The sequence below is a fragment of the Marinobacter sp. tcs-11 genome, assembly GCF_002049515.1.
GTDB lineage: Bacteria > Pseudomonadota > Gammaproteobacteria > Pseudomonadales > Oleiphilaceae > Marinobacter > Marinobacter nauticus.
Genome location: NZ_LLYU01000002.1, coordinates 172,823 through 230,493, shown reverse-complemented (window position 1 = coordinate 230,493; position 57,671 = coordinate 172,823). Strand labels below are relative to the sequence as shown.

The following is a 57,671-nucleotide window of genomic DNA, read 5'->3' as shown; positions in this document are numbered from 1 at the left end:
GGTGTCTTTCTCGATGATGTGATACTCGATACCCATCGACTCAAGATAGTCCGGCAGGACATGCTCGGGGAAACCCGGTTGTTTCTGGTCCAGGTTCACGGCAATCAGTTCGAAACGCACTGGCGCACTCTTCTGCAGATTGAGCAGAATATCGAGCATGGCGTAGGAGTCTTTGCCGCCGGACAGACAGCACATCACCTTGTCTCCGGCTTCAATCATCGAGAAATCAGCAATCGCCTGCCCAACTTCACGGCGCAGACGTTTCTGCAATTTGTTAAGCTCCAGTTTCTGGCGACGTTCGTAATCAGAAGCCGGTGTCTTCTCAGGGCTGGCAGTCATTGCTTCGGGCATTCGTTTTCACGCTCACAAGGTAAGTGAGCGGGCAATTATACGCGCCACAAACCATCAGGGACAGGATAGCAACATGGATATGTTGAAATTGACTTCACCACAAGCCACGGGCAAGCGCGCGCTCAACCGTATCCGAAATCGTCACGCCATTCTCAGGGCGGCCAGAGACTGTTTCCAGGAGCACGGTTACGACAACACCACCATTCGGGACATCGTCCGCAGAACCGGTCTCGCCGCCGGCACCTTCTACAACTACTTTTCCAGCAAACAGGATATCTTCGCGGCCCTGCTCAGCGATTTCCTGACCTCGCTCAACAACGACATGAGCCAGCAGCGACAGTCTGCATCCTCAACCCAGGAATTTGTCTACCGGGCCTATCTGGCGCTTTACAGCGCCACCGCGAAAGATCCGGTGGTGTATGAGCTCGCCCATCAAAATCAGCGCGCCCTCCGAAACCTGTTCGGCTCAGATATTCTGGGCCTGACCATGCTGTCCCTTGAGGAAGACGTTCGGAACGCCATGACCCGCGGGCTGCTGCCGGCAGTCGATGCGGACTATCTTTGCGCCGCGTTTTTTGGCGTGGCCTACGACACCAGCATGCTGGTGGCCAGGCGAGCACACCAGAAGCCGGAACTCGCCCAGGACGAAGCCAGAACCGCTGCTGAATTCTCCACCCAGCTGTTTCTGGGCGGTTTCCCGGCCCTGACCAGGCTTTCAAGCGAAGGCTGACTGGCATACCATGATGGCCATGACCATCTCCACAGATAACCAGAGATTCGATGACTCACCCGAAGCCAGTGGTGAAGAACACAGCTGGCTACAGCAACAGGTCCAACACCTGTCGGTTGCCGTGGAGCACGAGCTACGGGCCGCAGGACCGGCCGGGCTATCCGAGTTAGAGCTGATACGAGCCTTGCAGGGCGAGCGCTGGAGCCTGATCGGCACCGTCGACTTTCATGAGCCCGATCGCCTGTACCCGGTGCACTTCCTGCTGTTCCACGTGCTCTACCGTCTGCGTGATCAGATTGCTGTGGAGGGTGAGAGTCTGAATATCTCTCCGCTTCGGCTCAGCATCGGGCAAATCGTGAATCGCTCCGAATCAACAGCGCTGCCGGATTCTACCGATGCCCTCCGCGAGTTCTATCTGGACCTGTCCCAATACTTTCTCTCCGAAGCCGCCATCCGGGAAATGATGGACAACTTCTGGGCTGGCAACACCCTGTCCCGGCCCGAGCACTCGGAAGCCGCCGAGGCGGCCAGAACGCTGGGTTTCGATGAATTACCGGGGCAGTTCGCTACCGTCAAGAAGCGCTTCCGAAAACTCGTGATGCGTGCGCACCCAGACCGGGGCGGTGATACCGGAGAAATCCAACAACTGAATCAGGCCTTCTCGGTTCTGAAAGCCCATTACGCCTAAATCATCCTACGAAATCCCGTGTGTCAGGAAACAAGACCATGCTTCGAATAAACAAACTGATTGCGTATCCCCTGATCAGTACCCTGTTGCTGGCCGGAACACAGGCTCAGGCCGACCTGGTGGTTCTGCAGTATCACCACGTGGATGACAGTACACCTCCGGCGACCAGCACGTCCCGATCATTGTTTGAGGCGCAGATAAGCATGATCCGGGATCTTGACCTTGACGTGGTGCCGCTGGAAGCCGGCACCAGGGCGGCACTGGCCGGCGAACACCCCGACACCAATGAAGTGGCCATTACGTTCGATGATGCCTATGAATCCGTCCATACCTTTGCTGCGCCGTTACTGGACAGCCTCGGGCTGCCCTACACTGTCTTCGTCAATACCGACTCGGTAGGCGCCAGGGGCTACATGACCTGGGAGCAACTCCGCACAATGGCAAACAATGAGTTGGCGACTATCGCCAATCACAGCGCGGACCACGCTCACCTGGCACGCAGACGGAGCGAAGCCGAAGATGAATGGGAAAACCGGATTACCAGTAGCCTGGACGAGGCTCAGCAAGAACTGAAGAACCGCATTGGCGTGGAGGAGCCTCTGTTCGCCTATCCGTACGGCGAATTCGATCTAGCCCTGGAACAGAAGCTCAGCGAAAGGGGTTGGTTGGGATACGGACAACAATCCGGTGCTATTGGACAGTATTCAGGCAAAACCCGTCTGCCCCGCTTCCCCATGGCCAATGCCTACGGCCAATTGGGCAGCCTGAAAGACAAACTGATGAGCAAGGCTTTTCCGGTACCGGCCAAAGACCTGCCCGACGGGGTGTTCGAGCAGAATCCGCCGCGCTTGAGTTTCACGCCCACCGATGCCATCAGCCCCTCCCGGCTTACCTGTTTCGCGTCCGGTCTCGGTCGAATCAATTTTGAAGTGGTGGTAGATAGCATCGAGGTGCAGGCACCCAAAGCCATCAACAGCCGTCGGTTCCGATACAACTGTACCCATCCGGCGGGTAACGGCAGCTTCTACTGGCTGTCCCAGCAGTGGTTGAATCTGGACGCACCGGAAGACTGATGGTCGGCATCACTCCTCAAATGTCGTGATGCCGATTTCTCCGGTTTCAACGTGCGGGATCGCTGTAGGCGTGTCGCCCGCTTCCGTCACCGTTTGCCCAGCCAGGTCTTCCGGGCGGGTGAATACCACCAGCCAGCGCTCGCCCTGGCCGGGAAACGCCGGTACCCAGCTTTCCAGATACCCGCGACGGCGCCAGTTTTCCGGTTCGTAGTTCATAACCAGATCCGTCACTATCCGCACGGGCTGAAAGTCCTTGTCGAGAAATGCCAGGCTTGGTACCAGCACGCCATTGTGGGCGTAGGAACGCAGCCGCATCACAAACCCGGGGACAAATGTACTGGATGGCAGGGCAATCAGCCGATAGGGCGAATCACCCGTACTGAAACGGTGGCGGGGCGTGTCTTCCTCAAAATCAACACCAAATTCACGGCCTTCCTGCCACTGCAGGAAATCCCGGGCTGGCAGGGTCTGGCAACAGCTTTCGGCAAATACCGGGAAAAACGAATCCGTTTCCTCAATCCCCAATATGGCAAAGGCGTCGGGATCATAGCCCTCAACCGGCGTATGATCATCTACAGTAACCGGCAGGTATACGCTGGCATCGCTGAGCATGACCGGCGCCTGATCCGCCCGTTTCTGCTCTTCGGTTCGCATATCCGGGGTGTAATAGCTGACACGGACAATGCCGTCGGCATCACGCCATGTGAAATAGGGTTGCCGCTGGCCAGGCCGGATAAACCCTTTTTTCGCCAGCTCCTCACCATCCGGATAATTCTCGGTGGTGTATTCGAGGTTTTCTTCCAGCTTTGCGGCGGCGCCCCGGTCGCTGCCAGAGGTCGGCCGATAAGCCTCAGACCCGGTGGCTTCGCCTGAGATGGCGACCGGCTCGGCATCCGGCTCTCTTGGGGTGACGTCTTCGCGCTGGGCGTCGGGAATCCGGGAATAACGCACCCTGCCCTGCTCATCCACCCAGGAAAAGTAGCCTTCCCGCTCGGCAACGCCGCTGCTTCCGGTCTGGCAACCTGCCAGCAACGCGAGCGCAAACACACAGACCGCCAGTTTACTGTATCGACCACGTCCCATCACAGCCCCCTGTCAGGATCAGAATTTGGTTCGGAAGCTCAAGCCTGCCATCACCACCCGCAGGGAAGTCTTGATGGTGAGGTCGGCATAGGGGTTATAGATGATGTTGGTGATGTTGTCGCAGTTCACGTTGCAACTGGTGTCGGCCGGAATGGTTTCAATCGATTGCAGATACGACAGATTCATGTCGATTTCCGTGTCCTTATCCCACTTGTACCCCATGCCAATACTGTACAGGTTCGCGCCCCCGAATGGCGCCATAATCGAACGCTGGTCGTCCGGAATAACCGAGTCCCGGATTTCCACCCCGGCCCGGAGATCCAGACGAGATGACGCATGAAACTCAACACCAAAAGCCCAGTTCCACTGGCTCTTGAAACCCAACGGCAGGCGCAGGGTATCGGATGTGGCGTTGTCCGGCGACAGAATACGCGCAGCGTTCAGGAACTCCAGATTACGATCGAACTGGAAATTGAAGGCATCCCATTGGGCAAAATCTGTCCAGCCCACATCTGCATTCACGGTCAGCTTGGGATGAACATCCATGCTGATACCGGTCTGAAAATGCTGCGGATAGACAAGATCCATACTGACGTTGCCCGCCTCCCGCGGTGCACCTGAGGGCAGACTCAGAATTGCCGACGAGATGGCGCCCAGAATGGAGCCATTCACACTCTGCCAGAACCCGGACCAGTCATCGGTATACTGAATCTCGAACTGCCCCTTGAGATTCATGTCGGCTTCAGAGGTATAGCTGGCACCCCAGCGGAACCAGTCTGTCGGCTCCCACATCACCCCCAGGGCGTAGGTGGGTGAAATGGTTTCCTGCAGATTCAGACTCATGGCTCCGATGTCGTCCCAGGGGCCGACATTACCACCACATAACGCAAGCCAGGGCTGCAGCGGTTCGTCGCCGCTTTCACAGTTGAACGCATCCTGCAGAACCTCTGCCACCCCCATCAGCAGGTTTGGCGCCCGCATGTACTGGTCCGCTGCGAAGGCGAAATGCGAGAGATGAATGCCCGCGCCCACAGACCATTCATCATTGATCTCATACCCGACGGTGGGAGACAGGTAGGTGGTCCGCTGGAGGGTGGCCGCCTGGGGCAGGTAGCGACCGGGGTCGTTTTTATCCCGGTAGAAGCCTGCGGCCATCGGCAGATAAAAAGCGTTGGCGAACGTCAGCTTCGAACCCGGCGGCTTGATACTGATACCCGCTGATGGCGCAAAGGCTGGGCCTGGGGGCATTCGAAGAATGCCATAACCTGGCACATAAATCGCCACGTTATTGGTATGACTACTGCTGTTCGCAATCGGATCGCGCTGGTTTCCGGTTAAAGGGTCCTTTTCGAGCCCGCTGATTCCGAATATCTCGTAGTCTTCATCTGCGTAGAAGTCGGCGTCAATATCCAGATAGATGCTGAGGAGGTTCACCTCAAGCTGGCGCCCGTCGAGTTTGGTCAGGCCCGCTGGATTATAGTGAATGGCCATCAGCCCCGGGGGATCTGCTGTAACGGCGTTACCCAGTGCCAGCGCCTTCGGATGTATCGTCAGGTTCTGCGTCAGCTGTGCCTGGGCCCCGCAGGAAACGCCTGCGACCATGGCGGCGGCCAGAAGATGTCGCTTGTGACTAGCTTGTCCCATGAAATCCTTCCCCTTCCCTTGAAACGTCCTCGACTTCAATCACTCTTTGAGGCCAGAGAAATTGATGGGCAGGGATACACCCAGGGAGAAGTCCGGCGCGTCCTCCGTCAAACCGATCCCGAGGCTGGTATTTACAATGGTCATATCACTGAGACGTGTGCCCAGGGACATACTGAGGAAGCCAGTCATCTGGTCCTGGGCCACGGCCTGGTCACCGTTGGAGAAGGTCAGCACCGTCTCGTCGCTGTAGCTGAGCTGGCCAGACACGCTGAGTGAGATGTCATAGGAGAGCGAATAGGCAAAACCCACGGAACCGGACAAACCGAAGCCCGGATCGACTTCTTCCAGCAACCGGGCGCCCCGAACCTGCTCCAGGCCGTCTACGGTCAGATTGTAGGTCGCGCTGACAGAACCGAAGACCACGACAGGGTCCAGTACCTTCGACATACTCAGACCACCGCCCACAGAGTAATAACCACTGCCAGTGGACAACTGCTCGTTGATGTCGATCTCGTAGGGACTGACGCCGGTTTTACTGCTCAGGGTGCCAAAGAAGGTGGTCGACATCTTGCCGGGCACATAGGCAAAAGGCTGCCAGCGTCCGGTGAAGGAGATGTCGCCGAAGTCGTATACGTTCAGTTCATCCTGAGTGTCATACTTCACGACCAGTGGAACACGGGTGCCGATGGTCAGGTTATCCAGTAACCCGTAATCGTAGGAAAACGCGTTGGTGAAGTTATGGGTAGCCGATGGAACAACGTCCAGGTTACGAACCGAACCATTAGTGATGGCCAGATCCAGTCGCTGATCCCCGGTATAGGAATAATCGAACGAATAGTTCAGGGAGTGGGTGCCCTTCTTCTGCAGTGAGTAATTCTTCTCGGCAGCCTGGAAAACCTCCTCAAGCTGTTTGGTAGAATCCTCATCCCCTTCCTGACGCGCCAGCGCTTCCCGCGCCTGATCCACGTTCCCTTCCTGAGCCATAGCCATGCCCGGAAGCAGACCAGCCGCGGAAACAAGGATAAAACCTCGCACAAACCAACGATTCATCCTGACTCCCTACTTTTATTTGTTTTATTCCTGCCCGACCAAACGACCGGGAAAATTAATGACGACGGTAATGGAGCTGTTTGCGGGTATTTTCCACGCTACCGTCCGGATTGTTCTTCTGGCGTTCCAACAAGTTCTGAATGCGTCGTTCCGTTGACTCGTGGAACTCTGGAATCTGCTGCATGGCCAGCAGAGTCATTGTCTGGTCATCTACAAAGCGCAGGTCTTCCTCTTTCAACTCAAGATTATCCAGAGGTTTGTCACTGCCCGGGAAGACAATGAACAGTACGTTGTCGTCCCACTTTTCCTGAAACTGCGCCACCGTAAAGGAAATATTGCCAACCGCCGGGTCAGCCAGATAAACACGGCCGTCCCGGATGGTTCTCAACACCACAAAGTGCTTGAAACCGGCGTGATCAATGGGAACGATCGCCGGATGGTCCAGCTCCATCAGGTCTTCTATTTCCGCTTTGAAACCACCAGAGGGATAGCCCAGCGCTGTGACCAGCCTTTTCATATCGAGCATCGAGAAAGCGCGGCGTTCAACGATTCGCTCGCTCTCGCCGTAGTGCAGCAAGCCTTCCATCACCTGCCGTTCAGTCAGAGACCGTCCAACATAAAAATTGAGCACTGTGGTCAGGGCCGCACTGCCGCAACTATAGTCGTAAGCCTGCCGAACGATATTGCGGAATTTCTGCTCTACCAGGGGTTCGACCCGGGTATCCCATCGAAGCTCGACAGGGCTGGCATCCACCTTCTGCTCCAGAACAATCGTGCCACGATCGAATGGCTCGACCTCGGTGGCTTCCTGCACCATGGTGAACGTGAGAATGGATCCGGCCAGCACCAGCAGCATTTTGGAAAGTCCCTGTTTTTATTAGACGCGCAACTTATCGGGTTACATGTTGTTACCGTACGATACCGAAATCGTGACGGGCTTAAAGATAACTGTGCCTCAAATCTGTCGCTGCAGAAGGGGCCTCCGGGAACCGGTATGAGAACTGGTTCAAGACCGGAGGCAAAGCCATGAAGTGACGGGGAGCATCAGAGCGTGAATACCAGCCCCAGCAACCCGTAAGTGATGAGAGTGACAACCACAATGCCCATCAGATTCAGCGCAAAGCCCGCTTTGATCATGCCTGAAATCTGCATGTGACCGCTGGAGAAAACAATCGCATTGGGCGGCGTAGCCACCGGCATCATGAAAGCGCAACTGGCCGCAATCGCGGCAGGAACCGTCAGGAGCAACGGAGACACGTCCTGCGCCATGGCCAGAGCTCCCAGCAAGGGCAGGAACGCCGCAGCAGTGGCGGTATTACTGGTCACTTCGGTCAGGAAGATAATCACGGCGGCCACAATTACCATCATGACGATGGTTGGCAATGCACCAGCCACGCCCAGGCTGCCGGCGATCCATTCCGCAAGGCCGGAGCTACTGATCACCCCCGCCATGGCCAGGCCGCCGCCGAAGAGCAAAAGTACTCCCCAGGGCAACTTGTTGGCGGAATCCCAATCCAACACAAAGGTGCGTTCACGGGTATCCACCGGGATAAGGAACATGGCGATCGCTGCCGCGATCGCGATGCCGGTATCACTCAACCAGGGCATCAGACTGGCAGACAACAGAGGGCGAAAAATCCACGCCGTTGCCGTGATAACAAATACCACGGCCACCAACCGCTCTCCCCGGCTCATCACCCCGAGCTTGGCCAGCTCATCCCGAATCATCTGGCCACTATCCGATGCCCGGCCAATGCCGAAATCCCGGCGGGTCAGCCACCACCAGGTCAGCACCAGCATCACCAGAGTGACCGGAACACCCAGCACCATCCACTGGGCAAAGCCCACCGAGATACCCTGATTCTCACTCAGATAGGCCGCCAGTAACGCATTGGGCGGCGTCCCGATCAGAGTCGCAATACCGCCAATGCTCGCTGAGTAGGCGATGGCCAACAACAGCGCTGTTGCATATTTCCGAACACCCTCCGGGTTCGAGTTGTCCATCATCGCTACCACGGACAAGCCAATGGGCAGCATCATGATAGCGGTTGCGGTATTACTCACCCACATGCTCAAAAAAGCCGTCGCCAGCATGAAGCCGGCAATCTGTCGCTTGGGCTGATCGCCCATGGCTTTGAGCGTCAGCAAGGCAATACGCCGATGAAGATTCCATCGCTGCATCGCCAGGCCCAGGGTAAACCCACCGAGAAACAGGAAGATGATCGGATTGGCATAGGGCGCCGTTGCCTGCCCGATAGTGCCAAGCCCAAGCGCGGGTACCAGCACGATCGGTAAAAGGGCTGTGGCCGGAATCGGTATCGCTTCGGTGGACCACCAGGTGGCCATCAGCAGCATAAGCCCCAGCGCCGCCCAGGCCTCCGCCCCCATGGAACCCGGCGCTGGCAGGACTAGCGTTGCCAGGAGGAACGCCACCCCCAGGATCAGACCAGTTACCTGACTCTTCGGCAGCCCGGAACGGGTTCCGTCGTTGCGTTGCACTTCAGCCATTGTTCATCCTGTTCTTTTGCATCCAGGTTGTCAGTCTGACGCGCAATCTACACAAACCGTGGTGTACGGCAATACCTGAAGCCGCCTGGGATCGATGTCGTTACCACACTGCTCGCATTCGTTGCCGACGCCCTGGTCTATCCGCTCCAGGGCGTGATCAATCTGCTGGAGTTCCGATCGCGTTTCCGCTTCCAGGGAATCCACTACCTCATCGTTCTGGGTCTGGCTCGCCTGCTCTTCGAAATCCTTTTCCAGAGCCCCTGTCTCCCTGCGCTGATGCGCCTGGTAGCGGGCCAGCCTGGCTTCAAGGTCTGCTTTCAGGGTTTCCAGTTCGGATTGTCGGTTTGCCATCGGATGCCTCCCGGGTCTATGTGCCATCTGCTTAACTATAGACTAGGAGATAGGGTGGAAGCCGGTTTGACGCCTGTCAAAATCGTGTCATCGAACGTGAGCTAAACTGATTGTTCCGACAATCACTACAAAGGAGTTGTAACGAATGAACCAGGATATGATCAACAAGGCTAACCGCCTCAACGAAACCCTTTTTACCCAGTTCAGCAAGGCCGCCGAAATGCAGATGAATGCGTTTCGTCGTTATGCCGATGTCGCCATGGAGCAGGCTCGAAAAGTCTCCGAAGTTCGCGATCTGGATGGGTTGAAGCAACTGACCAGCGACCAGGCTGAAACCCTCAAATCCCTCAGCGACCAGTTCACCCAGGACTGGAAAGCCTGGCAGGATTACTTCAGCGAAACCCGTGACCAGGTGCAGAAAGCCTTTGAACAGGATTCGAGCGAACCTGCCAAAGAGAAGGCACCAACTGCCAAGGCCAGCGGTTCCAAATCTGCAGCCTGAAAGGCAGGAGCAAAACCGGTCGGAATGGTATCCATTCCGGCCGTTTTTTTATTCAGCGGCAGGAGAGCCCCATGTTCGGTCTGGATTTCGTGAGCAAAACCGTCACTAATCTGGTGAAAACCTTCGAGGACAACGTCCGCCAGGGCCAGCAACAGCTGGAAAAATGGCTCGGCGACACCGGGATGATGGAGGACACCAAACTCTCCACGCTGAGCGAAATCTCGGACGCCTATCGAACCATGGCCGAGGATCTGCTGCTGCACCCGCTCCGGTTCGCCAGTGCAGAAATCGATCTTGCCCGCAAACACCTGGGGCTGGCTCGCTACACACTGACCAGACTCACCGGCCAACCTACAGAACCAGTCGCCGAACCGGACCCGGACGACCGGCGCTTCCTGGCGGAGGACTGGCACCGGCATCTGTCCTTTGATGTGCTCCAACAGGCCTATCTGATCAACTCCCGTGCTTTCCTGAGTTGGGTTGAAGGTATGGAGGGGCTCCCCGGCCCAGGTCGCGACCAGATGCTGTTCTACGCCCGTCAGTTGACGAGCGCGCTTTCACCTTCCAACTACCCGCTGACCAACCCGGAAGTCCTGCGGATAACCTGGGAACGAAAGGGCATGAATCTGGTGGATGGGGCCCGCAACCTGGTAGACGATATCCGGCAGAACCCGAATCTGTTCAACGTCGCCATGACCGACCGTTCGGCCTTCGAGGTGGGCGGCAACCTGGCAACAACGCCCGGCAAAGTGGTGTACCAGAATGAACTGATGCAATTGATCCAGTACTCGCCAACAACTGAAACCGTGGCCCGGCGCCCGCTTCTGATCGTCCCCCCCTGGATCAACAAGTTCTATATTCTCGACCTCACCGAACGCAATTCCTTCATTCGCTGGCTGGTAGACCAGGGCCAGACGGTGTTTATGGTTTCCTGGCGGAATCCCGGGCCAGCCCAGAAAAACCGGGGCTGGGACGACTACATGACGTTGGGCGTGCTGGCTGCCATTGATGCCGTAACTGAAGCGACTGGCGAGCCCCAGATGAACGCCATTGGCTACTGCATTGGTGGTACCCTGCTCGGAACCACAATGGCCTGGCTGGCAAAAAAACAACGTAACCCGATCGTCAGCACCACCTATCTGACCACCCTGCTGGATTTTTCAGACCCCGGCGGCATCGGCGTCTTCATTAACGATCACTCAATCCGCGGTATCGAACGAACCATGGAGCGCAAAGGCTACCTGGATGGCCGGGCCATGGCCTTTACCTTCAATCTGCTGCGGGAAAACGATCTGTTCTGGTCCTACTGGACCAACAACTACCTCAAAGGCCTGAAACCCAAAGCCTTCGACCTGCTGTACTGGAATACCGACGGCACCAACCTCCCCGCCAGAATGCACAGCTACTACCTTCGGGAAATGTACCTGCATAACCGACTGGTGCAGCCGGATGCCCTGACGATTGCTGGTGAAGGCATTGATCTTTCCGCCGTCAGCGTACCTTCCTTCTTCCTTTCCGCCCGCCAGGACCATATCGCTAAATGGAAAACGACTTATCGGGGGGCCGGGGTTTACGGCGGCAATGTGCAATTCGTTCTGTCCGGTTCCGGCCATATTGCCGGGGTCATCAATCCCCCTTACAAGGAAAAATACGGGTACTGGACCAATAACCAATTGCCAGGCTCGCCGGATGACTGGTTTGATAGCGCAGAACATCACCCTGGCTCCTGGTGGCCACACTGGCGTGAATGGCTGGCGACATTCGAGGGAGGGCAAGTTCAGCCCCGTCAGCCCGGGGAAGGCCCGCTTGAGGCGATTGAGGACGCGCCTGGAAGCTACGTAAAAGTTAAAGCATCGGAAGCCGGGGGTTGATAGACTTCAATATAAATGAGCGAGGGTTCACTTTTACCGAATTCTTCGCAACAGACCGACCAAGAATAACAGGAGTGCCCATGGGGCAGCCGCTTCCGATATCACGCATTATGCACACAGGCGTCCTGCTTCAGTGTGAGTTGGACACAACCATTGCCGATGCGGCTGCCCGGATGTCCGAAACCTCGGTCAGTTCCATTTTGATTACCGATGGCGGAACGGTTGTTGGTATCTGGACAGAACATGACGCCCTGGCGATCGACTTTACAGATCCCGAAACATTCCAACAGCCGGTAAGTACAGTGATGAGCTCACCTGTGCTGTCCTTACCCGAGACACTCGATGCCGGTGAAGCCGCGGTTCGTTTACGCGATACCGGAAAACGCCATTTTCTGGTGACTAACAGTAGCGGCAAACCGGTCGGGATCCTTTCCCAGACCGACCTGGCCCTCAACCAGGGCCTGGAACCCTACTTGCGACTGCGGGAAGTGCGGGCGGCCGTACCGCGCCCGCCACTGGTGGTTCGGGGCGACCAGTCTCTGGCGGAAGTGGCCAGTTACATGCATCGCCATCATGCCGATGCGGTGGTGGTCGATTGCGACGAAGAAGGTTTGGGGATTCTGACCGAGCGGGATATGGTCCGGTTTATTGCACGCCACACCAGCAACACCCTGGTCAATGAATTGGCGACCCGGCCTCTGCTCACCGTAAACGAAGAAGACCCGCTGATTCACGCCCGCGATCTGCTGATAGATCATCGCATCCGCCATCTTGCCGTGGTCAATCAGCTTGGAGAGGTTACCGGCCTGATCGGTTATCACGACATGCTGACCGGCGCTGAGCAAATGTATCTGGACGATCTTCGCGAAGCCCTCGAACAAAGGGATCAGGCCCTGGCCAAATCGAGGCGAACCCTGCAACTGGCGGAGCGGGTCATTGAATCGTCTTTTGAAGGCATAATGGTGACCGACAAAGACGTCCGCATTGAATTCGTCAACCCGGCATTCACCCAACTGACCGGTTATACCGCCGAAGAGGTCATCGGTCGGTCACCCGATCTGCTCTCATCCGGGCGCCACGACAGCGAGTTCTACCGGCGCATGTGGAATTCCCTGGAAACCCACGGCTACTGGCGCGGAGAAATCTGGAATCGCCGAAAAACCGGTGAGCTTTATCTGGAACTACTGACCATTACGGCAATCACCGACGATGACGGCAATACCACACATTACGCGGGCCTGTTCACGGATATCACGCAAAATCGCAGGAACGAGGAACAGATCCGACAGCTAGCCTACTACGATGCCCTCACCGGTGTGCCGAACCGACGATTGCTGGAAGACCGGCTGGAGCACGCCATTCGCCATGCCCATCGCAAGGAAATGCTGCTTGCAGTGATGTTTATGGATCTGGACCGTTTCAAGGAAGTGAACGACACCCTGGGCCATGCGGTGGGGGATGACCTGTTGCTTCAGTTCACTACCAGGGTAAAAGACTGCCTGCGGGAAGACGACACACTCGCCCGACTTGGAGGCGACGAGTTTATTGTGCTGCTACCGGAGATGGAACGGCTATCCGACGTGTTTGCCGTGGCCGACAGGCTGATTGAAGCAAACAAACGGCCCTATCAGATCAACGGCAACCAGATAAACGTGGGTTCAAGCATTGGCATCAGCCTGTATCCGGAAGACGGTACCACCGTTCAGGAACTGATCAACGGCGCCGACATCGCCATGTATCGTGCCAAGCGGGAGGGGCGAAACCGCTACAAGCTGTTTGCGCCCCACACTGTCGAAAGCGCCTGATCAGGAGCGATCCTTCACCACCCCTGAACCGGAGCCAACCGTCAGCTCGACAACAGCTCGATCGGATAACGAATGGTGGTCTTGTCGACTCCTGGTCGTGCTCCAAAGTCTACCAACCGCAACCGGTTGCAGATCTTGTTCTCAAGTGCCGGTTCGTTGAGTGTTGACTCCACAACCGAGCAACTGGACACCGCACCATTCGGCTCGATAACCAGTTCGGGCGTGATACTGCCCTGCAGCGAGGGTTTTCGTCGCAGCTCGCGATTGTAGATGCTGTAAATGGCGGACTTGTTGGCATCCATGGTACGGCGCAACTCCTCCCGGCTACGCGATTTCGAGGCAGTTTCCTGCTGCTCCCTGCGCACCGTCTCTTTTACCGCAGCCACACGTTCCGCCTCGGCCACCTCCGCGCGCTCCCGTTCTGCCAGGGCAAGCTCACGGGTTTCCCGGCTCAAAGCGGTTTCATTCACACCACTACTGCGGGTGTTTTCGGTAGCACGGGAAGCCAGGGTATCACCGGTCTTCCTGGCGATCGGCTCGGCCGTATTGGTAACCGGACTATCCAGTTTGACCGATTCTGCCAGCGAACTGATCTTCGACAGCTCGTTGCCCATGGCAAGAATCCCGGTGTTTTTCGCCTTTTCCCGAGCCTTGGCCACTTCTTCCGGTTTGGGCTCTGGTTCCGGTTTTTCAGCCACTTCCGGTTCTGGAACAACCGGCGCTGGAGCGGGTTCGGGTTTTGGCTCAGGCTTCGCCTGCTCCACCGGCTTTTCCTCAGGCTTTGGCGGCTCAGGCTCTGGCAATACCGGCTTGGGTGGCTCCTTTTTCTCAACAATCAGCTTCGCCAACTGGGGCGGCAAGGCTTCCTGTTCCTGCCGATCCTGTTCCGGCAACTCAACCCAACTCACATAGCCCGCGAAAACCAGAAACAGGGGCACCACGACAACCGCGGCTGCAAACAGTCTCTTGCGCTCTCCCCTCTCCTGATTCCAGGGCAATCCGTAGCGATAATCCATTAGCTTCAGGCCCCCTGTTCCGTGCGCTGATTAACCGCCAGGGAAATGCTGGCATAACCGGCGTCCACACAGGTGGACATGATTTTCTTGAGCAGCTCGTAAGGAAGTTCCCGGTCCGCAAGAATGGTAATGGGGCGACCTGCCTCCGGTGCTGGCCCCGACGAACGACTGGCCTGGTAGTCGAGCTCCTGCTTCAGCGATGGCTCAACCTGCCCCTCGAAGGTCTGGAACGCGTCGCGTTTCACCACCAGCCGGCCGTTCACCAGGATATCCCGGTCGGTCACGGTTAGTGCCAGTACATCACCCGGGGGTTGTTGGGCAGTCGAATCGGGCAATTTGATGGTGTTGTTCTGGTTGAGTACCTGTACGTCAGACGAAGAGTTCACCATCAGGAAGAACACGAGGATGGTAAAAATATCCATCAGCGACACCAGGTTCATTTTTCCCTGGCTTTTGTTGCGCCGGTAATGCCGTTTCAGACGACGGGCTTTCGCGGATTCTTTCATGAACTTACCTCCGCGGTGCCCGAGGTCTGGGCAGGTGCATCTCCGAGGGAGATTTCGGGGAACAGTTCTGCCTCGACAACACTGCCAGCCACTACGGCTTCATAGGAGCGCACCGTATCCATCACGGAAACCAGAGACTGATAAGAGGTCTGCCGGGACGGCATGATGATCACATCCTTTTTGTCCGGCACCCGACTCTTGATCTCTTTCATGACATCCTTGAGCAGAGCAAAATCATACTCGCCCTCACGCCGGGGTATGTCCTTGATGACGCCGCCCTGGTTATCTGCAACAACCAGCCGATCTTCATAGATCACAACCTGGATCTGCAGTTCTTCAGCCTGCTCTGCCGACAGGCTCTCGCCGGTCGGAAAGTTGAGTTCCAGAACGCTGGTGTGGGCAAACACCATATTCAGCAGCAGTACCGGCACCAGCACAATCATGAGATTCATGAAGGGCGTGATGTCGAGATCTGCCTCACTTTGTAGGCGACGATGCTTCCGTCTCATGGCCTGACATCCTTCTGACTGGTTATCAGGCCGGGCTACCGGCCGGTGTCGCTAACTGTGCCGTCGCAGCGGCAGTCTGACCCTGTGGTTGTGCACCGGACTTGTTGCCGGAGCCATCGCTGAGGAGGTTCAGAACCTTGATGCCGGCCATCTCGAAGCTATCAACAATCTCGTTGGTCTTGGTTTGCAGCAGTGAATGGATCAGCAGCATCGGAATGGCTGACATCAGGCCAAACGCTGTCGTGTTCATGGCGACCGAGATACTCTGGGACAACAGGCTCGCTTTCTGGGCCGGATCCGCTGCGGCTACTGCGGTAAAGGCAGCAATCAGACCGATAATGGTACCAAGCAGGCCCAGCAGCGTGGCGATGTTGGCCAGTGTTGCCAGGTACTGTGTGCGCTTTTCCAGCCGAGGCATAACATCCAGCAAACCCTCTTCCATGGCGTATTCGATCTCTTCGCGACCCTGGCGGCGGGCCAGGCGCTGAAGGCCGAAACCGATCATGGTGGACATGGCACTACCGGATTCCTGAGTGTAATTCAGGGCGCCCCTCAGATCGCGCTTTGCAATCATCTGATGCAGGCGGTTGAAATCCCGACGGTTGGTCAGTTTCTGGGCGGAAAGGTAGACGTAACGTTCAATGGCAACAATGAGTCCGATGATCAGCACAACGGCAATCGGAAACATAAAAAAGCCACCTTCCTGGAAGAAGCGAACGGCGGTATCGATCATTTTCTGGGCACTCCATGGTCCGTTTTCAGATCAGTCTATTCGCGAGCTCGCCCGGGCAGGGTAAGTTCGCGCAAGTCTGTGTGAGGGTTTGTTTATTTTTGCGCAAGAACACAGAGCAGATGTGAGGAATGTCTCACTCTGGCGATTCATCTGCCGGTTGTGTCTGTTTCAGGAATTCGTTGTGGTATTGCACCAGCCTCTGGAATTCATATCGTTCCAGCGGCGCAACCCCCTGATTAACCATGAGCCGCTCGTCTGGCGCCCGAAGTTGTTCAACTTCCGGTGGTTGCCAGGGCACCAGATACATGACTGTGGGCACTTCCTGGTCGCCACGAATGCGGGTACCTTCGATGGTTACCACACCCGGGGTGTCCTGGGCGTAAAGCACGGGCGCCGCAGCTATCAGAGCGGAAGCGACCAGAATGATCGGCGCAAGACGTTTCATATCGACTTATCCAAATCAGATCCTGTTTTTCGCATCAAATATCCAGTCTTCCAGTCTCGGGTGCGGTTCGCTGGCAGCCGATTGATAACGCTCGTAGAGTTCGATCGCATCGGCAGGGTTACCCAGATAGATATCCAGCAGGAAGGCCAGATTGAGAATCGCAGGCGCGTAGTCCGAATCCGCCGCCAACGCAGCTCGGTAATACCGTTCCGCCTCATCGAATTCTCCAGCATTCCGGGCAATCACGCCCAGATGATTCAACGCCTGGACATGCTCAGGATTGACTGCCAGCGCGCGCTCAAACCATTGTCTCGCGCTATCGGAATCCCCTTTCCGGAAAGCGATAATGCCAAGGTTGGCCATGGGACCGGCCTTGTCCGGGTAGTCAGTAGTCAGTTGCTCCAGACGAGTCCGGGCTTCGGCAAGGTTGTCCTGCTCCATGGCCCGGACCGCTTCCCGGAATGACGCCTCGAGGACAGCCGGCTCGGCCCGAGGATCAGATTCTGGCGGCGTCGGGGCCGTGACACATCCGGACAACGCGACTGACAACCAAAGACAGAGACCACCGGACTTAATCAAGTTCATAGACAACCCCCGACGTCACTTCTTCCTTCCGGTAGCGTCCTGGCAGCAGGACTCCCAGGGCCTCGTAGCTGCGCTTGACCCACTCATCGAAAATGCCCTCCCGGGCCCGCCGGATGTTCTGCTCGTGGATATCGATGGCGTTGTCTTCGAATGGATAGGCCTGCTCTTCCAACAAAAGCTCGTACTGGGCCAGCTCAAGCTCACTCAACCCGGTGGGCCGCTCCGAATCCATCAGATCGGCACCGAGGCGTCCATAGATATGGGCAATCTGGTATCCGGCCTCGGTTGCGAACGTCGAAAGGCCGTAACTGGCGGTTTTCTTGTAGGCATTAACTGCCCGTTCAAGCGCATCGGTCTTTGCAGCCATGCTCTCATTCAGTGGCAACGTGAGGCGAATGCTGTCATACCGGGCAAGCGCTTCGCGGGCGAGAATGGCCGAGGCTGACGCGGCAAGGTAGCGCATGCGGTCGTCCGCCGCGTCCGGATTCCGGTCCACCGTTTCCATTTGCTTGCGCAACCAGTAATCTCTTTTTACGGTGTCATCAGCTTGCTGATAGAGCTCAGCCAGCCGATTGGCCGCTTCCATGTAGACATCGGCCGGCTCGGGATGGCTGTTGGCGTAATTCCGCCAGGTATCGATGGCCTTGTCACGGTTTCCGGCCTGATCGTACAGCTCTGCTGCAATCAACAGGTTTTCTCTTCGCTCTTCCGGCGTTGTCGCCAGAGCCACCATTTGTTGCAATTCGTCGGCTGCTCGCTCCCACTGCGCCGTTTCACGATAGGCCAACGCCAGTTTTGCCGGGACCGTATCAATCAATTCGTGGTCCGGGAAAGCCCTTCGGAAACTGGTCAGCACACCAATGGCCGGTTCCCAGAGATTGGCGGTTATCAGAAGTGAGGCGGCATCGTATTCAGCGTTTGCCCTTAGTGCGGATTCCGGAACCACAGCACCGACTCGCAGGAACTCGCCGACGGCAGCTTCCACATTACCGGCATCGGCCAACTGCTCGGCCTGCCGATAGACCGCAGCGGCCAGGTTTTCACGCACCCCGCTTCTTCGCTCATCATCCTCTGCCATGGTCGCCAGGGCATCACGGTAAGCCTGCTCCGCCTCGGAGTATCGGGCCAGTTCAGAGAGGCTGTGGCCAGACAACAGCAAGGCTTCTGTCGTTAACTCAGCGGAAGGCGTGGGCTGCCAGGTCACAAGCCGGGCCGCCATATTGACGGTCTCTTCCCAGTTGTTCCGGTCAAACTCCTGCTGCAGCGCAATGTAATACACCGCCGGGGCCCTGGGGTCTTCGGGAAATGCATTTGCAAACCGCAGCCGATTCAACTGCTGCAGTTCCTGATAAGCCGCCTGTTCTGATATGGGTAGACTGTTCCAGGTTATTGAATACTCACGGAATGCCAGAACCGACGCGTAGCCGGCTTCGGCTGCCCGCCCGGATACGGTGTCCTGCGGGTAGTCATAGGCCACACGCTCGAAAGCGGCGATGGCTTCCGCCCAGTCTTCCAGCTCCAGATAGGTTTCACCCAGAAGGAACAGACGCTCCGGTGTGCGGGGATGATCCGGGAAGGTAGCGGCAAACTCGGCGTAATAACTAGCGGCTTTGCGGTAGTGATCGTTGGCCTGCTGTTCATCCATGACTTCCCCCGCCAACAGATACTGACGGTCTGCCAGCTCAGGCAGAAGCTGCTCCAGCTGTTGCTCAATGAAACCCATCGCATCGGGGCCCGCTGACTGCCAATAGGCGCTGTAAATTCCGTAACGGCTCACAAAGTCGGCCTTTCGTTCAGGCACAGTACGGGTGAAACCGGCCAGTTCCAGGGTATCGATAATCCGCATGTGGTAGCGAGGCGCCCAGGGACTCGCCGGGTGGTCTTCTATGAAGGCTTCAAAGACGTCGATGGCGTCACCGTATTGTTCCCTCTCGACCAAAAGCCCACTGTAGCGGTCATAAACCAGAATTTCGTATGGACGCCCGCCCGTCTGGCGAAACAACGCCTGCAGGGTTTCCGCGCCATCAAGGTAAGACAGGGACAGCCCTACGACCCGGAACAGATCCTCGATCAGGGTCTGGCTCCGCTGATCCACATCTTCCACCGGCTGCCCCTCAGGCATCACCAAATCAAGCACTTCTACATAGCTGAACAGGGCTTCCTGGTATTGCGCCTGCTTGAACAGACTCCAGCCCTTCATGTAATGCGCGTTCACCAGAAATGAGGCATCGGCCATACGCTCCTGGCTGGCCAGAGTAACCTCGCCGAAGGCCTGCTCGGCTTCCCGGTATCGGCCATCGATAAACAGCAGATCGCCGCGGCGAAACTGAGCTTCTATCCAGTAGTCCGAATCGGGGTACCGCCGGACCAGAGTATCCAGAGTATCGAGTTGCTGGGGCGTCGCGCCCCGAAGCTCCCAGGCCCTGGCAAGCTGATAATAGATCTTGTCATTGCCCTCGCGCTCCGGGTATTCGGACAGAAGACGCTGGTAGGCCTCGATAGCACCGGCGAGCTCATCGACAGCGGTATCGGCCATTTTCCGCTCCGCCCGTTGGAATTCCAGATCGGCCAGCCGGTGGCGGATGGTAACCTGCTTGCGGGGATCGTCCACCAGCGGCAAAAGCGCCTTGTAGCTTTCCATCACTGTTTCGATGGAGACATCATCCGCGGGGCCGCTGCCAGCCTCGATACCCTGAACCTGACGGGTTTCAGTCGCCGGAAGCGCGGCCAGGGTACCCTCACGGACCCTGGGCATTTCCTCGTCGCCGGCGGGCATCATCGACTGTAACATCTGACAGCCACTGGCCATGAGCAGCGCACCTGCTACGACAAGGCCTTTCACCATCTTTCCAGGAGTCCCGTTACTCATCACCGGCTCCCGGGTTTTGCGATCTACGGAACAGTTGGTCCGCCAACCTGGCCTGGGCATGGCGGGAAGCCACCAGATACCCATTGAGCTCCTCCTGCTGGGCGACAAGCATGCTGTCTACCTGGCTCAGGAGGATTCGCCGGGCGTTGCTCAATGCAACCGCCACCTCTTGGCCAAGGGTGGCGAGTTCGCGCTCGCTGGCAGAAATGCGGCGAGCCAGTTCGGCATGGCGGCCATCGTCGGACATCAGGGTTTCAACCCTCTGCCGCTGGGCCTGGAAGTGCTGCATTTCACGATCCAGCTCCCGCAACTGCTTTTGCGCCGCCCAGCGATTCACGCCATAGTCATCCGCAATCCACCAGTCGAAGTAGGCACGCATCCTCCGGTAAGTCTCACGCTGCCTGGCCGTGGTGGCGTCGTCAGGCAAGCCCGCCAGCGTTTCTTCAACCTCGTTGAGCTTGTCTCTCAGTGCTTTCTGTTCTGCGGTCATGAAGAATTGAGCGTCTTCTTCAGCCAACGCAGTGGCGATCGTTTCCCTGAATTCCTCATGCAATGTCTGCCACTGGTTCGCCTGCTGGCTTTCGAGCGCCCGACGAGTTTCCGCAATCCGCACCTGACGCTGTTGTTCGCGGGTTTCCAGCATGATCCGGAAGGATTCAAACCGGGACTGCCGCTCGGCGATAAAGGATTGCATTTGGTAGAGCTCGTTCAATTCTGCAAGCGCCTGCTGGAAAGTCTCCGAAGCCAGCACTTCGGCTATGCCGAAATCGGCAGGCTGGACCCGCAAACGGCCGTAGGAATCCGTGAGAATCCCGTCGCTGTCACGAGTGAAGTCAAGCTGCGCCATCAGACTCTCTTCAGTGAGCCGATTCCGGATAATGTCCAGCTCCTCAATACGGGCCTGGTAAAGGTCGGCCGCTTGCCTGAAGGCCGGCAATGCTCGCTGTGGTTTGTTCATCTGCTCAAGAACATAGGCCCGGGCGAACGGAACCTGCTGGCGCCATGGCAAAAACAGATCCCTGCTCGACAGCGTATCGAGCGCATCAAGTGCCCGATCCGGCCTGCCCTGCCCGGCCGCCGCTATGGCATAGTCGAAAAGGGCCTGGTCAGCGAATACGCCATTCAGCGGCATGTCGCCAAGGATCTCAAGCGCCGCGTCGAACCGGCCATCCCTGAGGTAAAGCCGGGCAAGTGACAGTCGGGCCCTGTCCAACAGGCCTTCGCGTTCGGCCTCTGGTTCGGCGGAATCGGCAGACTGTTGAATGATGGCGATCAGTGTCTGCAGTTCAGCCTCGGCTGTCGCGACGTCTCCCGCGTCCAGAGCGGCGACGGCAGAATTGTATTGCAGGTAAAGGGACCAGATGTCCGTGTCTTCCAGTTGTTCCTTTAGCGACGTCAGCTTCGATACGTCTTCGATCCTCGAAGACATCATGGCCACTCGTGCTCGCAGATAAACCCACTCCCGAAAGAGGTCATGGTTGGCCTCAGCGAGTATCTCACCATCCACGCGCTCAAGATTCTCGCCGGCCAGCTCACGATTACCTTCCAGGAAAAACACCTTACCCAGATAGAACCAGGCCTGATTGCGAACCTCCGGCGAAAGTGTGCTACCCGCGCCGTCACTACCGAGCAGTTCCGTGAACAATTTGCTGGCCTCACGGGTCATGCCCCAGGACAACATCAGCCCACCCTCTACCAAAGCCGGGTGATCACCATGTCCTTCGATACCGCCTTGCTCACGGGCAACCGCCAGCTGGGTCAGAGCCTCAAAGACATTGCCCTGATGATACTCATACAGAGCCCAACCGTACCGAAGGTCCTTCGCCCGCTCAGGTCCGGGCTCATCGGCCTGGGCCGGAGCAACCATCGTCAGCCATAACAAAGCGCCGGTAAACAATACCGAACGCGTTCGAAATGGCTTGATCACTGTCAATCCCACGGCGCGGCTTACTCCCACTCCACGATGGAAACTGAGGGCTGATAATCGGAAGAGCGATCCTCAACACGGACCTCCAGTGCAGCTGTGCCGGTGCCCTTCTCGAATTCCAGCGACGCTGCCTGTTTGTAAGGCCGCTGATCCGGCCCGATGCCCTCAACGAACGCCGTCACCTGATGGGCTCCGGTCTTCAGGTTGCCCACGTAAAGCCTCTGCATACCGCCGCGTTCAAGTGCTTTCGCCTGACGCTCGGTATAGAGGTGAGAGGCAACGATCTCGTCGTCAACCTTCAGCTTGACCGCATCCAGCTTCAGAAACTTGCCAGCATCCACGCTGAGAAACACCGCAACCTGGGTGTTGGCCGGAAACAGCAGGTCCTCCTCAAGGATAAACAGATCCCGGTTAAGCCGGATAACCTTCTTCTTGAGGGCCTCAACCTGCTCGGCGACCGCGGTCTCGTCCTTCTCCTCCCCGGGATTGGACTGGGCGAAGGCAGGGGCTGTCAGGGCGAGGGTCAATGCCGCTAACAGCGCCGGAAATCGGGAGTTCAAGCAAGTGGCCATGGTCGTTCTTCCTGCATGCTCAGTATTCAAGAATCAATGACGCCCGGGTGACATAGGCATCGAAGGAATAAAGGGGTTCTTCGCCGGGGAGATAGTTTCCGGCCGCGGTGACATCGCGGAAGTTGTCATAATCAAAATTCAGCCAGTCCACCAACAGACTGAACTGCAGACGATCAATGCCCGGAAGCGACGTCTGTTTCCATTCGTACACCGCGCCTACTGCCAGGGTTGTCCCTGAAAGCGAGCTGAGCTCCTTGTCCCGGGCAAGATGGGTCTGGGAGTTCTTGAACGGGAAAAGATCGCTGTAAAAATCCGCCTCGTTCTGGGTGTAATAGCGGACGGAACCTTCAAGGGTCCAGTGCTGGGTCAACCCGTGCACGTAACCCAGTTCCATGGTATGGGCGTTAATGCCCCAGGTATCTGAAAAATAGCGGTATTCACCGCGTATTGAGGCGCGATACGGCAGATAGTAAAGCGCTCTCACGGCCACGGAGGTACTGGTTCGGGTTTCCGGATACTGTTCCGGTTGAGTCAGGAACTCCGCTGGATTATCGGGATTAATGTAGCGGTTCACACGATACGGGTTTTGCAGGTAACCCTCGTCTGTGACCACTTCGAGGTCCAGGCCTACCAGACTGTTACGGGTAACGACCTGGCTAAGGCCCAGCTGGTAGTTACGACGATCGGCTTCCTCGCTGAAGGAATCATTACCAACCCGACCCACTTCGTCCCAGCCACTGGCATAGCCCATGGTCACCGTGGACATGCCTCCGAAGAATTCCTGGCTCACCGAAAAATAGAGGGTATTGGCCTCGTAATCATTTTCCGTACTGTTGGTATAACCCAGACTCAGAATGGCCTTGTCGTGCAGGTAATCCACACCCACGGTGTATTCTGTACGCTCCTCCTCGTAGGCACTGGCTGTCGCCAGTACATCCACCGAGGCAGCAGACACAGAATCCACGTAATACTGACCGGAAAAGGAGACCTGGGGGCCAATCCCTTTGCGGACCAGCACCGACGGGCCATCAATCACCATGCCGCCACCATCGTAACGATGATAGAGCACGTCTACTTTGTCCACGGGTAAGGTCGCCGCTGTGGCGGACTGAACCGTGAGTAACACCATCAGGGCCGTCAGACTGAGAGCAGCAACCCGAAATCTGTCAGTTACAGCCACAGCCACCCCCTGAACCGCCTTCAGCGCCGCGAGCGGATTCTCTGGCCTGATAGACGTGATGCATGTAGGCGTCAGCCGAGCCATGCCTGCTCAGACTCATGACCGGATCCGCCAGATTGTCACGCTCGTAGGGTTTCACCCAGGGTTTTACCGAGCTGCAGCCGGTCGCCATCAGCAGCAGTGCAACCAGAGACAGGGACGACAGGATCGACAAAATTCGCATAGCGGGCACCGTCCAGAAGTTACTCGCGCACCAGTTCGCGAATCTGTTGCTCGTATTCATCCTCGTAACCTGGCTGGTAGCCGTAGTGCAGATATCGGGCATTGCCGTTCCGGTCAATCATCACCGTCGTTGGCATGGCCTGAACCTCATACAGTTCACTAACCGAGCTCTCCGGATCGTAAAGAATCGGATAGTTGACCGGCACCTTGTCGAGGAAACGGAGGGCTTCGTCCCGATTCTCATCCACGTTCACTGCCAGAATGGTGAAACCGAGATCCTTGTACTGGCTGTATAGCTCGTCCATCAGGGGCATTTCCTGACGGCAGGGCCCACACCAGGAAGCCCAGAAGTTGAGCATAACGACCTCGCCCCGATGATCCTCCAGCCGCAGGTTCTCCCCGGAGCGGCTTTCCAGGGTAAAGTCTGGCGCCGGTATGTTAATGGCCTCAGCCGCGGCCAAGGGGCTCGCGCAGGCCAGTACACCCGTCAATGCCAGTCTTGCTATGGATGCTCTCACAGCCATTCCTCCTTAATTTCAGAAAAACACAGACAACCCGGTACTGACCTCGGTATTGACGGAGGTCTTCTCTTCCCCAAGCACATCAATGTCGTAAAAGTGTTGCCGTACCCCAAAATGCACCGACACGCTGTCGGTCAATAGAACCTGATAGCCGGCACCCGCATTCAGGGTGAAACGGGTATCGCCGGCAAACTCCGTGGCCCCTGCCCCGGCAATCAGATAGAAGTTGGTGTTGAAGGCGTAATTCTCTGTGAGGAACGCCTCACCCGGCAGCACGTTGTACCCCAGGTTGATGTTGTAGTAGCTATAGTCCCGTTCACTGTCGGTCAGCACCTCCACATCTCCGGCCAGCTTCTCGAAACTGGTCTCGCCGCCTTCCGCAAAGCCCACACCTGCTTCGAAAAAGAACGATTCGCTCAGGTGGTATGTCAGCTTGCCGCCGTACAACAGGGACGATTCAAAATCCTCAATGTTCAGCACACCCACAAATGCCCCGATCTCGAAGTTTTCGGTATCGATCAGGGCTTCGGTAACCGGCACCGGCGTCACATCGGGCTCGATCAGCGGGCGGTCTTCCTGCGCCTGTCCTGCCGCAGCGGTGCAAAGGCCTGCCGCAAGGCACAGCGGTTTCAGAAAAAGATGCTTAGTCCGATTTTCCATTCTGTCGCTTCTTCGTTGGTGGACCGGGTCGTGAAGACTTTGTAGTCCTTCACCTCGGCACGGATGAAATATCGATCGGTGATGTAGGCCCTGATTCCAAGGCCAGCATGGCCGATGCTGTTATCACGTTCCTCCGGCTGGGCGAGAGACGCTTTCGGCTCAACCCAGATGTGGCCAATCCCCAGGGTGAAAAAAGGCGATATCCGCCAGTCCGGAAATGGCTGATGCACCAGATTGCCATTAACCATCCGAATCTCGGAGGCGCTGCCAAGAATCTGAGCCCCCCACAGCTCTGCAGACAGATTCCGGGTCAGCCAAAGACCTCCATAGCCAGCCATCACGGCAGCACCGTCAAACTCGCCCATCATCAAACCGGCTTCTGCCCGTCGCTTCCCGAACGAATCCAGGTCAGGAACCTGTAGGCTCACGGTCTCTCCCGTGACATCCACGGTTTGAGCCAGGTCCGCCACCGACACCCAGCCTTCCCTGCCTCGAGAGTCCATCACCTTGATCCAGCTGGTCTTGCGCTGAAGGATGGTCAGCCACTCGCCTTTCTCACTTGTATGGAACACCGGGTATCCGGATGCCGGGCCCGTCCTCCAGGACAGATAGGCTTCGGTTACCTGCACCCGGGCCACATCCTGGCCCTCCGAGCCCCATAACCCACCGGCCCAACTCTGGGCAGGGAGCAAGAGTAAAATCATGAGAATGGCGATGGGCATGGCGCGAGCTTGAGTCCTTGGATCAGTCTTCCGGGGCATCGAAGGGGTTGTTGTAATACTGGCCACCAATATCCAGCCATTCTGAAATCAGCCTCAGTTCGGAAGGCTTCAGAAAACCTTCATGGCTGCCACCGGCTGCGAACACATCAAAGAATCGACTGAACCGAGCGCCATTGACAGACATGGATGGCCGAACCGGCACGGTTACCATGATCGGTTGCTCGTTCCCATCAGCATCAAGGATCGGATTGCCCTCTTCATCCCTCAGCACCTCCCCGGAATCCACCAGCACATCCACGAGGGCGCCGTTCATCAACGCCTGCTCGTTGTCCGGATAGAGGAGTTCGCGATAAGAATTGAAGTGCAGCGGCTCTGCAGGTGACGGGCCATCGCCCAGATCCAGCTGCCCGGCGGGCACCTGAGCAGCGCCTGCTGCATCGGCGGTAGTGTGGCAGCCGGTGCAGGTGGAATCAGAAATGACGTCCATGGTGACAGGGTCCACTTCCTGCCGGAGCTTACCCCAGAGTGGATGGATATGCTGTTCGTAGTTAATCACAATACGGCAGTTAGGCGACCACTCCCCAGCACAGACACCGGAAATGGGCGGAGCCGTGTCCAGGTCACCGTAAGCGTACGCGAAACTCGCGCCCAATGGCGCCACATTCGGGTCGGTCCATTCATCTTCGTACACAAGATCCGGTAACGGTCGGCGAATGCCGTTGATTCGGCCATAGACCTCGGCCATGGTTTCGCCCATGTCGGCAAACAGTGCAGGATCGGTGTTCGGAAATGGCCGGCCAGTGGTTGGCGCCCCGGCCCAGGCGGGCGCGGGGCCGGCATCGGTGCGGCCATGAGGAGCGGAGCTATCCGGATCATGGCAACCTGAACACTCCCGAGTCTCGCCAGGGCGCACGGACAGCCAGTTCTCATGCCTTGGCCCGAGTCGTCGCCCCTGCCCGTCCAGCACGCTGATCGCAAAGGAAACATTGGCAGGGACCGCCACTTTCACCGAGCCATCCGGCTCAACCGGCACATAACCGAGGATCTCACGCATTAGCTGGCCACGGCTTCGCCCATAAGCGCTGTTGTCAAAATCCCATACGTCGTCATCGGGTATCGCCACGGGCTTCTCTAGCCGCAGGAATCTTGCTGGCCGCTGCTCCGGGGGCGTTTGCACCGGATTGGCCATGGCGGGGATGCCGGCTGGCGTGGTGTCCGTGCCGTCCAGATCGTAAACACTGCGAATGTGCAGAATTCCGTAGCCGTCATCCGCCAATGCGCCAGCATCGCCGGGGAACTGGGCCTCTGGAATAAAACGTTCCAGAGGGCGACTTCGCATCAGCAAGGCCTCGTCAAACTGGACGCCTTCTACCGCAGTCACAATCGGACGGCGGGTGCTTTCAGCCGCATCCAAAAGCCAGAGCCCATACACCGGGGGGGCCGGACGATATTGGTCAGAAGCCAGTCGGTCTTCCGTACAATTTACAATGCGATCGGTCGCAACTTCCCGCAATCGGCAAGGAGTCCAACTGACAAGGTAACGGCCGGTGCCATCCAGTAGCGGCGACGCAAACCCGTAGCGCCCGTCAAGAGACAACTCTCCATTCAGGCGAATGCCCGGAATCAATGAGCGTTGTCCCACAGCCTCAGTGCCATCGACGCGAAGATTGGCCTCAACAAAGCGTTCAACATCAATTTCTGCCAGCACCGACGCATAGTCGTCGCTTTCAAAGGGGCGCAACTGGACCAGCAGGTTGCCTGAATCCAGTGCCTGAGGCCGCAGGAACTGGATGTCGCCGGCTTCCGGAATGGACTCATGGGAATGCCGGCCGTAAAGGTAGCTCAACCCGGTACCGTCAGGATTGATGCGATAAAGGTTCACACCATTGTTTCGAGTCTGACCGGCATTATCCCAACGACTGAAAATGATGGTGCCATCGCCCATAACCACGGGGTCCAGGTCATGGCTCTGGTTAAAGGTGATCTGCTCGATATTGCGGCCATCCTCATCCATGACATGAAGCAGAAACGCCGGACTGTCCAGTTCCTCGTCCAGGCCGGAATACTGAGGCTTGCCCTCATCCAGCAGAATCGCCTTGGATACGCGCTGGCGTGTGGATGAGAAAACAATCCGGCCGTCAGGCAGATAAGCCGGCGACACGTCCTGACCCGCGCGGGCGGTCACATCCGAATCAATAATACGGCGAAGCGATGCCGCGGTTCGATCGTATTCCCAGATATTCCAGGTGGGCTGTTCGTCATCGTCGGCACCCTCTATCTCTGGGGCACGCAGGGCAAAGAGTAACCGGTTTCCATCCTGGGACACGTGAAGATCTTTGACGTCGTAGACCCCCTGTCCAGGGGTACCACCAGATAAGGCAGCAGAGGATATATCCTTTGCCGAAGATCGTGCTGCGGCGCTGGACTTCAGCAAAAGGCGGGCGCCTGGCCTGAATTCTGCGGGGTTCGCAAGGTCATCCTCAACCAGCGATCCGGTGTTTTCATTGAATACAAGTTGCCGTTCTATGTAGGCAACCGGCTCCTCGACCACAACCGGATCAGCCTTCTGGCTGTCACCGCCAGACAGGCATCCTGTCAGCGACAGCGCACCGATACAGGCCAGCAACCGACCACGGTGATAGCGAGCAGAGAGAACCGATGACGTGACTTCCAATGTAACAAACCCTGTGGTGGATGACATTCCATGACATAAATTAAGTCGGTTCGAACCTGTCACTCCAAAGCTTTTACGTAACGCAATGTAATAACGTGGCCTGGGACTCAATTTTTAAGATATAGCAAGTCGTAAACTTTTAACAATTGTCAAAAAGCATTAATGTGCGGATGCTAACCATCATTGAGGGATACGGACATGACCGCCCGGAACAGGATGACAAGCCTGATTACCATGGCTTGCAGTATCATCGTTCTTTCAGGAATGGTGTCCAGCCTGGCTGAGGCAGGCGCCAGGGAACAGGCCAAACAGATACACGACCGTATTGCGGGCGTTCCGCCGTCCGAGAGCGTCCTGCAGTCGATGGCCGACCTGATACCTTCCAATCCCGAAGGCGCTGCGTTCATCGCCATGGAAGATCCGGCCTTTTACGATGTCACGCTTAAGAACTTTGCTGCGCCCTGGACCAACGAGGCCATGTCCAAGTTCGTGCCTCTCAACGATTACATTGCCACCGTTGTCGGCATGGTTCGGGACGACCAGGATTTTCGGAAGATCCTTTTTGAAGACGTGCTCTACATTGGCGATCCGTCTCTCGGTTTACCGCCCTACTCTGTGAGCAACAACAACCATTACTCAGAACTGGAATCCCGGGGCATCAGCCTGCGCGATAACCTGATTCGGGTCAGCCAGTCCAGCTACAACGGACTGCCATCTTCGGCCACGGCCGGCGTGATCACCTCCCGTGCCTCTGCCCGAGCATTCTTCAGCGCGGGCACCAACCGCGCCATGTTCCGGTTTACCCTGATCAACCACATGTGCAACGACCTGGAGCAGGTCGCTGACGTTACCCTGCCCACCGACCGTATTCGGCAGGATGTCTCTCGCAGCCCCGGCGGAGACAGCCGGGTTTTTCTCAATAACTGCGTAGGCTGCCACACCGGCATGGATCCGATGACACAGGCCTTTGCCTATTACGACTACCGGTATGACCAGAACAACGACCCCGACGGTGAATTGGGGCGGTTGGTCTACAACGCCGTCGGCACGACAGATCCGGTAACCGGCACCCGGGTTCAGAGCAAATATCACATCAATTCGGCGACGTTTGAGCAGGGTTATGTCACACCTGACGACCGCTGGGACAATTACTGGCGCCAGGGTGCCAATCGACGCCTTGGTTGGGATCCGACCTTGCCCGGCTCCGGCAACGGCGCCAAAAGCCTGGGTCGGGAATTCGCCCACTCCCAGGCCTTCGCCCAGTGTCAGGTGAAGAAAGTCTTCGAGAATGTATGCCTGCGCCCACCCTCGGACAGTGACGACCGGGCCAAGGTCAACAGTATGGTTGTCAGCTTCGCGAACCAGGGCTACAACCTGAAGCAGGTGTTCGCTGAATCCGCTGTTTACTGCATGGGGGAGTAACAGATGATGACACTGCGAACACACACACCGGCGCAAGCCCTGAAATCGGTACTCGTTGTTGTGGGAGCCACCCTGCTGCTGGCGGCCTGTGGCGGAGAGTCTACAGAATCTCTTCCCAACACCTCCGGCAACTCAGGCGGCATTGTCTACAGTGGTCCGGCTCCGGCAACCGAGGATGTGTCCAATTTCAAACGCAGCGTTTGGGACAATCTGGTTACCCAGGATAAATGCGGGTCCTGCCACGGGGCCGATGGTCAGTCGCCCACCTTTGTTAATGAGCAGGACGTCAACAGCGCCTATTCCCAGGCAAAGAAGATTGTAAATCTCTCGGATCCGTCTGACTCCCTGATGGTAACCAAAGTGGCAGATGGCCATAACTGCTGGTTATCCAGCAACTCTGCCTGCGCCGACATCCTGACAACCTACATCACAAACTGGGCAGGCGGTGGAGGTTCGGCCAAAACCGTCGAGTTACGTGCACCGGCCCTGAAAGATCCGGGGGCCACCATTTCTCTGCCGGCCGAGCCCGGCCTGTTCGCCACCACAGTGTATCCGGTGCTCGAACAGTACTGCAGCGAGTGCCATAGCGATGGTGGTCAGACACCCTATATTGCCAGTGCCGATGTAAACACCGCCTACGACCAGGCCCGAAGCCGCATTGATGCCACGGTGCCCGCGGACTCTCGCCTGGTACAGCGGCTGCGCTTTGACTTCCATAATTGCTGGGATAACGACTGCGTAGCCTCGGCCAACCTGATGGAAATGAAGATTCTGGAAATGGTCAAGGATCTGAGCGCAACGCCTGTCGACCCTGCTCTGGTGGTCAGCAAGGCGGTTGAGCTCAGTGCCGACGGCCTGCTGGCCAACTCCGGCGGTCGCTATGAAGACAATGTCATTGCCCTGTACGAATTCAAAGCGGGTGAAGGGCAAACTGCATTTGACACCAGCGGTATTGAGCCACCGCTCAATCTCACGCTCAGCGGCAACGTTGACTGGGTTGGCGGCTGGGGCATCGACCTTGGCCCCGCAGGAGAAAACAGCGAAGGATTTATGGTGCCTGCCGGCAAGGCCCAGGGCAGCACCTCGGCAAGCCGAAAACTCCATACCCAACTGACCACCTCCGGTGAATACAGCATCGAAGCCTGGGTAGCTCCCGGGAATATCACCCAGGAAGACGCCCGCATCGTCACCTATTCCGGCTCCGCGACCACACGCAATGTAACCCTGAGCCAGTCGCTCCAGCGTTACGAAGTACTGCATCGCTCCACCACCAGCGACGAGAACAGCGCCTTTGCGACTCAGGATGCCGATATGCTGTTGCAAGCAACCTTGCAGCATGTGGTGGTTAATTACAGCCCGACGACCGGTCGACAGATCTTTGTCAATGGCGAGTTTTCGGGCGACCTTGATCCCGACGAGGGCGGACTGCTGACCGAGTGGGACGACAGCTTTGCCCTGGTGCTGGGTAATGAAACCGACGGTAATTCCCCGTGGCAGGGGGCCATCCGTATGGTGGCCATTCACAACCGTGCATTGACACCCCAGCAGATTCAGGCCAACTTTGAAGTGGGTGTGGGCCAGAAGTTCTATCTGCTGTTCGGGGTCTCCCACCTGATTGACCTGCCACAGAGCTTTATCGTCTTTGAAGTCAGCCAGTTCGACAGCTACGCCTACCGATTCACCAGTCCGTTTTTCATCAGCCTGGATGACAGCGTCGAGCCCTCGAATATCCCGCTCAGGGGAATGCGTTTGGGCATCAACGGTAAAGAAGCCACTGTCGGGCAAGCCTGGGCCAACCTCGATGTCCTGCTCGATGCAGACCTCTACCAGCCAGGCATCGGCCAGCCACTGTCCCCTATGGGCACCATTATTGCGCTTGAAGGCGGCCCCGGAATTGACGAGTTCTTCCTGACCTTTGATCAGATTGGCAGCAACCAGTTTGCCCGGACCGAGCCCTCGCCCCTGCCGCAGCCCGAGCCGGCAGACCTTCCGGCGTCACCGGAAATCGGTCTGAAAACCTTTGATGAAATCAATGCCTCCATGGCCCGAATGACCGGCGTTGCCACCACGCATCCGGATGTAAGTGCCACCTACAATACCGTGAAGCAACAACTGCCCACGGTGGAGAATATTCAGGGTTTCCTGTCGTCGCACCAGATGGCTGTTACGCAATTGGCTATCCAGTATTGCGATGCGTTGATAGAGAACAACGAGCTCCGATCAACTATGTTCCCTGGCTTTAACTTTTCTGCTCCGGCCGAAAGCGCTTTTGATCATGGCGGCAACAGTTTGATTACAAGCTCCCTGATGACCCATTTCGTGGGAGATAATCTGGCTTCCCAACCGACCGACAATGAGATCCAGACAGAGCTGTATGCACTCATCAATAAGTTGAAAGCCTGTGGTGGTAATGCTTGTGAAGATGACCGCACCAAGACGATTGTCAAGGCAAGTTGTGCCGCTGTTCTTGGCAGCGCCACCACATTGGTTCAGTAAAGGAAGCCGATCATGTTTATACGCAAATCCCGGAAAAAACCTTTGGCAAACGGCAGCCCCCTCCTCCACCAGGATCATGGCAAGCCGCGGACCAGACGCGAGTTTATTTCCCAAGGACTGATGGCAGGTTCGGCCACCCTGTTTGGCGCCTCGGTCTTCAGCCTGTTCGCCAATCCACGTCAGGCAGCCGCAGCGCTGTCATCCGATCTCGAGAATCTGAAAGAAAGCTGCGGTATCGCCGTGTCCGGTGCCGGAAAGATACCCTTCATCTGCTTTGATCTGGCCGGCGGCGCCAACATCGCGGGCTCCAACGTACTCATGGGCAAAGCGGGTGGTCAGATGGACTTTCTAACCACTGCGGGATACAACAAACTCGGGCTTCCGGGTGACATGCTGCCTTCTGACCCAGCCTTCGTAAACGAGGAGCTTGGCCTGGCGTTTCATTCCGATAGTGGTTTTCTGAGAGGTATTATGCAAAGCACCAGTGCCAGCACACGCGCAGGCGTGGATGGCGCTATCATCGCCGCTCGCTCAGAAAACGATACTGGCAACAATCCACACAACCCGATGTATGGAATCTACAAAGCCGGCGCCAACGGAGAGTTACTTACGTTAATAGGCTCCCAGAGCTCGGAATCCGGGGGCAACTCCATGGCGCCGATGAACCTGATAGACCCCGAAGTGAGGCCCACCAAGGTAGACCGCCCATCTGATGCCTCGGGCCTGGTAGACGTAGGCGATTTGATCGGAATTCTTGATCCCTCCGATGCTGTGGCCGTCATGGAGTCTATCTACCAGATCAGCGACGCCAAAATGAAAAAAGTGAACGCTGGGATCACCACAGATGAGGTGGTCAAAAAGCTGGTGAAGTGCGGGTATCTCAAGAGTGCAGACCTCGCAGACCGTTATGGCAAAGAGGCAAACCCTCTTGATCCAATGGCCGATCCCGACATCGTTGGCCCGGCCGGTATTTTCTCAAGCTCGGAATTCAACGGGAATCGGGAATTCCAGAAAACAGCCTCTGTGATGAAACTGGTGCTTAACGGCTACGCTGGTGCAGGTACTATCACCATGGGTGGATACGACTACCACACTGGTGAGCGAGGCACGGGAGAGCGGCGGGACGAACAGGCAGGCCGCTGCATGGGGGCATGTCTCGAATACGCTGCACGAATTGGAACGCCGCTGATGCTGTATGTATTCAGCGACGGCTCGGTTTCCAGTAATGGTCGAATTGATGACTCCCTGGAAGGCAGAGGCAAAGGTGAATGGACTGGTGACAACCAACAAACGGCTGCCTCGTTCTTCCTCATCTACGATCCAAAGGGCCGCCCTACCCCGATTAGAAGGCAAATCGGCTCCATGCGTCCAGATGCATCCGTTGACACAGGTTCCAGCCCGGCCGCCAACAACGTCAACCAGTTGGTTCAAACGGTGCTTTTGAACTACATGGCACTGCATGGCGAACAGGGTGATTTTGGCGCTCGCTTTACCGGCCACGGCCTGGGCAACAGCACCATGCAGGACAGTCTGATTGCGTTCTCCAATGTGGTCAACGGCACCATCAACGGCTGACAGCAGGGACGTTGCCTCTACTACGGCTCTGGGGGAACCAGCCCTTCTGACACATGCATCATGCGTTTGTCGTCGATCACAACCACTTCGATCGCCGGCAAGCGCTCCACCATCTTGAGGCCTTTCTCCGGGCCCAGAACAAAAACCGCGGTGGACAAGCCATCGGTGGTCAATGCATCGTCACCAATAATCGTAACGCTCTGTACTCCCTTCACCGAACGGCCAGTGCTCGGTGACAGTATGTGGTGTACGCGCTCACCGGCGTCATCAACAAAAAAGCGCTCGTAGTCGCCGGATGTGGATACCGCTACATCCGCCAACGGCAACACCACCGCGTTGTCATTGCCAGACCGGGGATCCCGGATACCCACATACCACGGGCGCCCCCGCTTGTCCCCCAGCAGACGCATATCACCGCCAGCACTCAACCGGGCGTGGCGTATGCCGTGGGCTTCCAGCACTTCAATACCCAGATCGACAGCGTAACCTTTAGCAATGCCGCCCAGGTCCACCAGCATTCCCGGCTGGCGAAACGCCACCGTTTGCCCGGATACATCCAATACGACATCGCGGAAGTTTACCCGCGTGAGCCCGGTCGCTACCTGTTCATCCGTTGGCTGCTTGCCGGCCCGAAAGTCATAGAGGTAACCCACCGAGCCAAAGGTGACATCGAATGCCCCCTCACTCAGCTCGGACACCTCACGGGCTTTCTGAAGCACCTTAAACAGACCATCACTGACGTTAACCGGGCCTTTTCCAGCCTCCCGGTTCAGCGCTGATAATTCAGAATCTGCCCGGTACCGGCTCATTTGGATATCAACACGGTGAAATACATCGAATACCTCACGGGCCACCACATCGGCGGTCACGCTTTCATCAGCCCAGAACTCAAGCTCAACGGGCGTTGTCATTGCCGTGTCGGAGTATCGGTGCCACTCGGCACTGGCCGGAAGCGCCACCAGCAAAGCGAGCAATGCCATGAGCACCACCGACAGGCTTTCAGTCGAGCGCGAATAGGTCATTCTTCTCAATGTTTCCCTGCCTTATAGCAACGGTTGTGTGATCGACCGCTCGTCCTACAAATTGTTACCGGAACTTCAACTTTAGTCCCATTGTTGGCCGGACAGTATCGGCTGACACTTGAGTTGCCCAATAAACAATCAAAATAACTGTTTGCAACGCAGCCATACCCGCTGTGCTGCCGTTACGGAGGCCAACGTAAATGAGACCAAGGAACGCGCTGATCTTTGCGACTGTCCTGCTATTATCCAGCACGACCGTCCTCGCCGATACCCTCAAGATAGGTTTGAATTACCCCCAGACCGGAAGATACAAGGACCAGGGCCTTCAACAACGGCTTGGCGCCTATCTGGCGGTAGATGAAATCAACCAGGCAGGCGGTGTTATGGGCCAGCCCCTCGAACTGGTGATTCGCAATACCCGTGGAGAACCAGACCAGGGCGCCAGGAATACCGCCGAACTGATTGACCGCGAGGGCGCGCAGATGGTTTTCGGTGGCGTCTCCAGCGCCGTCGCTATTGCTTCCGGCAAAGCCGCCAGGGATCGTAACCGAATCTACTTCGGCACCCTGACCTACTCCAATGCCACCACCGGCGCCGAGGGGCATCGATATATGTTCCGGGAGCCCTACAACGCCTGGATGACGGCCAAGGCACTGAGCCAGTATCTCAATCGTAACCACGCCGACCAGAAGTTTTTCTACATCACCTCAGACTACACCTGGGGATGGTCCGTGGAAGAATCGGTACGAAAGTTTTCCAACACCGAAAACACCGACGTGCACCAGGGTGTAAAAACCCCCTTCCCCCGGGCGCTGATCAATGATTTCCGCGCAGCGCTGGAACAGGCCCAGGAGAGCGATGCCAAAGTATTGATGATGGTATTGTTCGGCGATGACATGGTCCGGGCTCTGAACCTGGCCTATGAAATGGGTTTGACGGAAAAAATGCAGATCGTTGTGCCCAACCTGACACTGGGGATGGTCAGACAGGTTGGCCCGACCATCATGGAAGGTGTTGTTGGTGCCGCCCCCTGGGTCTGGAACCTGCCCTACGAGAACAACTACCAGCGCGGTAAAGACTTTGTTGAGGCCTTCTCAGACCGCTATGAAATGCGCCCTTCATCATCCGCGGCCTCGGCCTACAGCATTGTTTACCAGTACAAGGATGCTGTCGAACGGGCCGGCAGCACCAACACAGACGCCGTTATCCGGGCCCTTGAGGGGCATCGCTACAGCTTCCTGAAAGATGAACAGTACTGGCGCGAGTTCGACCACCAGAATGTCCAGACCGTCTACGTGGTCCGGATCAAACCTCGTGAAACCGTGGTGGCAGACCAGTTCAGCTCTGATTACTTCGAGATCATCGACTTCCTGCCCGGTGATGAAGCCGCACAAACCCGCGAAGAGTGGGAGCAACGCCGCAAAGAGGCAGGTAAGCCCACCCGCCTGTGACAGGGTCGCTTTACCGGACCAGGCAGTTTCCTGATAATCGTTCCATGACAGGCGTTATGTGCGATTATCAGGAGCACTCAGGCAGTGGCAAATAACAAAGGACTGGTTTCAGGCAACTCTCACACTCCCCCCACGCAATGCGATGTTCTGGTGGTCGGGGGCGGCGTAAACGGCACCGGAATTGCCATGGACGCCGCAGGCCGGGGGCTTCGGGTTGTTCTGTGTGAGATGAACGATCTTGCCTCTGCCACTTCGTCCAGCAGCAGCAAACTTATCCACGGCGGTCTGCGCTATCTTGAGCATTACGAATTCCGGCTGGTCAGGGAAGCACTCGGTGAACGGGAGGCCCTGCTACGAAACGCCCCCCACATCATGTGGCCGATGCGTTTTCGCCTGCCCCATCAGCCCCACCTGCGACCAGCGTGGATGATCCGTACCGGCCTTTTCCTCTACGATCATCTGGCCAAGCGCGAACTGCTGCCCGGCTCCCGGTCTATTACCTTTGGCCCGGACTCGCCCCTGAAACCAGACATCAGCCGTGGATTCGAGTATTCGGATGGCTGGGTTGACGATGCCCGGCTGGTGGTACTGTCTGCTCGCAAGGCCGCTGAAAAAGGCGCAACCGTATTGACCCGCACCCGCTGTAGCCGCGCCGAGCGCCGTAACGGGCAATGGCACGCCACCCTGGACGATCACCACCGGGACAAGCAGTACAACATCCGCGCCAAGGTGGTCGTTAACGCCACCGGCCCCTGGGTCAGCAGCCTGTTCGGTGAAAGCCTGTCTATGCCAGCTCCCAAGCAGATCCGCATGGTCAAGGGCAGCCACATCGTCGTACCCAGGCTCAACCAGGATACCGAAGCCTATATTCTTCAGAATCAGGACGAGCGCATTGTTTTCGTGATCCCCTACGAGGACCGCTTCTCCCTGATCGGCACCACCGATGTCGATTACGTGGGCGATCCGTCGCAGGCGCGGATTTCCCCAGAGGAAACCGACTATCTGCTGTCGATCGTCAACCAGTATTTCCGCCGGCAACTGTCCGCCAACGATGTAGTCTGGAGTTACTCCGGTGTTCGGCCGCTGATGGACGACGAGGGTGGCACCGCACAGTCTGCCTCTCGCGACTACTCATTCGAGGTTGATGATGAGGACTCGCTGCCCCCTTTGATCTCGGTATTCGGGGGCAAGATCACCACCTACCGGAAGCTCGCCGAAGCTGTGACCGATCAGGTCAGTCGCTATTTTCCCGGTGCCGGCCGGTCCTGGACCCGAACGGCCGTGCTGCCCGGCGGCGACTTCAACACTCAGGAGCAGCTGGCCACCGAACTCGCGGCCGATTTCCCCTGGCTGGACGATGCTGTAATCCATCGGTTTGTGCGAAGCTATGGCACCAGCAGCTACCAGATTCTGGAAGGCTGTCAGAACATGGCCGATCTCGGCCACTGGTTTACCGATACCCTGTCTCGTCGCGAGGTGGATTATCTGATGACCCACGAATGGGCGATCACACCAGAGGACCTGCTCTGGCGGCGAACCAAACAGGGCCTGTACATTAACCCGGAACAATACAGCGAGCTATCTGAGTATATGAACCGGAGTGGCCAGGTCAGTTCAGAATGCTAGCAACTCTGGCCTGAATGGCCGGCACCACTTCCGCTTCAAACCAGGGATTCTTTCGCAACCAGAGGTTATTGCGGGGGCTGGGATGGGGCATCGGAATGACATCAGGCCAGAATTGTTGCCACTGCCGCACATTCTCGGTAACCGCGCGCCTTGCGCCGGGAATATGCCAGGCATGAGCATATTGACCGATCAGCAAGGTCAGGCGAATCTCCGGCAAGCGGTCGAGCAACGCCCGGCGCCAGGCCGGAGCGCACTCGGGGCGTGGAGGAAGATCTCCGGATTTACCGGTGCCCGGATAACAGAATCCCATGGGCAGGATGGCGAGTTTCTGTTCATCGTAAAAGGTGTCGCGGGTAATGCCCATCCATTGGCGCAGCCGGTCGCCACTGGGATCGTTAAACGGCAGACCGGTTTCGTGTACCCGTCGACCCGGCGCCTGCCCGACCACAAGAATGCGGGAGGATTCACTAAGCTGAATGACCGGCCTCGGCTCGTGGGGCAGATCGCCTGCACAAATCTGACAGGCCCGAACACGCCGAACCAGCTCATCAAAGGACAGGTTTATCAAAGAATCGGTCATACCTCAGAATTTCCTAACGCTTCGGCAGCTCCCAGTAAACCGGTATAGGGCTCCGTCACCACGTAAACCGGTGTAAATTCCATTAGCGGACGCATCCGCCCCTTGGCTACAAAGGCTTCACGGAACGGGCTCCCAAGAAAAAAGTCGAGAAACCCTGGCAGCATACCGCCACACAGGTACACGCCGCCCAGACTCCCCAGCGTCAGCGCCGAATTGCCTGCGGTTCGCCCAAGCATTTCGCAGAAATGCCGAAGGACTTCCCCGGCCAAGGCATCGGAGGCGTCCACAGCGGCGGCTGTGATCTTCTCCGGAGCATCGAGCGGGGCCGCCACGCCACGGATTTCGGCATGCGCCTGATACAGGTTCAGCAAACCCTGGCCGCACAGAATCCGCTCGACCGACACCCGCCCAAACCTGGCCCGAAGAAGGCGCAACACCTCCATTTCCGTGTCATCGGTGGGGGCAAAATCCACATGGCCCCCTTCAGTCACCAAAGGCACCCAGCCATTTCGAATCGGAACCAGACCGGAAACGCCCAGGCCCGTTCCCGGACCCATCACCAGTTTCGGCCGGCCAGGGTCTCCCGGGCCGCCACAAACGTGCACCAGATTGGCGTCCGGTACATGGGGCACGCCCAGCGCCATGGCGGTAAAATCATTGATGACCTTGAAGGCCGACCAGCCAAAGACCTGTCGCACCGCCTCAATGTCAAAGCGCCAGTGATTGTTGGTCATTGTCACCCGGGTACCGCGCAAGGGGGAGGCCACGGCCAGACAGGCCTGCCTGACCGACGCCACACCTACACGTTCCAGATAGGTGACCACCGCCTGATCCAGATTCTCGTAGTCACGGCAGGGCAAAACTTCAATAGCTTCTGGTTCTATACTGCCCTGCCCCACCAGAGCAAAGCGTGCATTGGTTCCCCCAATGTCCCCCACCAGAGAATAGTGTTCTGCTGTCATGCCTCGTGGTTCCAGAAAAAACTGGCACCTTGTTCAGGGTTGCTTGCCGAACGACGGAACCAACCAAACAGCTCCCGCCCGTAGCCCGTATGATAGCCGGACAAATCCGTCGTTGCAGGCCTGCGGGCGGCCAGCACGTCATCCTCTACCCTGATGCTGAGGGTTCCGTTGCGGGCGTCCAGGACAACGGTATCCCCGTCTTCAACTCGGGCCAAAGGTCCGCCATCTAACGCTTCGGGGTATACGTGGATGGCGGCAGGCACTTTCCCGGAAGCGCCAGACATCCGGCCATCCGTCACCAGGCCCACTTTGTAGCCCCTGTCCTGCAACACCCCCAGATAAGGGGTGAGTTTGTGTAGCTCCGGCATACCATTGGCACGGGGACCTTGAAATCGCACAACCACAACGCAATCCCGATTCAGCTCTCCGGCCTCGAAGGCCGCCTTGAGCTCGTTCTGATCGTTGAATACCACGGCCGGGGCCTCAATGGTATGGTGCTCAGGCGCGACTGCCGAGACCTTGATCACGCCCCTGCCCAGATTGCCCTCCAGCACCCTGAGCCCACCATCCGGCGCAAAAGGCTGGGCCACACCACGGAGTACCTCCGGCATGGCACTTTGCTCAGCTGCAGGCTTCCAGGCGGGCTTACCATCGTCGAGTTCCGGCATGCGGGCGTACTGCTCCAGGCCTGGGCCCATCACTGTGTGCACGTCGTTATGCAGGTATCCGCCAGCAAGCAGTTCGCGGATCAGGAACGGCGTACCACCCGCCTCGTGGAAGGCATTCACATCCTCCTGGCCATTGGGATAGATACGGGTCAACGAGGGCACAACCGCAGAAAGCTCGGCATAGTCATTCCAGTCAATGATGATGCCGGCAGCGCGGGCGATGGCTATCCAGTGAATGGTGTGGTTGGTTGAGCCGCCCGTTACCAGCAGGGCGACCAGAGCATTGACGATGCTCTTTTCGTCTACCATATCGCCCAGCCCCAGATCTCCACCGTTAGGTTTCGATAACCGGATAACCTGTTCCGTCGCTGCCCTGGTCAGCGCATCACGCAGCGGTGTGCCTGGATTCACAAAGGCGGCACCCGGCAAGTGCAGCCCCATCACCTCAACCAACAGCTGGTTGCTGTTGGCGGTGCCATAAAAGGTACAGGTACCGGGACTGTGGTATGACTTGCTCTCGGCTTCCAGCAACTCCTCTTTGCCAATCCTGCCTTCAGCATAGAGCTGACGGATGCGCTGCTTCTCTTTGTTGGGCAATCCGGACGGCATGGGGCCGGCGGGTACCAGTATGGTCGGCAGATAGCCAAAACTCAGCGATCCGATGAGCAGCCCCGGAACAATCTTGTCGCAGATCCCCAACAACAGCGTGGCATCAAACATGTTGTGGCTGAGAGCAACCGCCGTGCTCATGGCGATCGTGTCCCGGGAGAACAGGCTGAGCTCCATGCCAGGCTGCCCCTGGGTCACGCCATCACACATGGCGGGTGTGCCCCCGGCAACCTGGGCCACCGACCCCATACCATGGGCCGCCTCGCGGATGATATCGGGGAACTGTTGGTAGGGTTGATGAGCCGAAAGCATATCGTTGTAGGCCGTTACGATTGCCACGTTGGCCTTGTTCATCAACTTGAGCGTGTTCTTATCCGCCTGATTACAGGCGGCAAAGCCGTGGGCAAGGTTGCCACAGGACAGCGTGCCCCGTTGGGGGGAGTTCTTTTTCAGCGCCGCCATACGACAGAGGTACTCTTGCCGCGTGGCTTGACTTCGGGCCACAATTCTCTGAGTAACCTTCACTATGGTTGGATGCATCCTGCAGCCTCCTCTACGGATTCACTCGAACATAGAACAAAGAATAGTAAAAAACGCTTCAAAACATAGACACAGCAAAAAATTATCGCCATTATTTTGGTAACTTTACTACATATCACGAAAGCAGGCATCGGGAGCCCTCGAACATCTAGCGAGGTGAAACCGTGTCACAGAAGGGTCATCAGTAGTTCATATACTGGCACCCGTTTTCATTGACCGCCGGCACTGTCGACTCTTCGACCATACCGGCGAACCCGGAATAAGGACACCCACATATGCTCAGGCGCACGAAAATTGTCGCCACGCTCGGCCCCGCCACAGACACACCGGAGTCACTTGCCGCCATCATCAAGGCTGGCGTTGACGTGACTCGCCTGAATTTTTCCCATGGCAGCGCCGAAGAGCACATGGCCCGGGCCCGCCAGGTTCGTGAAGCCGCTGCAGCACAGAGCCGCTTTGTTGCCCTTCTCGCCGACCTTCAGGGTCCCAAGCTGCGCATCGCGCGGTTCACCGATAACAAGGTATTCCTGGAAGCCGGGCAAACCTTCGTTCTCGACGCCAGCATGGACAAGGACGCCGGCACAGCCGAGCGGGTGGGCATCGACTACGAGCAACTGATTGAAGACGTTGCCCCCGGCGACATTCTGGTGCTCGACGACGGCCGCATCGAAATGGAAGTGATGTCGGTAGACGAGCACAGCATTACCTCCAAGGTACTGATTGGCGGTCCATTATCCAACAACAAGGGCCTGAACAAGCGAGGCGGAGGACTGTCTGCCGAAGCTCTGACCGAGAAAGACAAGCAGGACATTGTTACCGCCGCAAAACTTGACGCGGATTATGTCGCCGTCTCATTCGTGCGCACCGCCGAAGATATGCACATCGCGCGCAGACTGCTGAGCGAGGCCGGCTCTGAGGCGGGCCTGGTCGCCAAAATTGAGCGGGCGGAGCTGGCACACGACGACCAGGCCCTGGATGAGGTCATCCTCGCCTCAGACGCCGTCATGGTCGCCCGGGGCGACCTGGCGGTTGAGATTGGCGATGCCGAACTGGTAGCAGTTCAGAAGCACATCATTGCCCGCGCCCGGGTTCTGAACCGGGCGGTCATCACCGCAACCCAGATGATGGAATCGATGATCACCAACCCGATGCCCACCCGGGCCGAGGTGTCCGACGTCGCGAATGCCGTAATGGACTACACCGACGCGGTCATGCTGTCGGCCGAAACCGCAGTAGGTGACTATCCGAAAGAAGCGGTAGAGGCCATGGTCCGCATCTGCCTGGGGGCCGAACGGCATCCCTCCATGCACCAGTCCAAACACCGGATTCACGAGAGCATGGAGCGGGTCGACGAAGCCATCGCTTTGTCTGCCATGTACGCCGCCAACCACCTGCAGGGTGTGCGTGCCATCATCTGCATGACTGAGACAGGCGCTACCCCCAGACTGATGTCACGCATCAAGTCCAGCCTGCCGATCTTTGCCCTGTCGCGCCATCACTCCACCCAGCACCGGGTGGTTCTTTTCCGCGGCGTGCAGACCATACCCTTCGATTCGGCCCGGATTGCCAATGAGCAGACCAATGCTGAGGCCGTGGAACAACTGCGCAGACGCGGCGTAGTCGGCGAAGGTGATCTGGTGGTGATTACCAAGGGGGATTACGTCAACGCTCAGGGCGGCACCAACACTATGAAAATCGTGCGCGTTGGCAGCGATATCCGCTAGCCGCCGGGCAGCGCCTGGCACAGCCTTCGGCCGGACACACAAAACCCACCACGACGGTGGGTTTTATGTGTCCGGTTTAAAGGTCGCCCAGACTTCCCCTGGCAATTTCCGACACTGCCGGCCAGTCTTTACCGGCAATGGCCTCCGCCGGCGTGAGCCAGGACCCACCAACAGCACAGACATTCGGTAACGCCAGATAATCTCTGGCTGTCTGGCGGCTAATGCCACCAGTCGGACAAAAGACGACATCGGGAAATGGCCCGCTGAAGGCCTTAAGCGCAGGGATACCCCCTGCCACTTCCGCCGGGAAAAACTTGAACTCCCGATAGCCCAACGCATACCCCATCATCAGCTCGGACACCGTCGAAACCCCTGGCAACAGCGGTGCCTCGGAGGTAACACCGAACTCCAGAATGGCCTCAGTAATCCCGGGGGTAATCACAAACTGCGCACCAGCAGACTCCACCTGTCGATACTGGGCGATACTGGTAACCGTTCCTGCACCAACCCAGGCTTCGGGAATGGCTTTCCTGACCTTTTCAATGGCACGCACTCCATGCTCGGTGCGCAAGGTAATTTCAAGTACCCGGATACCTCCATCTACCAGCGCACGGCACAGCGGGATGGCATCGTCCGGGTCTTTGATCGCAATCACAGGCACCAGAGGCGAGGCTGCCAGAACGGCCTGCACCCGCTCGCGATGATAGTCCGACAATTGATTCATGGTGATCTCCTAAAGCAGTTAGCGGCGGTGACCAGACAAGCAACGCGGCGTCACGGGCTCCAGAACACTTCCAGGCCGGGTTTCAGGAAGGCCCGCACCGGCATGGCAAATACATCATCCAGAGCCGAACACGCCCTTCTGAGCGTCTCCAGCTTGTCCTCCCCTTTCAGGTGCAGCGCGGTAAAGCGCGCTTGCGCCAGTACCGCCCGGGTCAGCGTCACCCTGGGCTGAGGCTGGGATTCGGGTGTCATCGCCGCTACCAGACCAGTATTGAACTCATCCATGGCTTCAGGCAGCTCAGGCGCATCCGGAAACAGCGAAGCGGTATGACCGTCATTGCCCATTCCCAGAATCACCACATCCACCGGCAGAACCAGCACAGAAAGCGCCTGCCGAACTGCCTCCAATCCTTGATCCGGAATTTCCCCCGGCTGCTTCAGTGCCAGGTAACGGGCTTTCGCAGCCCTGCCCACTAACAGATTGTTTCTGACCAGGGTTGTGTTACTGGCAGGGTCGCCCTCCGGCACCCAGCGCTCGTCCGCCAGCACAACATCCACTCTGGACCAGTCCAGATCCGCGTCGGACAACGCCTTGAAGAAGGGTAAAGGCGTAGAGCCTCCGGACACCACCAGGCTGACCCTGGACGCCTGCTCAAGACGACTGGCGAGCACATCGGCGACGGTCGAGGCCAAGGCCCGGGCCACGCGCCCGGCATTATCATCGGCGTGAAACCCTACCCCCTCTGGCAAGCGGATGTCAGGCATCCTCATACCAGCTCCTCCCATCCCGTGTGATCATGGCAATGGAGGCAACCGGGCCCCAGGTGCCGGCGGCATATCGCTTGGGCGGTTCGCCACTGTCTCGCCAGTTAGCGATGATCTCGTCGACCCAGCGCCAGGCGTATTCCACCTCATCCCTGCGAACAAAAAGGTATTGATTACCTTTCATCACCTCCCACAGCAAACGCTCATAGGCATCCGGAATGCGTTCCGCTTCAAAGGTTTCGGAGAAGGTCAGCTCCAACGGCCCCTGCCGCAATCGCATCCCCTTATCCAGCCCCTGATCCTTGGTCAGGATTTTCAGGGCCATTCCCTCATCCGGCTGCAACCGTATAATCAGTTTGTTGTTGGCCAAATGCTTCTGGTCCGGGTCAAAAATGTAGTGAGGCGCGGGCTTGAAATGGATGATGATCTGGGAAAGCTTCTCCGGTAGTCGCTTGCCCGTGCGGATGTAAAAGGGCACGCCAGACCAGCGCCAGTTGTCGATCTCAGCCTTCAGGGCCACGAAGGTTTCGGTGGCACTGCCCTTGTTGGCATCTTCCTCCTCCAGATAACCCGGAACCGGCTTGCCATTGCTGGTGCCTGCAGTGTACTGACCACGCACGACGTACCGATCCATCATGTCCGGGGTAATCCGCTTCAGCGCCTTGAGTACCTTTACCTTCTCGTCCCGGATACTGTCCGCTGACAGGTCGGCAGGCGGATCCATCGCAATCAGGCACAGCAACTGCAGCAGGTGATTCTGAATCATGTCGCGAATCTGACCGGCCTGGTCAAAATAGCCCCAGCGCCCTTCTATACCGACGCTCTCCGCGACGGTAATTTCAACGTGAGAGATATGATTCTGGTCCCACTGGGAGGCAAACAGGTTGTTGGCGAATCGCAGGGCAATCAGATTCTGCACGGTCTCCTTACCCAGATAGTGATCAATCCGGAACAACTGGTTTTCGTGGTAGACCTCTCCAAGCTCATCGTTGATCACCCGGGACGACTCAAGGTCGTGGCCAATAGGTTTTTCCACCACCACCCGGGTTTTCTCATTACAACAACTGGTCGCCTTCATATTGCGGGCAATCACGCCATACATCGAAGGCGGCGTGGCCATGTAGACGATGAGTTCGTTGTTGGGTTCATCCCGCCACTCACGCAGGGCCCCGTAGCCCTCAGGATCGGTGAAATCCAGCAACAGGTAATCCACCCGCTGCAGAAATGCATTCGCCACGCCAGCATCAAACTCACTGTCTTTCACATGATAGCGAAGCTTTTCAAACAGTTGCTCCCGGACGTCCGCTGTTGTTGCCTTCGTGCGCGCAATCGCCAGAATGCGACTGCCCTGCGCGAGCAAGCCCGCGCGCTCCAGCTGATACAGCGCAGGGAAGAGTTTACGCTGAGCCAGGTCACCCAAGGCGCCAAAAAGCATCAGGTCACACGGGGCATTCGCGTTCTTTACCATGAGTCGCGCCCTCCATGATTTGCCGCTCCACTTCATTCACATTAACAGGAAGTAGTAGTTTTAGAAAAAAAACAGTCAAACTGCTGACTCCCAGCCCTCAGAAAACCACGTTATGACACGTTGACTACCGCAAACACACCAATAAAACGGTATACTCCCGAGTTCTTAGATGATTCGGCCCCCAAGAGATCAACGGAGCATCCATTCATGACAACCAGTCACGCGCACCGGGAAGAGAATCTGCTGGAAGATATTCAGGAACGCCTGGATAATCTGAACAAGTCCGAGCGCAAAGTGGCAGAAGCGATTCTTAAGGACCCCAGCGCTGCAACGCGGTACAGCATTGCAGCCCTGGCCCGGGCGGCCAATGTCAGCGAACCTACTGTAAACCGATTCTGTCGGAGTTTTTCAGCGACGGGCTTCCCGGACTTCAAGATCCGATTAGCACAGAGCATTGCGACAGGAACACCCTATGTCGGCCAGAATATAGAGCCCGACGACACCGTGGCTGAATTCGCTGACAAAATCATGCTCAGCACCATTGCCAACCTGGATAAGTCTCGCCAGTCACTCGATCACAAAGCGCTAGCTTCGGCCATCGACTATCTTATCCAGGCAAAACAGATCCACTTTTTTGGCATGGGCGGCTCCGCGTCGGTCGCACTCGATGCCCAGCACAAGTTTTTTCGATTCAACATTCCCGTAACCTCATACGACGACGCTCTCATGCAGAGAATGGTGGCGGCAGGGGCGCAGGTCGGAGATGTGATCGTAATGATCTCATACACCGGCCGAACCAAGGAAAGCGTTGATATCGCCAGAGTGGCGCGAGAGAACGGCGCAACGGTTATTGGTATAACAAACCCGGAATCCCCTCTTGCGGAATTCTGTACGGTGGTGGTTGGCGTCACAACCCCGGAAGACACAGAAGTGTACATGCCCATGTCTTCCAGAATTATTCATTTGACGGTCATCGACATCCTCGCAACCGGTGTAACGCTGAAACGTGGATCGGATTTTCTGGGCCATCTCAAGAAAATCAAGGAAAGCCTGAAAGCTACCCGATATCCGAAAGAATGAACCGCTCACAAAAAAGCCCCCGAAAGGGGGCTTTTTTTCGAGGTCTACAGCAAATCAGTTCCGCTCAACCTCAGCTGTATTGCGAAGGTACTGCTGGTAGGCGGTATATTCACGCTGCCCCTCCAGCTGCGCCAGGAAACGCATCAGCTGTTGGTATTCCGCACCTTCCTGATCAACCTCACCTTCGTTGACACCGGTCAGCACAATGACAGCAGCCTGATCGGCCGTAACGGCGCGGCCAACGGTTGGCGAGTCACCATCCGGGCGGGCCATGGAAAACACTTCCTGCACCACGCGCGGGCTCAGGCCAGACACACTCCGGCCCTGATCTTCAAACTGCTGCCATTCACCGGCACCAAGTTCGTCAGCACTGGTACCGGATTCAAGCTGAGCCACGAGCTCATCAACACGGGCTGCCAGCGCATCCCGGGTTTCGGTTCTCTCCAGAATCCGACGAATCTCCGGCTCCACATCGGCCAACTCCAATTGGCGCGGTTCGTGATACTCGCGCACCCGGGCAACGACCGACACGTTATCACCCACGTCGATCAGCTCGGTATTGTAGCCACCCTCAAGTACATCTTCAGAGAACAGTTGACGTACCAGACCCGCATGATCAAAGGGTGCTGCACCGCCATCCCTGCTGACACCTTCGACCACCCGAATTTCCAGACCCAGCTCTTCGGCCGGGCTGGCAAGATCGTCGGCGGCGTAGGCCGCATCAGCCAGTTGCGAGCGAACTTCCGCAAAACGCTCACTGGCCTTGGTTCTGGCCAATTCGAGTCGCAGATCTTCACGCAACTCGTCAAAGGCAGGCACATCGGAGCGGCGCACCTCTTCCAGCTTGATCAGATGAAGACCAAAGCTGGTCTCAACCGGACCAGAAACTTCGCCTTCTTCCAGCCCAAACAGAGCGTCTTCAAAGGCTTCATCGTAGACACCACGGCCGGCAAAACCGAGATCACCACCTTCCTGCGCAGAGACGGTATCGACTGAGTATTCCTCGGCCAGGACGGCAAACGACTCACCGTCTTCAAGACGCTGCTGGATGGTTGCAAGAATCTCCTGCCCTTCATCACCGGCCTCTACAAGAATGTGGGCGGCACGGCGTTCTTCACGCGCGTATTCTTCAGCACGCTCCTCGTAATAGGCCCGCACTTCATCTTCGGCAACTTCAATGGACTCCGCCAACGCTCCCTGGGACAGGGTAATGTAGGCAGCATCCACCTGCTCTGGCTGACGAAACTGGTCACGGTTCTCGTCGTAGTACGCCTGCACGTCCGCCTCGGTCACATCCACCTTGTCCTGAACACTACTGCCATCAAGGGTCAGCACGCGGAAGTCACGGGTCTGATTCTGAATGGCCAGCAAATGGGCTGCATTCTCAGGTGCCACGACACCAGTCTGGACGATCGCCGCGCGAATCTGGTTTACCACATAGTTCTTGCGCATGCTTTCGCGGAACTCGGCAACGCCCATGCCCAGATTGCGCACTGTGGCTACAAACCGATCACGATTGAACTGGCCATCCACCTGGAACTGGGGCATCTGGGTAATCAGGGAATCGATGTCGGCGTCGGTCAGCTCCAGCCCCTGGCTCTGAGCGTCCTGAGTGAGCACGGCCTCCCGGATCAGCGCATCCAGCACGTCGCGGCGAATCTGATCTTCGTCCAACAGGGATTGATCCGGATTCTCCATCTGCATAAGGCGCTGCTGGCTTTCCATCTGTACGGTGCGCAGAAACTCCCGCTCGGTGATGTCCTGGCCGTTAACCGTTGCCACTTCTGGCTCGCCAGTGAAGCCGCCGATGATGGCATCCATTCCCCAGATCGAGAGGGAAATAATCAATAGGCCAACGATAACCTTGGCGATCGTACTCTGGGCGTTATCCCGAATATCTTGAAGCATGTTGTTCTCGAATCCCTGTTCAAGGTTCTGCTGTTGGTAGTGGTGAGGCGAAAGCTGAGAGAGCCACAGTTAACACGCAAAAAGGCGCACCCTTACCGGAATGCGCCTTGAATTCTGATGGCAGTTCCCGAAACCGGGAACTGCCAGAGAAAGAACCGTTACTTAACGGCGTCTTTCAGGGCCTTGCCTGCCTTGAATCCAGGCACTTTAGAGGCCGGAATCTTGATTTCTGCACCAGTCTGCGGGTTGCGACCAGTACGGGCAGCACGCTCTTTCACAGAGAAGGTGCCAAAGCCGATCAGGGTAACCTGGTCGCCTTTCTTCAGTGCACCGGTGATAGAGTTGGTCATGGCATCCAGCGCACGGCCAGCTGCGGCTTTGGAGATGTCTGCGGACTCTGCAATTGCATCGATCAGTTCGGACTTGTTCACACTAAACCCCTTCGATTTCAGGTTGAAGATGTTATAGGTCGGTTTGTTTTTTCGCGGACGTTCTCGACTATCGCATAAGCGATGGGAGAATTCCATTCTTCAGTTTTTTTATTCCTTGCGGCATTAAACCGGTGTTCGGAATAGGCACTTACTGCGCGGGAGCCCTTGGTATTGGCTGCTTCACGGCGAAACAGTTATACCAACGGGCTCTCAGGCGTGTCAACAACTCATCCGGTGTTTAATGTGTATTTATGCGCTCTGCAGCGTCGCCGGAATCATCAGAAGTGGCCGATTTGCCGGTTTCCTTGTCAGCATTTTCAGACCGGGGATCCGGCTGGTAGGCCAGCGCAATATCCAGAACCTCATCAATCCACTTGACCGGGCGGATCTCCAGCGATTCCTTGATGTTGTCCGGTATCTCCTTGAGATCCCTGACATTTTCATCCGGGATGATGACAGTTTTGATGCCGCCGCGATGGGCTGCCAGCAGCTTTTCCTTCAAGCCGCCGATCGCCAGAACGCGACCTCGCAAGGTGATTTCACCGGTCATCGCTACATCCGCCCGAACGGGAATTCGGGTCAGTGCAGAAACCAGTGCTGTACACATACCAATACCGGCACTCGGGCCATCTTTCGGGGTTGCTCCCTCAGGTACATGCACGTGAAGATCGTGTTTTTCGTGGAAATCATCCGCCACACCCAGGCCGGCCGCCCTGCTCCGGACCACCGTAAGTGCCGTCTGAATGGATTCCTGCATAACGTCACCCAGCGAGCCGGTTTTAACGACACGACCCTTACCTGGCGTCAAAGCACACTCTATGGTCAACAGCTCGCCCCCGACCTGGGTCCATGCCAGACCGGTCACCTGTCCGATCTGGTTGGTTTCTTCTGCCAGTCCGTATTTGAACTTTTTGACGCCTGAGTAATCCTCCAGAAGATCCGGCGTCAGGGTCACCGAGGCCTTGGTGCTGCTCTCTACGTGCTCACGCACCACCTTACGGCAGATCTTGGCGATTTCGCGCTCAAGACCCCGTACACCGGCTTCCCGAGTGTAGTAGCGGATCAGGTCCCGAATGGTCTCTTCCGGCAGTTTCAGTTCGTCCTTGCGCAGACCATTGGCCTTGAGCTGCTTGGGCAGAAGGTAACGCAACGCAATATTGACCTTCTCATCTTCGGTGTATCCGGGAATCCGGATGATCTCCATGCGGTCCAGCAGTGCCGGTGGAATATCCATGGAGTTGGAGGTACACACGAACATCACATCAGAGAGGTCGTAATCGACCTCCAGGTAGTGGTCATTGAACGTATGGTTCTGTTCCGGGTCCAACACCTCAAGCAGAGCCGAGGCCGGATCGCCACGATGGTCCATGCCCATCTTGTCGATTTCGTCGAACAGGAAAAGCGGGTTCTTCACACCCACCTTGGAAAGCTTCTGCAACAACTTGCCCGGCAGCGCGCCGATGTAAGTCTTGCGGTGGCCTCGTATCTCGGCTTCGTCACGCACACCACCCAGCGCCATGCGGGTGTATTTGCGATTGGTGGCCTTGGCGATGGACTGGCCAAGGGAGGTCTTGCCAACCCCGGGAGGCCCTACCAGGCAAAGCACAGGCCCTTTCACCTTCTTGACCCGACTCTGAACCGCCAGATACTCCAGAATACGCTTCTTCACCTCGTCCAGGCCGTAGTGATCCCGGTCCAGGATTTCACGGGCCTTTTCAAGGTCGTGACGAACCCGACTGCGCTTCTTCCAGGGGACCGCCAGCATCCAGTCAATGTAGCCGCGCACCACGGTAGCTTCCGCGGACATCGGAGACATCATCTTGAGCTTGTTCAGCTCTGCTTCGGTTTTCTTCCGGGCCTCTTCCGGCAGACCGGCTTCCTCAAGCTTCTGCTCAAGTTCCTCGAAATCGTTATTACCCTCACCGAGCTGGCCCATTTCCTTCTGGATCGCTTTCATCTGCTCGTTCAGGTAATACTCGCGCTGGCTGCGCTCCATCTGCTTTTTCACACGGCCACGGATGCGCTTCTCCACTTCGATCAGATCAATCTCACCGTCCAGCTTGCCCAGCAGAAGATCAACCCGCTTACGAACGTCCAGAGCTTCCAGCAACTCCTGTTTCTCGGGAATCCGCATCTCCAGATGCGCGGCCATGGTATCGACCAGACGCTCAAGTTCGTGGATACCGGTCAAAGCATTGGAAACCTCAGATGGCACCTTTTTGGACAGCTTCACGTACTTCTCGAATTCGTCCATCAGGGTCTTGGTGAGGACGTCTTCCTCGCGCTCCGGCAAGGATTCCTCATCCATCAGAATGGCCTGGCCGGACAGGTAATCGCCTTCCTCGATGTCAGAAATGCTGGCTCGGGAATTACCCTCTACCAGAACCTTGACGGTGCCATCCGGCAGCCGAAGCATCTGCAGCACCGTCGCCAGGGTGCCCATGGCAAATACATCCTTCGGGCCCGGCTCGTCGGTGGAGGCATCTTTCTGGGCTACCAGCAGGATTTCCTTGCTGCCCTCCATTGCCGCTTCCAGCGCCTGAATGGATTTTTCGCGGCCCACAAACAGCGGAACCACCATGTGCGGGAACACCACCACATCACGCAAAGGAAGCAGCGGGTATTCGTGCACAGTTTCATCAGGTATACGGGTCATGGGGAATCCTCTGACAGTATTTCTTTCAGCATATCACCCAACATTGGGGCGCTGACAAAAATTGCAATCTTTTTACGATGGGAAATATCAGGGAGCAAACGATAAGGGCCTGAGATGAAAAAGGGGCGTTGAACGCCCCTTTTATATCACCCGGTATTCTACGCCCTGTGCCCGCTCAGTCTTCGGGCACCGCCTTGGCGTGATCGCTGCTGGCGTAGATCTTGAAGGGCTCTGAATCGCCCTTGATCACACTCTCGTCGATCACCACCTTGGAGACATCATGCTCAGAGGGAATCTGATACATGGTATCCAGCAGGGTCGCTTCCATTATCGACCGCAGACCACGGGCACCGGTCTTGCGCTCCATGGCTTTTCTGGCCACTGCGCGCAGGGCGTCTTCCCGGAAGTCCAGCTCCACCCCTTCCATATCAAACAGCTTCTGATACTGCTTGGTCAGGGCGTTTTTGGGCTCGGTCAGAATCTGCACCAGTGCTTCTTCATCCAGTTCGGTCAACGTGGCCACCACAGGCAGACGGCCGACGAATTCCGGAATCAGGCCAAACTTCACCAGATCCTCGGTCTCGACTTCGCGAATGATATCGCCAGTGCTCTTGCTGTCGTCCTGGCTCTTGACTGTAGCCGAGAAGCCAATGGAACTGCGCTCAGAGCGTTCCTGGATAACCTTGTCGAGGCCGGCGAAGGCACCGCCACAGATAAACAGGATGTTACCGGTATCCACCTGCAGGAATTCCTGCTGGGGGTGTTTACGCCCACCCTGAGGAGGAACCGAAGCGACAGTACCCTCGATCAGCTTCAGCAAAGCCTGCTGTACACCCTCACCCGATACATCCCGGGTGATGGACGGGTTATCGGACTTGCGGGAAATCTTGTCGATCTCGTCGATGTAGACAATACCGCGCTGGGCCTTTTCGACATCGTAGTCGCACTTCTGCAGCAGTTTCTGGATGATGTTTTCAACATCTTCACCCACATAGCCTGCTTCGGTCAGCGTGGTCGCATCCGCGATGGTAAACGGAACATTCAGCATGCGCGCAAGGGTTTCCGCCAACAGGGTCTTACCGCTACCGGTGGGACCGATCAGCAGAATGTTGCTTTTGCCCAGCTCGACATCACTCTTGCCCTCGCCGTAGCGAAGGCGCTTGTAGTGGTTATACACCGCTACAGACAGAACGACCTTGGCGCGATCCTGGCCAATAACATATTCATTCAGAGTCTCACGGATCTCTGCCGGCGTGGGCAGCCGGTCGCTGGCCTCCTCCGGGGCGTTCTCCTGAATCTCTTCCCGGATAATGTCATTGCACAGATCAACGCACTCGTCGCAGATGAACACCGAGGGCCCTGCAATGAGCTTACGGACTTCATGCTGGCTCTTTCCACAAAACGAGCAGTAGAGCAACTTGCCGTTATCGTCGCCTCTGCCGTTTCTTTCATCTGCCATTGAAATACCTCTGTTCTTCGTTGGCCGGTGTCATCAGTGTGTACGCCGGCCGGTAGTGATGCGATGACTTTCAGTATTATTTATTCGATACGCGCTTATCAAGTATTGTATCGATCAACCCGTACTCTTTGGCCTGGGCAGGATCCATGAAATTATCACGGTCGGTATCCCGGGCGATGGTCTCGATGTCCTGACCGGTGTGCTCCGCCAGCAGCTCGTTGAGCGTGTTGCGGATTTTCAGGATCTCACGGGTATGGATCTCGATGTCCGTCGCCTGCCCCTGATAGCCGCCCAGCGGCTGGTGAATCATTACACGGGAGTGCGGCAGGCAGGCACGCTTGCCCTTCGCGCCACCCGACAACAGGAAAGCCCCCATGCTGGCTGCCTGGCCGATGCAAAGCGTTGCTACGTCCGGCTTCACGAACTGCATGGTGTCGTAAATGGACATGCCAGCGGAAACAGAGCCACCCGGACTGTTGATATAAAGGTGGATGTCCTTGTCCGGATTTTCGGATTCCAGGAACAGCAACTGGGCAACCACGAGGTTTGCCATGTGATCTTCAACCGGGCCAACCAGAAAGATCACCCGCTCCTTGAGCAGACGGGAATAAATGTCGAACGAACGTTCGCCGCGTGCCGTCTGTTCAATAACAATCGGCACCAGGCCTGAGCTGGTTATCATTGTAGGGCCATCAAACGGTTTCTGCGTCATGTGCGCCTGAACTCCTTATGGACAATGGTTTGGACTCCTGCTTCAACGGGAGCCCGTTGTATTCCGGTACCCCATATACTCTGCCAGCAGATCGCCCAGATGAAAACAGCCGGACACGCCGGCTGCTTCCAGAACACGGCACCGGGCCAGAGCCCGGCGGCCATCAGCGCTGGGGCTGACCGGCCTGCACCGCTTCCTCGTACTTCATCTTCTTCTCTTTTACCTTGGCCGCGCCAAGCACAAATTCAACCACGGCATCTTCCAGTACAGAAGACTCAACCTGAGCCTTCTGATCCGGGTTGCTGTTGAAGTGTGCAACAACCTCGTCCGGCTGTTCATACGTAGAAGCGATCTCCTGGATCTTTTCTTCCACTTTCGCTTCGTCAGCCTTCAGGTCATTTTTCTTGACCACTTCCTGGAACAGCAGACCGGTCTTCACACGACGCTTCGCCTGCTCTTCGAAGATTTCCTTCGGCAATTGCTGGAAATCCACCTGCCCGCCAAAGCGCTGAACGGCGTCCTGACGCAGGCGATCAATTTCCTGGTCAACCAGAGCCGCAGGTACTTCCAGCTCGGTGGTCTCCAGCAGACCATCTACAACGTCGTTCTTGACCTTGTTGGATACTGCCTGCTTGAGCTCGCGCTCCATGTTCTTCTTCACTTCCTCGCGGAAAGCGGCTTCGTCTTCAGCTTCGATGCCGAAACGCTTGAAGAATTCCTGATCCAGCTCCGGCAGCTGCGGCTCTTCTACCTTGTGGATAGTGATAGCGAACTTGGCATCTTTACCCGCCAGGTCTTCGTTATGGTAGTCCTCAGGGAAAGTGACATCGATTTCCAGCTCTTCGCCGGCTTTACCACCCACAATGCCCTTTTCAAAACCAGGGATCATCTGACCTGAACCCAGGGTCAGACGATGACCTTCAGCGGAGCCACCTTCGAATTCTTCCCCATCGATGGAGCCCTTGAAGTCGATAGTCACAATGTCCTTGTTCTTGGACTTGCGCTTGACTTCTTTCATGGTGGCCTGCTGGCGACGCAGGTTATCGATCATATTGTCGATATCCTTGTCGGCAACTTCAGACACCGGCTTCTCAACGTTGATCTTGCTCAGATCACCCAGCTCAATTTCCGGCAGAACCTCAAAAATCGCGACAAACTCGAGATCCTTGCCTTCTTCCATGGTCTTCGGCTCCAGCTTGGGCCAGCCAGCCGGATTGATATCCTGCTCCTGCAGCGCCTTGATGTAGTTGTCGCGCATAGCCTCGCCAACCACTTCCTGGCGGATGCTGTCACCAAAACGACGCTTGACCACGCTCATGGGAACCTTGCCAGGGCGGAAACCGTTCAGGCGCACGGTGCGAGCAGTTTCCTGCAGGCGTTTCTGAACCGCCTGGTCGATTTCCTGGGCGGGCACACCAATCGTCATGCGACGCTCGATGTTGGAGGTCGTTTCAACAGACACTTGCATGGAAGTTCCTCAAATTACAGATTCTGTAGGTGAATGAAAATTAAACCAAAATCCCGGCAGGAGCAGCTCACCCCAAAGGGACGCAAAATTAAAAGCCGGTAGTTTATCACGGTTTGCCCCGCCGAGAGAATCACCCGGCCACCCTGAATATGGGTTTGAGACGCGCATAACAACGCGATACGGAAACACAATGGGGACAAATCAGAAAAAAGAAAGGGTGGTGCGAGAGGAGAGACTTGAACTCTCACGGGTTGCCCCGCTGGAACCTAAATCCAGTGCGTCTACCAATTCCGCCACTCTCGCATATCCGGCGTCGCTCTGAACCATAACAAGGAATCAGGGTACGCGGAAACAAACAAGGGGAAAAGTGGGGTGGACGAAGGGGTTCGAACCCTCGACCGCAGGAGTCACAATCCTGAGCTCTACCAACTGAGCTACGTCCACCACATCAGGGAGGTGCCATCCGGCACGCTACTGCTAACATCAACTTTGCTGGTTCGGCGAGTCCGGTACCAATCTGCGATTAACGAGATGGCGCGCCCGGCAGGACTCGAACCTGCGACCATCCGCTTAGAAGGCGGATGCTCTATCCAGCTGAGCTACGGGCGCTTGACCGTTCGCCCACCTGAATATCCAGAAAGTGGTCGGGGTAGAGAGATTCGAACTCCCGACATCCTGCTCCCAAAGCAGGCGCGCTACCAGACTGCGCTATACCCCGTTAACTGAACAACAAGTGCCTCAGCAAAGTTGGCGCGCATATTACCGGCGCCGATCGCGTCCGTCAACACGGAATTGAAAATTCCTTGCCGAGACAGTCCTATAAGTGACCACCTGTAACCGCTGGAGTTCCCGACCACCCCTCTACATTGGCGTTAACCCTGAAGCATGAGACAATGCCCGGCCTTCACTTTTACGCCCAAACCGACAAGACGGAAACATGAGCGCCAAACTGATTAACGGAAAAGAAATTGCTGCACAGGTCCGGCAACAGGTGGCCGCCGGTGTCGAAGCCAGAAAACAGAAGGGCCTGAGAGCGCCCGGGCTGGCCGTGGTACTGGTCGGTCACGATCCGGCATCCCAGGTATACGTTGGCAACAAACGCAAGGCCTGCGAGCAGGCAGGCATCCTGTCGCTGTCCTATGATTTGCCGGAAGATACCTCCCAGGCGGCACTGGAAGCGCTGGTTGACGAGCTGAACGAGAACCCCGCCGTTGACGGCATACTGGTTCAACTTCCCCTGCCCTCGCACCTGGATGCTGATCCGATTCTGGTAAAGATACGGCCCGACAAGGACGTAGACGGCTTTCATCCCTACAACATCGGCCGCCTGATGCAGCGCAAGCCTACCCTGCGGCCCTGCACACCGGCAGGCGTCATCACCCTGCTGGACTCCATTGGCACCCCCTACAAAGGCCAGCACGCAGTTATTGTCGGGGCCTCCAACATTGTCGGTCGCCCCATGAGCATGGAACTGCTGCTAAAGGGAGCCACGACAACGGTATGCCATCGATTTACCGACAATCTCGAGA

The 57,671-nt window shown here is 57.0% G+C and carries 49 protein-coding genes and 4 tRNA genes (2 of these 53 running past the window's edge); 14 read left to right on the top strand and 39 right to left on the bottom strand.

The features are described from left to right. Nucleotides 1-351, bottom strand: partial view of a tRNA 2-thiocytidine(32) synthetase TtcA gene (ttcA, locus tag ARC85_RS03740; protein ID WP_011785273.1) — the 5' end (the start) only. 558 nt of this gene lie to the left of the window's left edge; 351 of the gene's 909 nt are visible here — the first part of the coding sequence; its start codon is at nucleotides 349-351; its stop codon lies beyond the left edge, outside the window. Nucleotides 352-424: 73 nt separating this feature from the next. Between ttcA and ARC85_RS03735 the strand changes: the two genes are divergently transcribed. From ARC85_RS03735 to ARC85_RS03725, 3 genes are read left to right on the top strand one after another with little or no spacing between them, the layout of a single operon-like run. Continuing rightward, nucleotides 425-1,081, top strand: a complete 657-nt coding sequence (locus ARC85_RS03735; protein ID WP_022991796.1) for a TetR/AcrR family transcriptional regulator — start codon at nucleotides 425-427, stop codon at nucleotides 1,079-1,081. A 19-nt stretch (nucleotides 1,082-1,100) separates the two neighbouring features. Then, entirely contained in the window at nucleotides 1,101-1,769 is a 669-nt protein-coding gene (locus tag ARC85_RS03730) for a DNA-J related domain-containing protein (protein ID WP_228285498.1), read from the top strand. Nucleotides 1,770-1,807: 38 nt separating this feature from the next. Next, a complete protein-coding gene (locus ARC85_RS03725; protein ID WP_286714310.1) occupies nucleotides 1,808-2,842 on the top strand; it encodes a polysaccharide deacetylase family protein in 1,035 nt (344 codons plus the stop codon). A gap of 9 nt (nucleotides 2,843-2,851) precedes the next feature. Here ARC85_RS03725 and ARC85_RS03720 read toward each other — a convergent pair whose 3' ends face one another. The 6 genes from ARC85_RS03720 to ARC85_RS03695 form a co-directional block, all read right to left on the bottom strand. Continuing rightward, entirely contained in the window at nucleotides 2,852-3,925 is a 1,074-nt protein-coding gene (locus ARC85_RS03720; RefSeq protein ID WP_286714309.1) for a MalM family protein, read from the bottom strand. A gap of 18 nt (nucleotides 3,926-3,943) precedes the next feature. Beyond that, nucleotides 3,944-5,569 carry an OmpP1/FadL family transporter gene (locus tag ARC85_RS03715; RefSeq protein WP_199452166.1) on the bottom strand — a complete coding sequence of 542 codons (1,626 nt, stop codon included), beginning with the start codon at nucleotides 5,567-5,569 and terminating at the stop codon, nucleotides 3,944-3,946. Between the two features lie 39 nt (nucleotides 5,570-5,608). Further along, on the bottom strand, nucleotides 5,609-6,619 hold the full coding sequence (locus tag ARC85_RS03710) for a transporter (RefSeq protein WP_153741416.1): 1,011 nt from the start codon (nucleotides 6,617-6,619) through the stop codon (nucleotides 5,609-5,611). A 55-nt stretch (nucleotides 6,620-6,674) separates the two neighbouring features. After that, entirely contained in the window at nucleotides 6,675-7,475 is an 801-nt protein-coding gene (locus ARC85_RS03705) for a C39 family peptidase (RefSeq protein WP_113879044.1), read from the bottom strand. 188 nt (nucleotides 7,476-7,663) lie between these two features. Further along, entirely contained in the window at nucleotides 7,664-9,127 is a 1,464-nt protein-coding gene (locus ARC85_RS03700; RefSeq protein WP_286714308.1) for an SLC13 family permease, read from the bottom strand. Nucleotides 9,128-9,157: 30 nt separating this feature from the next. Further along, entirely contained in the window at nucleotides 9,158-9,478 is a 321-nt protein-coding gene (locus tag ARC85_RS03695) for a TraR/DksA family transcriptional regulator (RefSeq protein WP_286714307.1), read from the bottom strand. A 145-nt stretch (nucleotides 9,479-9,623) separates the two neighbouring features. Here ARC85_RS03695 and ARC85_RS03690 point away from each other — a divergent pair, with 145 nt between their 5' ends. From ARC85_RS03690 to ARC85_RS03680, 3 genes are all read left to right on the top strand, one after another. After that, nucleotides 9,624-9,980, top strand: coding sequence for a phasin family protein (locus ARC85_RS03690; RefSeq protein ID WP_183578898.1), 357 nt, complete (start codon nucleotides 9,624-9,626; stop codon nucleotides 9,978-9,980). Between the two features lie 71 nt (nucleotides 9,981-10,051). Beyond that, nucleotides 10,052-11,851, top strand: coding sequence for a PHA/PHB synthase family protein (locus ARC85_RS03685; RefSeq protein ID WP_286714306.1), 1,800 nt, complete (start codon nucleotides 10,052-10,054; stop codon nucleotides 11,849-11,851). An 80-nt stretch (nucleotides 11,852-11,931) separates the two neighbouring features. Beyond that, nucleotides 11,932-13,656 carry a diguanylate cyclase domain-containing protein gene (locus tag ARC85_RS03680; RefSeq protein WP_286714305.1) on the top strand — a complete coding sequence of 575 codons (1,725 nt, stop codon included), beginning with the start codon at nucleotides 11,932-11,934 and terminating at the stop codon, nucleotides 13,654-13,656. Nucleotides 13,657-13,697: 41 nt separating this feature from the next. Here the strand turns inward: ARC85_RS03680 and ARC85_RS03675 are convergent, their stop codons facing one another. The 15 genes from ARC85_RS03675 to ARC85_RS03605 all read right to left on the bottom strand — a co-directional run bounded on the left by ARC85_RS03675 (nucleotide 13,698) and on the right by ARC85_RS03605 (nucleotide 28,824). Beyond that, entirely contained in the window at nucleotides 13,698-14,672 is a 975-nt protein-coding gene (locus ARC85_RS03675; RefSeq protein WP_183578908.1) for an AgmX/PglI C-terminal domain-containing protein, read from the bottom strand. A gap of 5 nt (nucleotides 14,673-14,677) precedes the next feature. Further along, nucleotides 14,678-15,178, bottom strand: a complete 501-nt coding sequence (locus ARC85_RS03670; RefSeq protein ID WP_153741423.1) for an ExbD/TolR family protein — start codon at nucleotides 15,176-15,178, stop codon at nucleotides 14,678-14,680. Next, nucleotides 15,175-15,687, bottom strand: coding sequence for an ExbD/TolR family protein (locus tag ARC85_RS03665; RefSeq protein WP_014421182.1), 513 nt, complete (start codon nucleotides 15,685-15,687; stop codon nucleotides 15,175-15,177). The genes ARC85_RS03670 and ARC85_RS03665 overlap by 4 nt, the downstream gene beginning before the upstream one ends. Nucleotides 15,688-15,712: 25 nt before the next feature. After that, the gene (locus ARC85_RS03660; RefSeq protein WP_286714304.1) at nucleotides 15,713-16,420 is read right to left on the bottom strand and encodes a MotA/TolQ/ExbB proton channel family protein; all 708 of its coding nucleotides are present in this window, start codon (nucleotides 16,418-16,420) and stop codon (nucleotides 15,713-15,715) included. 133 nt (nucleotides 16,421-16,553) lie between these two features. Further along, nucleotides 16,554-16,865, bottom strand: a complete 312-nt coding sequence (locus ARC85_RS03655) for a hypothetical protein (protein WP_286714303.1) — start codon at nucleotides 16,863-16,865, stop codon at nucleotides 16,554-16,556. A 15-nt stretch (nucleotides 16,866-16,880) separates the two neighbouring features. Further along, the gene (locus ARC85_RS03650) at nucleotides 16,881-17,450 is read right to left on the bottom strand and encodes a tetratricopeptide repeat protein (RefSeq protein WP_286714302.1); all 570 of its coding nucleotides are present in this window, start codon (nucleotides 17,448-17,450) and stop codon (nucleotides 16,881-16,883) included. Further along, entirely contained in the window at nucleotides 17,437-20,319 is a 2,883-nt protein-coding gene (locus ARC85_RS03645; protein WP_286714301.1) for a tetratricopeptide repeat protein, read from the bottom strand. Before ARC85_RS03645 ends, ARC85_RS03650 begins: the two co-directional genes overlap by 14 nt. After that, nucleotides 20,312-22,246 carry a tetratricopeptide repeat protein gene (locus ARC85_RS03640; protein ID WP_227548967.1) on the bottom strand — a complete coding sequence of 645 codons (1,935 nt, stop codon included), beginning with the start codon at nucleotides 22,244-22,246 and terminating at the stop codon, nucleotides 20,312-20,314. The genes ARC85_RS03645 and ARC85_RS03640 overlap by 8 nt, the downstream gene beginning before the upstream one ends. Before the next feature lie 20 nt (nucleotides 22,247-22,266). Continuing rightward, the gene (locus tag ARC85_RS03635) at nucleotides 22,267-22,818 is read right to left on the bottom strand and encodes a hypothetical protein (protein ID WP_023009964.1); all 552 of its coding nucleotides are present in this window, start codon (nucleotides 22,816-22,818) and stop codon (nucleotides 22,267-22,269) included. A gap of 19 nt (nucleotides 22,819-22,837) precedes the next feature. Then, entirely contained in the window at nucleotides 22,838-23,998 is a 1,161-nt protein-coding gene (locus ARC85_RS03630) for a DUF3570 domain-containing protein (RefSeq protein WP_414674117.1), read from the bottom strand. Further along, entirely contained in the window at nucleotides 23,985-24,221 is a 237-nt protein-coding gene (locus ARC85_RS03625) for a DUF4266 domain-containing protein (RefSeq protein WP_222447947.1), read from the bottom strand. Before ARC85_RS03625 ends, ARC85_RS03630 begins: the two co-directional genes overlap by 14 nt. A 19-nt stretch (nucleotides 24,222-24,240) precedes the next feature. After that, nucleotides 24,241-24,744, bottom strand: coding sequence for a TlpA family protein disulfide reductase (locus ARC85_RS03620; RefSeq protein WP_278803373.1), 504 nt, complete (start codon nucleotides 24,742-24,744; stop codon nucleotides 24,241-24,243). A gap of 12 nt (nucleotides 24,745-24,756) precedes the next feature. Next, complete coding sequence (locus tag ARC85_RS03615) at nucleotides 24,757-25,401, bottom strand: outer membrane beta-barrel domain-containing protein (RefSeq protein WP_014421172.1); 645 nt, start codon at nucleotides 25,399-25,401, stop codon at nucleotides 24,757-24,759. Further along, nucleotides 25,371-26,123, bottom strand: coding sequence for an SH3 domain-containing protein (locus ARC85_RS03610; protein WP_014421171.1), 753 nt, complete (start codon nucleotides 26,121-26,123; stop codon nucleotides 25,371-25,373). The genes ARC85_RS03615 and ARC85_RS03610 overlap by 31 nt, the downstream gene beginning before the upstream one ends. A gap of 22 nt (nucleotides 26,124-26,145) precedes the next feature. Continuing rightward, nucleotides 26,146-28,824: an HzsA-related protein gene (locus tag ARC85_RS03605; RefSeq protein WP_286714300.1), complete on the bottom strand. Its 2,679-nt coding sequence runs from the start codon at nucleotides 28,822-28,824 to the stop codon at nucleotides 26,146-26,148. Nucleotides 28,825-29,013: 189 nt separating this feature from the next. Here ARC85_RS03605 and ARC85_RS03600 point away from each other — a divergent pair, with 189 nt between their 5' ends. From ARC85_RS03600 to ARC85_RS03590, 3 genes are read left to right on the top strand one after another with little or no spacing between them, the layout of a single operon-like run. After that, nucleotides 29,014-30,219, top strand: coding sequence for a hypothetical protein (locus tag ARC85_RS03600; RefSeq protein WP_023009959.1), 1,206 nt, complete (start codon nucleotides 29,014-29,016; stop codon nucleotides 30,217-30,219). A 3-nt stretch (nucleotides 30,220-30,222) separates the two neighbouring features. Next, nucleotides 30,223-32,715 carry a LamG domain-containing protein gene (locus tag ARC85_RS03595; protein WP_286714299.1) on the top strand — a complete coding sequence of 831 codons (2,493 nt, stop codon included), beginning with the start codon at nucleotides 30,223-30,225 and terminating at the stop codon, nucleotides 32,713-32,715. 12 nt (nucleotides 32,716-32,727) lie between these two features. Beyond that, on the top strand, nucleotides 32,728-34,290 hold the full coding sequence (locus ARC85_RS03590; protein WP_023009957.1) for a hypothetical protein: 1,563 nt from the start codon (nucleotides 32,728-32,730) through the stop codon (nucleotides 34,288-34,290). A 20-nt stretch (nucleotides 34,291-34,310) separates the two neighbouring features. Here the strand turns inward: ARC85_RS03590 and ARC85_RS03585 are convergent, their stop codons facing one another. Continuing rightward, nucleotides 34,311-35,312: an FAD:protein FMN transferase gene (locus ARC85_RS03585; RefSeq protein ID WP_278350917.1), complete on the bottom strand. Its 1,002-nt coding sequence runs from the start codon at nucleotides 35,310-35,312 to the stop codon at nucleotides 34,311-34,313. A gap of 200 nt (nucleotides 35,313-35,512) precedes the next feature. Here ARC85_RS03585 and ARC85_RS03580 point away from each other — a divergent pair, with 200 nt between their 5' ends. Together ARC85_RS03580 and glpD are read left to right on the top strand one after the other, a co-directional pair. Further along, nucleotides 35,513-36,763, top strand: coding sequence for a substrate-binding protein (locus tag ARC85_RS03580; RefSeq protein ID WP_011785305.1), 1,251 nt, complete (start codon nucleotides 35,513-35,515; stop codon nucleotides 36,761-36,763). A gap of 84 nt (nucleotides 36,764-36,847) precedes the next feature. Beyond that, entirely contained in the window at nucleotides 36,848-38,389 is a 1,542-nt protein-coding gene (glpD, locus tag ARC85_RS03575) for a glycerol-3-phosphate dehydrogenase (protein WP_153741430.1), read from the top strand. On the opposite strand, the gene ARC85_RS03570 is transcribed toward glpD, so the two are convergent. The 3 genes from ARC85_RS03570 to edd are packed head-to-tail and all read right to left on the bottom strand — an operon-like array spanning nucleotide 38,373 to nucleotide 41,748. Continuing rightward, nucleotides 38,373-38,969, bottom strand: a complete 597-nt coding sequence (locus ARC85_RS03570; protein ID WP_022991786.1) for a uracil-DNA glycosylase family protein — start codon at nucleotides 38,967-38,969, stop codon at nucleotides 38,373-38,375. The genes glpD and ARC85_RS03570 overlap by 17 nt on opposite strands. Next, nucleotides 38,966-39,931 carry a glucokinase gene (glk, locus tag ARC85_RS03565; RefSeq protein WP_153741431.1) on the bottom strand — a complete coding sequence of 322 codons (966 nt, stop codon included), beginning with the start codon at nucleotides 39,929-39,931 and terminating at the stop codon, nucleotides 38,966-38,968. Before glk ends, ARC85_RS03570 begins: the two co-directional genes overlap by 4 nt. After that, entirely contained in the window at nucleotides 39,928-41,748 is a 1,821-nt protein-coding gene (gene edd / locus ARC85_RS03560; RefSeq protein WP_031210482.1) for a phosphogluconate dehydratase, read from the bottom strand. Before edd ends, glk begins: the two co-directional genes overlap by 4 nt. Before the next feature lie 275 nt (nucleotides 41,749-42,023). Between edd and pyk the strand changes: the two genes are divergently transcribed. Further along, a complete protein-coding gene (pyk, locus tag ARC85_RS03555; RefSeq protein ID WP_022991783.1) occupies nucleotides 42,024-43,472 on the top strand; it encodes a pyruvate kinase in 1,449 nt (482 codons plus the stop codon). Between the two features lie 76 nt (nucleotides 43,473-43,548). Here pyk and ARC85_RS03550 read toward each other — a convergent pair whose 3' ends face one another. The 3 genes from ARC85_RS03550 to zwf are packed head-to-tail and all read right to left on the bottom strand — an operon-like array spanning nucleotide 43,549 to nucleotide 46,428. Then, on the bottom strand, nucleotides 43,549-44,196 hold the full coding sequence (locus tag ARC85_RS03550; RefSeq protein WP_113879028.1) for a bifunctional 4-hydroxy-2-oxoglutarate aldolase/2-dehydro-3-deoxy-phosphogluconate aldolase: 648 nt from the start codon (nucleotides 44,194-44,196) through the stop codon (nucleotides 43,549-43,551). Between the two features lie 50 nt (nucleotides 44,197-44,246). Next, entirely contained in the window at nucleotides 44,247-44,960 is a 714-nt protein-coding gene (gene pgl / locus ARC85_RS03545; RefSeq protein ID WP_113879027.1) for a 6-phosphogluconolactonase, read from the bottom strand. Next, nucleotides 44,953-46,428 carry a glucose-6-phosphate dehydrogenase gene (gene zwf / locus ARC85_RS03540; protein WP_113879026.1) on the bottom strand — a complete coding sequence of 492 codons (1,476 nt, stop codon included), beginning with the start codon at nucleotides 46,426-46,428 and terminating at the stop codon, nucleotides 44,953-44,955. Before zwf ends, pgl begins: the two co-directional genes overlap by 8 nt. Before the next feature lie 207 nt (nucleotides 46,429-46,635). Here zwf and ARC85_RS03535 point away from each other — a divergent pair, with 207 nt between their 5' ends. Further along, a complete protein-coding gene (locus ARC85_RS03535; RefSeq protein ID WP_011785314.1) occupies nucleotides 46,636-47,508 on the top strand; it encodes a MurR/RpiR family transcriptional regulator in 873 nt (290 codons plus the stop codon). Between the two features lie 54 nt (nucleotides 47,509-47,562). On the opposite strand, the gene ARC85_RS03530 is transcribed toward ARC85_RS03535, so the two are convergent. From ARC85_RS03530 to ARC85_RS03485, 10 genes are all read right to left on the bottom strand, one after another. After that, nucleotides 47,563-49,416 carry a SurA N-terminal domain-containing protein gene (locus ARC85_RS03530; RefSeq protein WP_199452178.1) on the bottom strand — a complete coding sequence of 618 codons (1,854 nt, stop codon included), beginning with the start codon at nucleotides 49,414-49,416 and terminating at the stop codon, nucleotides 47,563-47,565. A gap of 158 nt (nucleotides 49,417-49,574) precedes the next feature. Then, complete coding sequence (gene hbs, locus ARC85_RS03525) at nucleotides 49,575-49,847, bottom strand: non-specific DNA-binding protein Hbs (protein WP_008174603.1); 273 nt, start codon at nucleotides 49,845-49,847, stop codon at nucleotides 49,575-49,577. Nucleotides 49,848-50,085: 238 nt separating this feature from the next. Continuing rightward, nucleotides 50,086-52,503, bottom strand: coding sequence for an endopeptidase La (gene lon, locus ARC85_RS03520; protein ID WP_286714298.1), 2,418 nt, complete (start codon nucleotides 52,501-52,503; stop codon nucleotides 50,086-50,088). Between the two features lie 175 nt (nucleotides 52,504-52,678). Beyond that, entirely contained in the window at nucleotides 52,679-53,962 is a 1,284-nt protein-coding gene (gene clpX / locus ARC85_RS03515; RefSeq protein WP_011785317.1) for an ATP-dependent Clp protease ATP-binding subunit ClpX, read from the bottom strand. A gap of 76 nt (nucleotides 53,963-54,038) precedes the next feature. Beyond that, nucleotides 54,039-54,674, bottom strand: a complete 636-nt coding sequence (clpP, locus tag ARC85_RS03510; protein WP_011785318.1) for an ATP-dependent Clp endopeptidase proteolytic subunit ClpP — start codon at nucleotides 54,672-54,674, stop codon at nucleotides 54,039-54,041. Nucleotides 54,675-54,837: 163 nt separating this feature from the next. Beyond that, nucleotides 54,838-56,142, bottom strand: a complete 1,305-nt coding sequence (gene tig / locus ARC85_RS03505; RefSeq protein ID WP_286714297.1) for a trigger factor — start codon at nucleotides 56,140-56,142, stop codon at nucleotides 54,838-54,840. A 218-nt stretch (nucleotides 56,143-56,360) separates the two neighbouring features. Beyond that, a tRNA-Leu gene (locus tag ARC85_RS03500) sits at nucleotides 56,361-56,445 on the bottom strand. Nucleotides 56,446-56,510: 65 nt separating this feature from the next. Further along, nucleotides 56,511-56,586: transfer RNA gene (locus ARC85_RS03495), tRNA-His, on the bottom strand. An 88-nt stretch (nucleotides 56,587-56,674) separates the two neighbouring features. Next, nucleotides 56,675-56,751: transfer RNA gene (locus tag ARC85_RS03490), tRNA-Arg, on the bottom strand. 32 nt (nucleotides 56,752-56,783) lie between these two features. Beyond that, nucleotides 56,784-56,860 (bottom strand) — tRNA-Pro (locus ARC85_RS03485). Nucleotides 56,861-57,079: 219 nt separating this feature from the next. On the opposite strand from ARC85_RS03485, the gene folD reads away from it, so the two are divergent. Then, nucleotides 57,080-57,671, top strand: partial view of a bifunctional methylenetetrahydrofolate dehydrogenase/methenyltetrahydrofolate cyclohydrolase FolD gene (gene folD, locus ARC85_RS03480; RefSeq protein ID WP_121206792.1) — the 5' portion only. It continues 269 nt past the right edge of the window; only the first 592 of its 861 coding nucleotides appear in the window; its start codon is at nucleotides 57,080-57,082; the stop codon falls past the right edge of the window.

What these genes read in the sequence shown, in the direction of transcription:
- ARC85_RS03580 (WP_011785305.1), top strand. Translation starts at nt 35,513, where the DNA reads ATGAGACCAAGGAACGCGCTGATCTTTGCGACTGTCCTGCTATTATCC.
- ARC85_RS03655 (WP_286714303.1), bottom strand. Translation starts at nt 16,865, where the DNA reads ATGAAACGTCTTGCGCCGATCATTCTGGTCGCTTCCGCTCTGATAGCT.
- ARC85_RS03665 (WP_014421182.1), bottom strand. Translation starts at nt 15,687, where the DNA reads ATGAGACGGAAGCATCGTCGCCTACAAAGTGAGGCAGATCTCGACATC.
- ARC85_RS03620 (WP_278803373.1), bottom strand. Translation starts at nt 24,744, where the DNA reads ATGGCTGTGAGAGCATCCATAGCAAGACTGGCATTGACGGGTGTACTG.
- ARC85_RS03690 (WP_183578898.1), top strand. Translation starts at nt 9,624, where the DNA reads ATGAACCAGGATATGATCAACAAGGCTAACCGCCTCAACGAAACCCTT.
- ARC85_RS03725 (WP_286714310.1), top strand. Translation starts at nt 1,808, where the DNA reads ATGCTTCGAATAAACAAACTGATTGCGTATCCCCTGATCAGTACCCTG.
- edd (WP_031210482.1), bottom strand. Translation starts at nt 41,748, where the DNA reads ATGCATCCAACCATAGTGAAGGTTACTCAGAGAATTGTGGCCCGAAGT.
- ARC85_RS03650 (WP_286714302.1), bottom strand. Translation starts at nt 17,450, where the DNA reads ATGAACTTGATTAAGTCCGGTGGTCTCTGTCTTTGGTTGTCAGTCGCG.
- tig (WP_286714297.1), bottom strand. Translation starts at nt 56,142, where the DNA reads ATGCAAGTGTCTGTTGAAACGACCTCCAACATCGAGCGTCGCATGACG.
- ARC85_RS03605 (WP_286714300.1), bottom strand. Translation starts at nt 28,824, where the DNA reads ATGTCATCCACCACAGGGTTTGTTACATTGGAAGTCACGTCATCGGTT.
- ARC85_RS03705 (WP_113879044.1), bottom strand. Translation starts at nt 7,475, where the DNA reads ATGCTGCTGGTGCTGGCCGGATCCATTCTCACGTTCACCATGGTGCAG.
- ARC85_RS03610 (WP_014421171.1), bottom strand. Translation starts at nt 26,123, where the DNA reads ATGCCCATCGCCATTCTCATGATTTTACTCTTGCTCCCTGCCCAGAGT.
- ARC85_RS03685 (WP_286714306.1), top strand. Translation starts at nt 10,052, where the DNA reads ATGTTCGGTCTGGATTTCGTGAGCAAAACCGTCACTAATCTGGTGAAA.
- pyk (WP_022991783.1), top strand. Translation starts at nt 42,024, where the DNA reads ATGCTCAGGCGCACGAAAATTGTCGCCACGCTCGGCCCCGCCACAGAC.
- ARC85_RS03675 (WP_183578908.1), bottom strand. Translation starts at nt 14,672, where the DNA reads ATGGATTATCGCTACGGATTGCCCTGGAATCAGGAGAGGGGAGAGCGC.
- ARC85_RS03550 (WP_113879028.1), bottom strand. Translation starts at nt 44,196, where the DNA reads ATGAATCAATTGTCGGACTATCATCGCGAGCGGGTGCAGGCCGTTCTG.
- ARC85_RS03670 (WP_153741423.1), bottom strand. Translation starts at nt 15,178, where the DNA reads ATGAAAGAATCCGCGAAAGCCCGTCGTCTGAAACGGCATTACCGGCGC.
- ARC85_RS03660 (WP_286714304.1), bottom strand. Translation starts at nt 16,420, where the DNA reads ATGATCGATACCGCCGTTCGCTTCTTCCAGGAAGGTGGCTTTTTTATG.
- ARC85_RS03695 (WP_286714307.1), bottom strand. Translation starts at nt 9,478, where the DNA reads ATGGCAAACCGACAATCCGAACTGGAAACCCTGAAAGCAGACCTTGAA.
- ARC85_RS03600 (WP_023009959.1), top strand. Translation starts at nt 29,014, where the DNA reads ATGACAAGCCTGATTACCATGGCTTGCAGTATCATCGTTCTTTCAGGA.
- clpP (WP_011785318.1), bottom strand. Translation starts at nt 54,674, where the DNA reads ATGACGCAGAAACCGTTTGATGGCCCTACAATGATAACCAGCTCAGGC.
- clpX (WP_011785317.1), bottom strand. Translation starts at nt 53,962, where the DNA reads ATGGCAGATGAAAGAAACGGCAGAGGCGACGATAACGGCAAGTTGCTC.
- ARC85_RS03700 (WP_286714308.1), bottom strand. Translation starts at nt 9,127, where the DNA reads ATGGCTGAAGTGCAACGCAACGACGGAACCCGTTCCGGGCTGCCGAAG.
- ARC85_RS03590 (WP_023009957.1), top strand. Translation starts at nt 32,728, where the DNA reads ATGTTTATACGCAAATCCCGGAAAAAACCTTTGGCAAACGGCAGCCCC.
- ARC85_RS03715 (WP_199452166.1), bottom strand. Translation starts at nt 5,569, where the DNA reads ATGGGACAAGCTAGTCACAAGCGACATCTTCTGGCCGCCGCCATGGTC.
- glk (WP_153741431.1), bottom strand. Translation starts at nt 39,931, where the DNA reads ATGACAGCAGAACACTATTCTCTGGTGGGGGACATTGGGGGAACCAAT.
- ARC85_RS03680 (WP_286714305.1), top strand. Translation starts at nt 11,932, where the DNA reads ATGGGGCAGCCGCTTCCGATATCACGCATTATGCACACAGGCGTCCTG.
- ARC85_RS03595 (WP_286714299.1), top strand. Translation starts at nt 30,223, where the DNA reads ATGATGACACTGCGAACACACACACCGGCGCAAGCCCTGAAATCGGTA.
- ARC85_RS03535 (WP_011785314.1), top strand. Translation starts at nt 46,636, where the DNA reads ATGACAACCAGTCACGCGCACCGGGAAGAGAATCTGCTGGAAGATATT.
- zwf (WP_113879026.1), bottom strand. Translation starts at nt 46,428, where the DNA reads ATGGTAAAGAACGCGAATGCCCCGTGTGACCTGATGCTTTTTGGCGCC.
- ARC85_RS03730 (WP_228285498.1), top strand. Translation starts at nt 1,101, where the DNA reads ATGACCATCTCCACAGATAACCAGAGATTCGATGACTCACCCGAAGCC.
- ARC85_RS03735 (WP_022991796.1), top strand. Translation starts at nt 425, where the DNA reads ATGGATATGTTGAAATTGACTTCACCACAAGCCACGGGCAAGCGCGCG.
- ARC85_RS03615 (WP_014421172.1), bottom strand. Translation starts at nt 25,401, where the DNA reads ATGGAAAATCGGACTAAGCATCTTTTTCTGAAACCGCTGTGCCTTGCG.
- ARC85_RS03530 (WP_199452178.1), bottom strand. Translation starts at nt 49,416, where the DNA reads ATGCTTCAAGATATTCGGGATAACGCCCAGAGTACGATCGCCAAGGTT.
- ARC85_RS03635 (WP_023009964.1), bottom strand. Translation starts at nt 22,818, where the DNA reads ATGGCCACTTGCTTGAACTCCCGATTTCCGGCGCTGTTAGCGGCATTG.
- ARC85_RS03625 (WP_222447947.1), bottom strand. Translation starts at nt 24,221, where the DNA reads ATGCGAATTTTGTCGATCCTGTCGTCCCTGTCTCTGGTTGCACTGCTG.
- pgl (WP_113879027.1), bottom strand. Translation starts at nt 44,960, where the DNA reads ATGCCTGACATCCGCTTGCCAGAGGGGGTAGGGTTTCACGCCGATGAT.
- ARC85_RS03710 (WP_153741416.1), bottom strand. Translation starts at nt 6,619, where the DNA reads ATGAATCGTTGGTTTGTGCGAGGTTTTATCCTTGTTTCCGCGGCTGGT.
- ARC85_RS03645 (WP_286714301.1), bottom strand. Translation starts at nt 20,319, where the DNA reads ATGAGTAACGGGACTCCTGGAAAGATGGTGAAAGGCCTTGTCGTAGCA.
- lon (WP_286714298.1), bottom strand. Translation starts at nt 52,503, where the DNA reads ATGACCCGTATACCTGATGAAACTGTGCACGAATACCCGCTGCTTCCT.
- ARC85_RS03585 (WP_278350917.1), bottom strand. Translation starts at nt 35,312, where the DNA reads ATGACCTATTCGCGCTCGACTGAAAGCCTGTCGGTGGTGCTCATGGCA.
- ARC85_RS03720 (WP_286714309.1), bottom strand. Translation starts at nt 3,925, where the DNA reads ATGGGACGTGGTCGATACAGTAAACTGGCGGTCTGTGTGTTTGCGCTC.
- ARC85_RS03570 (WP_022991786.1), bottom strand. Translation starts at nt 38,969, where the DNA reads ATGACCGATTCTTTGATAAACCTGTCCTTTGATGAGCTGGTTCGGCGT.